50 protein-coding genes (1 of these 50 cut by a window edge) are annotated in these 56,570 nt (G+C 69.2%); 23 read left to right on the top strand and 27 right to left on the bottom strand.

What is annotated here, in order from left to right:
* Nucleotides 1–166: 166 nt before the first annotated feature.
* Nucleotides 167–1,882: a long-chain-fatty-acid--CoA ligase gene (locus EV379_RS04065; protein WP_130505016.1), complete on the bottom strand. Its 1,716-nt coding sequence runs from the start codon at nt 1,880–1,882 to the stop codon at nt 167–169.
* 37 nt (nt 1,883–1,919) lie between these two features.
* Nucleotides 1,920–2,615 (bottom strand): ferritin-like fold-containing protein, encoded by a 696-nt coding sequence (locus EV379_RS04060; RefSeq protein WP_242616226.1) that lies wholly within the window; start codon nt 2,613–2,615, stop codon nt 1,920–1,922.
* Nucleotides 2,616–2,852: 237 nt separating this feature from the next.
* On the opposite strand from EV379_RS04060, the gene EV379_RS04055 reads away from it, so the two are divergent.
* On the top strand, nt 2,853–3,215 hold the full coding sequence (locus tag EV379_RS04055; RefSeq protein ID WP_130505014.1) for a cupin domain-containing protein: 363 nt from the start codon (nt 2,853–2,855) through the stop codon (nt 3,213–3,215).
* A gap of 167 nt (nt 3,216–3,382) precedes the next feature.
* On the top strand, nt 3,383–4,966 hold the full coding sequence (locus tag EV379_RS04050) for a DEAD/DEAH box helicase (protein WP_242616225.1): 1,584 nt from the start codon (nt 3,383–3,385) through the stop codon (nt 4,964–4,966).
* 287 nt (nt 4,967–5,253) lie between these two features.
* Here EV379_RS04050 and EV379_RS04045 read toward each other — a convergent pair whose 3' ends face one another.
* Complete coding sequence (locus EV379_RS04045; RefSeq protein WP_130505013.1) at nt 5,254–6,123, bottom strand: PHP domain-containing protein; 870 nt, start codon at nt 6,121–6,123, stop codon at nt 5,254–5,256.
* Between the two features lie 78 nt (nt 6,124–6,201).
* Between EV379_RS04045 and EV379_RS04040 the strand changes: the two genes are divergently transcribed.
* The 3 genes from EV379_RS04040 (at nt 6,202) to EV379_RS04030 (ending at nt 9,642) form a co-directional block, all read left to right on the top strand.
* Complete coding sequence (locus EV379_RS04040; protein ID WP_130505012.1) at nt 6,202–7,236, top strand: endonuclease/exonuclease/phosphatase family protein; 1,035 nt, start codon at nt 6,202–6,204, stop codon at nt 7,234–7,236.
* A 33-nt stretch (nt 7,237–7,269) separates the two neighbouring features.
* Nucleotides 7,270–8,850, top strand: coding sequence for an aminopeptidase P family protein (locus tag EV379_RS04035; protein WP_130505011.1), 1,581 nt, complete (start codon nt 7,270–7,272; stop codon nt 8,848–8,850).
* 177 nt (nt 8,851–9,027) lie between these two features.
* On the top strand, nt 9,028–9,642 hold the full coding sequence (locus tag EV379_RS04030) for a hypothetical protein (RefSeq protein WP_130505010.1): 615 nt from the start codon (nt 9,028–9,030) through the stop codon (nt 9,640–9,642).
* A gap of 88 nt (nt 9,643–9,730) precedes the next feature.
* On the opposite strand, the gene EV379_RS04025 is transcribed toward EV379_RS04030, so the two are convergent.
* On the bottom strand, nt 9,731–10,342 hold the full coding sequence (locus EV379_RS04025; RefSeq protein ID WP_207226188.1) for a YflT domain-containing protein: 612 nt from the start codon (nt 10,340–10,342) through the stop codon (nt 9,731–9,733).
* Between the two features lie 55 nt (nt 10,343–10,397).
* Here EV379_RS04025 and EV379_RS04020 point away from each other — a divergent pair, with 55 nt between their 5' ends.
* Genes EV379_RS04020 through EV379_RS04010 form a run of 3 tightly spaced genes read left to right on the top strand, consistent with a single transcriptional unit; the run spans nt 10,398 to nt 13,453 of the window.
* Complete coding sequence (locus EV379_RS04020; RefSeq protein ID WP_130505009.1) at nt 10,398–11,747, top strand: magnesium transporter MgtE N-terminal domain-containing protein; 1,350 nt, start codon at nt 10,398–10,400, stop codon at nt 11,745–11,747.
* Nucleotides 11,734–12,300 (top strand): DUF1003 domain-containing protein, encoded by a 567-nt coding sequence (locus tag EV379_RS04015; protein ID WP_130505008.1) that lies wholly within the window; start codon nt 11,734–11,736, stop codon nt 12,298–12,300. The genes EV379_RS04020 and EV379_RS04015 overlap by 14 nt, the downstream gene beginning before the upstream one ends.
* On the top strand, nt 12,284–13,453 hold the full coding sequence (locus EV379_RS04010) for an Mrp/NBP35 family ATP-binding protein (protein ID WP_130505007.1): 1,170 nt from the start codon (nt 12,284–12,286) through the stop codon (nt 13,451–13,453). Before EV379_RS04015 ends, EV379_RS04010 begins: the two co-directional genes overlap by 17 nt.
* A gap of 1,088 nt (nt 13,454–14,541) precedes the next feature.
* On the opposite strand, the gene EV379_RS04005 is transcribed toward EV379_RS04010, so the two are convergent.
* Both EV379_RS04005 and EV379_RS04000 read right to left on the bottom strand, forming a co-directional pair.
* The gene (locus tag EV379_RS04005) at nt 14,542–16,095 is read right to left on the bottom strand and encodes a pyridoxal phosphate-dependent decarboxylase family protein (RefSeq protein WP_130507283.1); all 1,554 of its coding nucleotides are present in this window, start codon (nt 16,093–16,095) and stop codon (nt 14,542–14,544) included.
* A gap of 2 nt (nt 16,096–16,097) precedes the next feature.
* Complete coding sequence (locus EV379_RS04000; protein ID WP_130505006.1) at nt 16,098–17,474, bottom strand: MFS transporter; 1,377 nt, start codon at nt 17,472–17,474, stop codon at nt 16,098–16,100.
* Nucleotides 17,475–17,543: 69 nt separating this feature from the next.
* On the opposite strand from EV379_RS04000, the gene EV379_RS03995 reads away from it, so the two are divergent.
* Nucleotides 17,544–19,094 carry a succinic semialdehyde dehydrogenase gene (locus EV379_RS03995; protein ID WP_242616224.1) on the top strand — a complete coding sequence of 517 codons (1,551 nt, stop codon included), beginning with the start codon at nt 17,544–17,546 and terminating at the stop codon, nt 19,092–19,094.
* Between the two features lie 90 nt (nt 19,095–19,184).
* Here EV379_RS03995 and EV379_RS03990 read toward each other — a convergent pair whose 3' ends face one another.
* Nucleotides 19,185–20,513 carry a M50 family metallopeptidase gene (locus EV379_RS03990; protein WP_130505004.1) on the bottom strand — a complete coding sequence of 443 codons (1,329 nt, stop codon included), beginning with the start codon at nt 20,511–20,513 and terminating at the stop codon, nt 19,185–19,187.
* A gap of 156 nt (nt 20,514–20,669) precedes the next feature.
* On the opposite strand from EV379_RS03990, the gene EV379_RS03985 reads away from it, so the two are divergent.
* Nucleotides 20,670–21,581: an NAD-dependent epimerase/dehydratase family protein gene (locus EV379_RS03985; protein ID WP_165397279.1), complete on the top strand. Its 912-nt coding sequence runs from the start codon at nt 20,670–20,672 to the stop codon at nt 21,579–21,581.
* A gap of 29 nt (nt 21,582–21,610) precedes the next feature.
* Here EV379_RS03985 and EV379_RS03980 read toward each other — a convergent pair whose 3' ends face one another.
* Nucleotides 21,611–22,696: a 1-deoxy-D-xylulose-5-phosphate reductoisomerase gene (locus EV379_RS03980; protein ID WP_130505002.1), complete on the bottom strand. Its 1,086-nt coding sequence runs from the start codon at nt 22,694–22,696 to the stop codon at nt 21,611–21,613.
* A 166-nt stretch (nt 22,697–22,862) separates the two neighbouring features.
* Between EV379_RS03980 and EV379_RS03975 the strand changes: the two genes are divergently transcribed.
* Both EV379_RS03975 and EV379_RS03970 read left to right on the top strand, forming a co-directional pair.
* Nucleotides 22,863–23,657 (top strand): lysophospholipid acyltransferase family protein, encoded by a 795-nt coding sequence (locus EV379_RS03975; protein ID WP_242616223.1) that lies wholly within the window; start codon nt 22,863–22,865, stop codon nt 23,655–23,657.
* Nucleotides 23,658–23,741: 84 nt separating this feature from the next.
* The gene (locus EV379_RS03970; RefSeq protein ID WP_130505000.1) at nt 23,742–24,794 is read left to right on the top strand and encodes a hypothetical protein; all 1,053 of its coding nucleotides are present in this window, start codon (nt 23,742–23,744) and stop codon (nt 24,792–24,794) included.
* A 373-nt stretch (nt 24,795–25,167) separates the two neighbouring features.
* Here EV379_RS03970 and EV379_RS03965 read toward each other — a convergent pair whose 3' ends face one another.
* On the bottom strand, nt 25,168–25,641 hold the full coding sequence (locus EV379_RS03965; RefSeq protein WP_130504999.1) for an OsmC family protein: 474 nt from the start codon (nt 25,639–25,641) through the stop codon (nt 25,168–25,170).
* A 47-nt stretch (nt 25,642–25,688) separates the two neighbouring features.
* On the opposite strand from EV379_RS03965, the gene gabT reads away from it, so the two are divergent.
* The 3 genes from gabT (at nt 25,689) to ald (ending at nt 29,269) form a co-directional block, all read left to right on the top strand.
* The gene (gene gabT, locus EV379_RS03960; protein ID WP_130504998.1) at nt 25,689–27,071 is read left to right on the top strand and encodes a 4-aminobutyrate--2-oxoglutarate transaminase; all 1,383 of its coding nucleotides are present in this window, start codon (nt 25,689–25,691) and stop codon (nt 27,069–27,071) included.
* A 3-nt stretch (nt 27,072–27,074) separates the two neighbouring features.
* Nucleotides 27,075–28,076, top strand: a complete 1,002-nt coding sequence (locus EV379_RS03955; RefSeq protein WP_130504997.1) for an asparaginase — start codon at nt 27,075–27,077, stop codon at nt 28,074–28,076.
* 77 nt (nt 28,077–28,153) lie between these two features.
* A complete protein-coding gene (gene ald / locus EV379_RS03950; RefSeq protein WP_130504996.1) occupies nt 28,154–29,269 on the top strand; it encodes an alanine dehydrogenase in 1,116 nt (371 codons plus the stop codon).
* Between the two features lie 34 nt (nt 29,270–29,303).
* Here the strand turns inward: ald and EV379_RS03945 are convergent, their stop codons facing one another.
* The 5 genes from EV379_RS03945 to EV379_RS03925 form a co-directional block, all read right to left on the bottom strand.
* Nucleotides 29,304–32,372: an FtsK/SpoIIIE domain-containing protein gene (locus tag EV379_RS03945; protein WP_130504995.1), complete on the bottom strand. Its 3,069-nt coding sequence runs from the start codon at nt 32,370–32,372 to the stop codon at nt 29,304–29,306.
* 190 nt (nt 32,373–32,562) lie between these two features.
* Nucleotides 32,563–33,180: an FHA domain-containing protein gene (locus EV379_RS03940; protein ID WP_130504994.1), complete on the bottom strand. Its 618-nt coding sequence runs from the start codon at nt 33,178–33,180 to the stop codon at nt 32,563–32,565.
* A gap of 33 nt (nt 33,181–33,213) precedes the next feature.
* Nucleotides 33,214–34,017 carry a PP2C family protein-serine/threonine phosphatase gene (locus EV379_RS03935; RefSeq protein ID WP_423203234.1) on the bottom strand — a complete coding sequence of 268 codons (804 nt, stop codon included), beginning with the start codon at nt 34,015–34,017 and terminating at the stop codon, nt 33,214–33,216.
* 39 nt (nt 34,018–34,056) lie between these two features.
* Complete coding sequence (locus EV379_RS03930) at nt 34,057–35,034, bottom strand: FHA domain-containing protein (protein ID WP_130504993.1); 978 nt, start codon at nt 35,032–35,034, stop codon at nt 34,057–34,059.
* A gap of 25 nt (nt 35,035–35,059) precedes the next feature.
* A complete protein-coding gene (locus tag EV379_RS03925) occupies nt 35,060–35,230 on the bottom strand; it encodes a hypothetical protein (protein WP_165397238.1) in 171 nt (56 codons plus the stop codon).
* Nucleotides 35,231–35,314: 84 nt separating this feature from the next.
* Between EV379_RS03925 and EV379_RS03920 the strand changes: the two genes are divergently transcribed.
* The 4 genes from EV379_RS03920 (at nt 35,315) to EV379_RS03905 (ending at nt 39,202) form a co-directional block, all read left to right on the top strand.
* Nucleotides 35,315–35,797: an Lrp/AsnC family transcriptional regulator gene (locus EV379_RS03920; protein ID WP_120254816.1), complete on the top strand. Its 483-nt coding sequence runs from the start codon at nt 35,315–35,317 to the stop codon at nt 35,795–35,797.
* A 3-nt stretch (nt 35,798–35,800) separates the two neighbouring features.
* Complete coding sequence (locus tag EV379_RS03915) at nt 35,801–37,198, top strand: aspartate aminotransferase family protein (RefSeq protein ID WP_130504991.1); 1,398 nt, start codon at nt 35,801–35,803, stop codon at nt 37,196–37,198.
* The gene (locus EV379_RS03910; RefSeq protein WP_130504990.1) at nt 37,183–38,625 is read left to right on the top strand and encodes an NAD(P)/FAD-dependent oxidoreductase; all 1,443 of its coding nucleotides are present in this window, start codon (nt 37,183–37,185) and stop codon (nt 38,623–38,625) included. The genes EV379_RS03915 and EV379_RS03910 overlap by 16 nt, the downstream gene beginning before the upstream one ends.
* A gap of 73 nt (nt 38,626–38,698) precedes the next feature.
* Nucleotides 38,699–39,202: a DUF805 domain-containing protein gene (locus tag EV379_RS03905; protein ID WP_130504989.1), complete on the top strand. Its 504-nt coding sequence runs from the start codon at nt 38,699–38,701 to the stop codon at nt 39,200–39,202.
* Here the strand turns inward: EV379_RS03905 and EV379_RS03900 are convergent.
* From EV379_RS03900 to EV379_RS03885, 4 genes are all read right to left on the bottom strand, one after another.
* On the bottom strand, nt 39,135–40,376 hold the full coding sequence (locus tag EV379_RS03900; RefSeq protein ID WP_130504988.1) for a DUF4192 family protein: 1,242 nt from the start codon (nt 40,374–40,376) through the stop codon (nt 39,135–39,137). The two genes, EV379_RS03905 and EV379_RS03900, sit on opposite strands and share 68 nt — an antisense overlap.
* 141 nt (nt 40,377–40,517) lie before the next feature.
* Nucleotides 40,518–42,602, bottom strand: a complete 2,085-nt coding sequence (locus tag EV379_RS03895; RefSeq protein WP_130504987.1) for an ABC transporter ATP-binding protein — start codon at nt 42,600–42,602, stop codon at nt 40,518–40,520.
* A complete protein-coding gene (locus EV379_RS03890; protein WP_130504986.1) occupies nt 42,599–44,332 on the bottom strand; it encodes an ABC transporter ATP-binding protein in 1,734 nt (577 codons plus the stop codon). The genes EV379_RS03895 and EV379_RS03890 overlap by 4 nt, the downstream gene beginning before the upstream one ends.
* A 253-nt stretch (nt 44,333–44,585) precedes the next feature.
* Nucleotides 44,586–45,062 carry a COG4315 family predicted lipoprotein gene (locus EV379_RS03885; RefSeq protein ID WP_130504985.1) on the bottom strand — a complete coding sequence of 159 codons (477 nt, stop codon included), beginning with the start codon at nt 45,060–45,062 and terminating at the stop codon, nt 44,586–44,588.
* Nucleotides 45,063–45,268: 206 nt separating this feature from the next.
* Here EV379_RS03885 and EV379_RS03880 point away from each other — a divergent pair, with 206 nt between their 5' ends.
* Complete coding sequence (locus EV379_RS03880; RefSeq protein ID WP_130504984.1) at nt 45,269–45,775, top strand: sigma-70 family RNA polymerase sigma factor; 507 nt, start codon at nt 45,269–45,271, stop codon at nt 45,773–45,775.
* A complete protein-coding gene (locus EV379_RS03875) occupies nt 45,772–46,515 on the top strand; it encodes a zf-HC2 domain-containing protein (RefSeq protein WP_130504983.1) in 744 nt (247 codons plus the stop codon). Before EV379_RS03880 ends, EV379_RS03875 begins: the two co-directional genes overlap by 4 nt.
* Before the next feature lie 35 nt (nt 46,516–46,550).
* On the opposite strand, the gene EV379_RS03870 is transcribed toward EV379_RS03875, so the two are convergent.
* Nucleotides 46,551–47,519, bottom strand: a complete 969-nt coding sequence (locus tag EV379_RS03870) for an aldo/keto reductase (RefSeq protein ID WP_130504982.1) — start codon at nt 47,517–47,519, stop codon at nt 46,551–46,553.
* 57 nt (nt 47,520–47,576) lie between these two features.
* Nucleotides 47,577–48,599, bottom strand: coding sequence for a hypothetical protein (locus tag EV379_RS03865; protein ID WP_130504981.1), 1,023 nt, complete (start codon nt 48,597–48,599; stop codon nt 47,577–47,579).
* A 180-nt stretch (nt 48,600–48,779) separates the two neighbouring features.
* On the opposite strand from EV379_RS03865, the gene EV379_RS03860 reads away from it, so the two are divergent.
* A complete protein-coding gene (locus EV379_RS03860; RefSeq protein WP_130504980.1) occupies nt 48,780–49,388 on the top strand; it encodes a methylated-DNA--[protein]-cysteine S-methyltransferase in 609 nt (202 codons plus the stop codon).
* Nucleotides 49,385–49,957: a DNA-3-methyladenine glycosylase I gene (locus EV379_RS03855; protein ID WP_130504979.1), complete on the top strand. Its 573-nt coding sequence runs from the start codon at nt 49,385–49,387 to the stop codon at nt 49,955–49,957. Before EV379_RS03860 ends, EV379_RS03855 begins: the two co-directional genes overlap by 4 nt.
* Nucleotides 49,958–50,078: 121 nt before the next feature.
* Here the strand turns inward: EV379_RS03855 and EV379_RS03850 are convergent, their stop codons facing one another.
* The 7 genes from EV379_RS03850 to EV379_RS03820 all read right to left on the bottom strand — a co-directional run.
* Nucleotides 50,079–50,840 (bottom strand): YaaA family protein, encoded by a 762-nt coding sequence (locus EV379_RS03850; protein WP_130504978.1) that lies wholly within the window; start codon nt 50,838–50,840, stop codon nt 50,079–50,081.
* Between the two features lie 132 nt (nt 50,841–50,972).
* A complete protein-coding gene (locus EV379_RS03845; protein WP_083363354.1) occupies nt 50,973–51,233 on the bottom strand; it encodes a F0F1 ATP synthase subunit epsilon in 261 nt (86 codons plus the stop codon).
* A 2-nt stretch (nt 51,234–51,235) separates the two neighbouring features.
* Nucleotides 51,236–52,699 carry a F0F1 ATP synthase subunit beta gene (gene atpD, locus EV379_RS03840; protein WP_130504977.1) on the bottom strand — a complete coding sequence of 488 codons (1,464 nt, stop codon included), beginning with the start codon at nt 52,697–52,699 and terminating at the stop codon, nt 51,236–51,238.
* Between the two features lie 40 nt (nt 52,700–52,739).
* Nucleotides 52,740–53,639 carry a F0F1 ATP synthase subunit gamma gene (locus tag EV379_RS03835; RefSeq protein WP_130504976.1) on the bottom strand — a complete coding sequence of 300 codons (900 nt, stop codon included), beginning with the start codon at nt 53,637–53,639 and terminating at the stop codon, nt 52,740–52,742.
* Nucleotides 53,640–53,694: 55 nt separating this feature from the next.
* Complete coding sequence (atpA, locus tag EV379_RS03830; protein WP_130504975.1) at nt 53,695–55,326, bottom strand: F0F1 ATP synthase subunit alpha; 1,632 nt, start codon at nt 55,324–55,326, stop codon at nt 53,695–53,697.
* A gap of 89 nt (nt 55,327–55,415) precedes the next feature.
* On the bottom strand, nt 55,416–56,207 hold the full coding sequence (locus EV379_RS03825; protein ID WP_130504974.1) for a F0F1 ATP synthase subunit delta: 792 nt from the start codon (nt 56,205–56,207) through the stop codon (nt 55,416–55,418).
* 5 nt (nt 56,208–56,212) lie between these two features.
* Nucleotides 56,213–56,570 carry the 3' portion of a F0F1 ATP synthase subunit B gene (locus EV379_RS03820; protein WP_130504973.1) on the bottom strand. Its footprint extends 209 nt past the window's final position, so only the last 358 of its 567 coding nucleotides appear in the window; its start codon lies off the right edge, out of view; its stop codon occupies nt 56,213–56,215.

The raw sequence follows: 56,570 nt of genomic DNA, 5'->3' as shown, positions 1-56,570 counted from the left end.
TCCGTTGCTCGAGTAGCGGGGCGGTCGCTCGGGCAGCGTTGTTGTCGGCAATTCAGGAAGAATCGTCACCGCTGCCGCGGAATCGCCTGCATCGCTGCCGAACGCGTCACCCTGCCTGAATTACTGGCGGGAGGCGACTCGACCGGCCGCGGGCGCCGCGGCCAGGCTAGCTCGCGCTGAGCTGCTCGCGCACCTGGCGGCGCAGCACCTTGCCGATCAGTGACCGCGGGAGCTCGTCGACCGCCACGATCTGACGTGGCACCTTGTAGGCGCTGAGCCTGCCGCGGCAGTGCTCGCGGAGCGCCGCGACGTCGAGCGTCGCGCCGGACGCGAGCACGACGGCGGCCGTGACGACCTCGCCTCCCCCCGGCGCAGGCAGACCGACGACGGCCGCATCGGCGATGGACTCGTGCGAGAGCAGCGCCTCCTCGACCTCGCTCGGCGCCACGTTGAAGCCGCCGGTGATGATGAGTTCCTTCATCCGGTCGACGATCGTGATGAAGCCGTCGGCCGAGACCGTGACGATGTCGCCTGTGCGCAGCCACGGCGCGCCGCCGTCTGGCGCAGGCAGCAGCACGGCGAGCGTCTCCTCCGGCCGGTTCCAGTAGCCGCTGAAGACCTGCGGGCCGCGCAGCAGCAGCTCGCCCTCCTCACCGACGCCCCTGTCGATGTGCGGGTTCTCCGGGTCGACGACCCGGATCTCGGTGCTCGGGAACGGCACACCGACGGTGCCGGCCCTCCGCGCGGGGCTGAACGGGTTGCCCGCGGCGACCGGCGAGCTCTCGGTCATGCCGTAGCCCTCGACCAGCTGACCGCCCGTCGAGCGCTCCCAGCTCTCCACCGTGCTGAGCGGCAGGTTCATCGCGCCGGAGATGGCGAAGCGGATGCTGCCGAGGCTCACCTTGCGCTTCTCTGCCGCCTTCGCCAGCCGCTCATAGATCGGCGGAACGGCCGGGAGGAATGTGGGCGGGCTGGTGCGCGCGGCATCTAGGACGAGGCCCTCGTCGAACTTCGGGAACAGCACCAGCCTGGCCCCCATGCTCATCGCGAAGGTGAGGCAGAGCGTCAGCCCGTATGCGTGGAACATCGGCAGCACGGCGTAGAAGACCTCGTGGCCCGGACGGAGACCGGGCACCCAGGCCTGGCCCTGCAGCGCGTTGGCACGCAGGTTGCGGTGGCTGAGGATCGCGCCCTTGGGAGTGCCCGTCGTGCCGCTCGTGTACTGCAGCACGGCGGTGTCACCCGCGGCCGGGCGCGGGTGTGACTTCTTCAGGCGGCGCGCCTCGAGCAGGTCCTCCCAGCGCAGCGCGTTCTTGGCCCGCGGCTGCGCGGTCAGTGCGCTTCTGGCCTCGCGCGCCTTGCCGATCGGCAGGCGCAGCGCGATCCGCTTGAGCAGCGGCATCGCCCGGGTGACGTTGACGGCGATGACGTGCTCGACCCCCATGTCGGCCGGGAAGTCGACGACGGTGTCGTGCACCTTGTCCCAGACGATCGCCACGGTCGCGCCGTGGTCCTCGAATTGGTGGCGCAGCTCACTCGGCGTGTAGAGCGGGTTGTGTTCGACGACGATCGCACCGAGGCGCAGCACGGCGTAGAACGCGACGATGTGCTGCGGGCAGTTCGGCAGCACGATGGCCACCCTGTCGCCGTGACTCACACCGAGCTTCCGCAGGCCGTTCGCCGCCCTGGCGATCTGCTCGGCCATCTCGGCGTACGTCGTCGTCTCACCGAAGAATTCCAGGGCGACGGATGCCCGGTTCGCCCGCGCGGAGGCGTCGAGCATGTCGACGAGGCTCTCCTCCGGCACGACCACATCGGCGGGAACACCCTGGGCGTAGGAGCCGAGCCACGGGCGGCTGGAGAAGACTGATGCGGTGGTCATGACGACCTCTCTGGAATGCGGCCGTGACGCTGGGCCGTCAGGCGGTGAGGCCGAGCCCGTCCATGCGGCGGGTGTGCGCGGCAATGAGCTCGGTGAAGACGGGTTCGATGGTGGCCTCTGCCGCGTGGTGCGCCGGCGTTCCCGGCGAGTCGACATCGGCCAGGGCCGAGCGGGCGACGAGGAGAGTGTCGCCGACGAGACGGCGCCCCCACATCGCCAGGCTGGACGCGAGCACCGCGTCGGCGGCGATCGACGCCCGCAGCATGGTGGCGAGATCCTCCGCCCCGGCATCCTTCGACAACAGCGTGGCGACCCGCTTGCCGACGTCGCCGCCGATGCCGCGGGCGAGCTGCTCGAAGAAGTCCCCGAGCATGCCGCCGCTCAGATAGCAGGTGAGCAGGAGCTCGTGCCAGTCGGAGCTGGTCGCGAGGGTGCGGTAACGCTCGAGGGCGTCGGCGAACGGGCGCATGTGCTCGTCGGGGTCGGCGTGCAGCGAGCGGATCTCGGCGACCAGTGCGTGCTGCGTCGCCAGCACCTGCGACGTCGCGTAGCTGATGCGCTGCTTGATCTCGAAGCTCGGGGCGACGGCCAGCGCGCGGGCCAGGTTCTCGGCCACCTCGAGGTTCAGCGCCGCGGCCTGGCCGAGGAACGGCAACAGTTCCGGCGTGTACTCAGCGAAGTCGATCTTGGTCGCCGAAGACTCACCACGGGGCTTGAGCCGCGGCAACTCCACACGAAGCTTGTTCCGAGAGAACCATGAGACCACGAGTTCAGCTTAGGGCGTGCGCGGGCGACAGGCGGTGGGTGACAGGCCACGGGCCCCGGCGTAGACTGCGCGGGAAAGCGGCTGGGCCGATGCCGCTCATGACCGTAGCGGGCTCGCTGACGGCGGGACGCACACCATGAACCCCTCGACTGTGAGCCCGCGTGCTCGCTGCCTTCGATCAACGATTCGATCAAGGAGGTCACCATGTCCAGTCTCGTTCGCAAGAGTCTCGACACACCAGATGAAACACGACCATTCGAGGCCGAAGCCGGCCAGCTGCAACTCATCAACACCGATCAGGGCCCCGTCGGACGTGCCACCTTCCAGCCGGGATGGCGCTGGTCGGAGCACGTGAAGCCCATCGCGAAGACCGACAGCTGCCAGGCCAATCATGTCGGCTACGTCATCGCGGGACGCATGAAGGTCGTGATGGATGACGGCGAGGAGATGGAGTACGAGCCGGGAGACTACGCGAGCATCGCACCGGGCCACGATGCCTGGACGATCGGCGATGAGCCGTGTGTGTTCCTGGATTGGCAGGGCTACGGCGACTTCGCGAAGCGCTGAGTCGCGGCATCCTCGGAATGGATTGTGTTCGGCCAGCGCGGCGTCAGGCGGCCACCCAGACACGCCGCGCTAGGCTGGAGGCATCCCGCGGGCGATGGATCCGCGGTCGTGCGCCTGAGCAACCAAGGGCGCATCCTCTTGAACGCAGTACTGACAGGCCTTAACACGTGACTACATTTTCAGATCTGACCATTGAACAAGACATGGTCGACGCCCTCGCTTCGAAGGGCATCATCGAACCGTTCCCCATTCAGGAGCAGACGATCCCACTGGCACTGACCGGCCAGGACATCATCGGTCAGGCGAAGACCGGAACGGGCAAGACCTTCGGATTCGGCCTCCCGCTCATCCAGCGCCTCGGCCTGAACCCGGAGCCCGGCGTGCAGGCACTCATCGTCGTGCCGACCCGCGAGCTCTGCGTGCAGGTGGCCCAGGACCTCGAGCTGGCGACATCCAACCGCGCGACCAACATCGTCGCGATCTACGGTGGCAAGGCCTACGAGGGCCAGATCGAAGAGATCAAGGCCGGCGCCCAGATCGTCGTCGGCACGCCCGGCCGTCTGCTCGACCTGGCGTCGCAGCGTCTGCTCGACCTCGGCAAGGTGCGCGAGATGGTGCTCGACGAGGCCGACAAGATGCTCGACCTCGGCTTCCTCTCCGACATCGAGAAGCTCTTCGCCAAGACCCCGGAGAACCGCCACACCATGCTGTTCTCCGCGACGATGCCCGGCCCGATCGTGGCACTGGCCCGCCGCTTCATGAGCAAGCCGATCCACATTCGTGCGACAGACCCCAACGAGGGCCTCACGCAGGCGAACATCAAGCACGTCATCTACCGCGCGCACTCGCTCGACAAGGACGAGGTCGTCGCCCGCATCCTGCAGGCGGAGGGCCGCGGCAAGACCGTCGTCTTCACCCGCACCAAGCGTGCGGCCGCCAAGCTCGTCGAGGAGCTGAACGACCGCGGCTTCAACGCCGCCGCCGTGCACGGCGACCTGAACCAGGACCAGCGCGAGCGCGCCATGGCCGCGTTCAAGGCAGGCAAGAAGGACATCCTCATCGCCACGGATGTCGCCGCACGCGGCATCGACGTCAACGACGTGACCCACGTGATCAACCACACGGTGCCGGACGACCACGACACCTACCTGCACCGCGCGGGCCGCACCGGCCGCGCAGGCAAGACCGGCATCGCCGTGACCTTCGTGGACTGGGACGACCTGCACAAGTGGGCGCTCATCAACCGCGCGCTCGAGATGAACCAGCCTGAGCCGGTCGAGACGTACTCCTCCTCGCCGCACCTCTTCACGGACCTCGACATCCCGGCCGGATCCAAGGGCCGCCTCAAGCCGACCCCGATCAAGGAGCGCGCTCCGCGTGACGGCGCTTCGGATGCCGGTCGCGGCGGCCGCTCTGGCTCGTCCCGCGGCGGTTCCTCTCGTGGCGACTCGTCGGCGACGGCTGGCGCTCCCGCCGGCGAGACTGCGACGCGCAGCAGCCGCTCGCGTCGCCGCACCCGCGGCGGAGAGGGCGCGGCCGCAGCGGCCGGCACCTCCACCGCCGCAGCAGCGCCGACCGGCGAGAGCACCGGCACCGCGACGGTCGCCGCGATCGCCGACCCGTTCCAGGCACCGGGCCACCCGGCATCCGGCGTGCACGACGGCGGCGGACACGAGCACCACGACGGCAACAGCGCCCCGCGCCGCCGCAGCCGCAACCGCTCGCGTCGCAGCGCCCCCAGCGCCGAGTAGCAGCACAGCAAGTGAGAGAGCCCGTCGAGATCTGATCTCGGCGGGCTCTCTCTGTCGGCGGCCACAGCCACGCTGGTCGAGTAGGCCGTCTACGGCCGTATCGAGACCGAGGTCCGTGCGAAGGCTCCGACCCGCGAGGTCTCGATACGCTCGTTCCTCGCTACTCGACCAGCGGGCGGTTTCGACAGGCTCAACCGGCGGGGCCGGCTCAGCCAGCGGGCGGTTTCGACGGGCTCGGTCGGCGGGGCAAGCTCAACCGGCGGGGCGGGCTCAACCGGCGGGCGCGCTTAGTCGGGATAGACCGGCTCGCTGCCGGTTGACTCGGCGATGATGCGCTCCAACACCTCCGGCGCCGTCGTGTTCTCGCCGAGCCGGTTGGGCTTGCCGTCGCCGTGGTAGTCGCTGGATCCGGTCACGGCTAGGCCGAACTTGTCGGCCAGCGCGTGCAGTCGCTTCTTCGCGTCCGGCAGGTTCTCGCGGTGGTCGATCTCCAGGCCGAACAGCCCGGCGTCGGCGAGTCGCTTCAGCTCGGCCTCCGGCACCACGTGCTCGGCGCCGCGGGTGCCGGGGTGCGCGAGCACCGGCACTCCCCCGGCCTCGCGCACGAGGCGAACACCGGTCAGCGGGTCAGGCGCGTAGTGCGGCTTGGCGTAGCCCCGCTTCCAGTGCAGGATGCCTGCAAAGGCCTCGGAGCGGGTCGGCGCGTGCCCCCTGGCGACGAGGGCGTCGGCGATGTGCGGCCGCCCGATCGTCGCGCCCTCCGTCGACTGCGCGAGTACGTCGTCCCAGCTCAGCGCGAAGTCGCGGCCGATGTGCTGCACGATCTCCTCCGCCCTGGTGAGCCTGGCCTGGCGGATGCGGGCCGTCTCGGCGACGAGGGCTGCATTGCCAGGGTCGAAGAGGTACGCGAGCATGTGCACGCTCGCGTACTGGACCCGGGTGGAGAGCTCCATGCCGGGGATCAGCGTGATCCCGGCCTGCTTGGCCGCGGATGCCGCCTCGACCCAGCCGGCGGTCGAATCGTGGTCGGTCAGCGCCACGGTGCCGATCCCCGCCTCCAGCGCGGCCCGCACGAGCTGGCTCGGCGTCTCGGTTCCGTCCGAGACGCTCGAGTGCGCGTGCAGGTCGATGGGGCCGCGAAAACGCCGAGAATTCATTCCACCATGGTAGTTCTGCGTGCCGTGCCCGGGAGTCGGCAGCCTCTCCGCAGGAAGCTCACCTAAGGTGGACGAGCCATGCTCACTCGCCTTCTCAGCGCCGTCATCGTGCTCGCCGCAGCCCTCGGGCTGCTCGTTCTCGCGTGGCCGCAGCTGTTCGGCCTGGAGAACACGTGGATGATCGCGCAGATCGTGTCGTTCCGCGGTGTGCTCGTCGTTGCTGCGGCGGCCGGCGTCCTCGTGATGCTGCTGCTCGGCGTCATCCGCCCGCTCCGGAGGCTCACCGGCACCCTCGCCGTGTTGTTGCTCGTCTTCGGTGCGGCCAACGTCGGGATCCTCGCCGTGCGCGGCACGAACCAGGGCGATGTATCGCTCGCGACGGCCGGGGCCGACGAGTCGATCACGGTGCTGAGCTGGAACACGCAGGGCGAGGAGCCCGGCGTCGACGCCATCGTGAAGCTGGCCCTCGAGAGCGGCGCGGACATCGTCGCCCTGCCGGAGACGACCGACGAGCTCGGCACGGAGGTCGCCCTGGCGATGAAGGAGGGCGGCCGACCGATGTGGGTCTGGACGCTCAACTTCAACGACTGGTACAAGGCGCGCTCGACGGCCCTGCTGATCAGCCCCGATCTCGGCGAGTACACGCTGGCCTCCGCACCCGGCGCCGGCCCGCCTGGCAACACCAACGTGTCGCCGACCGTCGTCGCGACGCCAGTGAACGGTGTCGGCCCGACGATCGTCGCCGTGCACGCCGGATCCCCGATCGAGGGTGCGATGAGCGCGTGGCAGAGCGACCTCGACTGGCTGGCCGAGCAGTGCGATGCGCCCGACGTGATCATGGCGGGCGACTTCAACGCGACGATCGACCACATGGCCTCCCGCGGCATCGACGGCGGAACGCTCGGCCGCTGCACGGATGCCGCGCTCTCCGCCGGCAGCGCGGCCCTCGGCACCTGGCCGACCGATGTGCCCCCACTGCTCGGGGCGCCGATCGACCACGTCCTGGCGACGGACAACTGGCGCATCGACGCCTTCCGCGTGCTCGATGATGTCGACGGCGCCGGCAGCGACCACCGCCCGCTGCTGGCCCGCTACGTGCCGACGGACTCGTAGTCCCCACCCAGCCAGCGATGCCAGAATGGGGGCATGGAGAACGCCAACATCAGCACGGATGCCGCAGGCACCGACACCATCGACGCCAGCCCGATCCCGAGCGAGACCAGCCCGAACGCGAACCGCTCGACGACACCGAGTTCTGAGGGGTTCAAGGCCTACATCGGCAGCGGCTGGGCCGAGCGCACCGACGCGCTCCCCGCCGCCCGCGAGCAGGCCGCGTTCGCCGCGGCACGCCGCGCGACGCTCTCCGCGCGCTTCACCGGCCAGCGCCTGATCGTCCCGGCCGGAAGCCCGAAGCAGCGCTCGAACGACACCGACTACCCGTTCCGCGCACACTCCGCGTTCGCCCACCTCACCGGTTGGGGCGCCGACGCCGAGCCAGAGGCCGTTCTCGTGTTCGAGCCAACGGTCGCCGGCCACGACGCCACCCTGTACTTCCGTGAGCGCGCAGGACGCGACTCGGAGGAGTTCTACCACAACCCCGCGATCGGCGAGTTCTGGATCGGCGCCCGCCCGTCGCTGGCGCAGGTGGCATCCGACCTCGAGCTGGCCACACGCGGCATCGCCGAGCTCGACGCCGTCTACGCCGCCGTCGACGCCAGCACCCTCGTGCTGCGCGAGGCAGACCCGGCCGTCACCGAGCGCGTCGACTCCGCCCGTCTCCGTTTCGCGGCCGAGGCTGCGCTGAGCACGAACGCCAGCGACTCCCCCTTCAGCATCGAGGTCGGCAGCGAGCACGAGCCGGATGCGCTGCTCGCCGAGGTCGTCAGCGAGATGCGCCTGGTCAAGGACAGCTACGAGATCGCCCAGATGCGTCTCGCCGTCGACGCCACCGAGCGCGGCTTCAACGACGTGATCGCCGACTTCCCGCGCATCTCGGCGCACCCGCGCGGCGAGCGCATCGTCGACGGCGTGTTCTACACGCGCGCCCGCCTCGACGGCAACGCCCTCGGCTACGACACGATCGCGGCATCCGGCCCGCACGCCACGATCCTGCACTGGACCCGCAACGACGGCCCGGTGCGCTCCGGCGAGCTCATGCTGCTCGACGCCGGCGTCGAGGTCGACAGCCTGTACACCGCCGATGTCACGCGTACCCTGCCGATCAACGGCACCTTCAGCCCGGTGCAGCGGATGATCTACGAGGCCGTCCTGGATGCCGCTGACGCCGCCCTGGCGATCGTGAAGCCCGGCATCATCTTCCGCGAGGTGCACGCCGCGGCCATGAAGGTCATCGCCGAGCGCACCGCCGAGTGGGGCCTGCTGCCCGTCACGGCGGAGGAGGCGCTCCTGCCAGACAACCAGCACCACCGCCGCTACATGGTGCACGGCACGAGCCACCACCTCGGCATCGACGTCCACGACTGCGCCCAGGCGCGCCGCGACATGTACATGGATGGCGTCATCGAGGAGGGCATGGTCTTCACGATCGAGCCCGGCCTGTACTTCCAGAGCGACGACGAGACGGTCCCGGCCGAGTTCCGCGGCATCGGCGTGCGCATCGAGGACGACATCCTCGTGACGGCAGACGGCGCCGAGAACCTCTCGGTTGGCATCCCCCGCACGGCCTCCGCCGTCGAAGCGTGGGTGCAGGCAGGCGGCTGGAGCTAGAGCTCGCATTCGCAGGGCCGCGTTCGCGGCCCGCTTGAGTTGCCGTGGCCCGGGGTATTCCCCGGGCCACGGCACTTTAAGAGGGCCGCGACGGATGCCGCGGCAGCCGCGCGACAGCGCGGCGGGCAGCCCGGCGTGTCGGCATGGGCAGTCACCGCGCGCCACTAGCGTCTTCCCATGACGAAATGGGGACGAGTCTTCACGGCGGCCATCGTGCTCGTCGTGGCCGCGACGGTGAGCGGTTGCAGCGAGCAGAGCGCTCCGGCAGCAGAGCCAACTGCGGCGGCGCCGACGGCGACTGCGTCGGAGACCGCGACACCGAGCGCCGCTCCGTCGCCGACTCCGGTGCCCGCGCCGACTGAGTTGGACCCGGCCGATTACGCTCCAGTCGACTTCGGGCAGGGGGTGGTCTTCACTTCTCCGGCACGCGATCTGGCCTGCGGCATCGTCACGCTGAGCGGCGAGCCGGACAGTGCTGTGTGGGGCTGCAGAATCGGCGAGGACAAGGAGTGGGAGTTTCCCGACTCTGACCCATCCGACTTCTGTTACGACTCGCAGGTCCCGTGCGGCTTCGGCATCGAAGCGACGGGATCCGGTGAGCCGCACCCACGCAAGCGCGGCGATGCCGCATTCGAGAGTGAGTACTCAGAGACGTCTCTCGCGCTGCCCATCGGCTCATCCGTCGGCTACGACAATGTCGTCTGCACGTCGACGGAGGCCGGCATCTCCTGCGCCCACGCTCTGAGCGGGCACGGTTTCACGATCTCGACGTCCGTCAACGACATCTGGTGACTCGCCCCGGCGCGCGCGGCGCGCGCCGCCGAGCCGCCACCACGCCAGCAACGGGCCGGCTCTCGCTCGCGCCGAGCGGGAGGCCAGCCTAGGCGCCCGGCGGCGTCTGCTGCGTCGGAGTCGAGTCGCCGCCGGCATCCGTGCCGCTCGGCGGCTCGGTGTGAGCGGCGGCGGGCGGAACGGCGACGGGCTCCGCCACGGTCTCGCCGCGCAGGAGGTTGCGCGCCCTGTGCACGAGTTCGCCGGGTGCCAGCACGGTGTAGCTCACCGCGATGACCTGCATCACCGAGCTGAAGTCGCGCCGTTTGCGCTTGATCGAGTAGTTGACGAGGCCGAAGAGCATGCCGAATCCGGCACCGATCAGCAGCGCGGCGAAGATCATCGGCGTGCTCTCACCGCTCGGCGAGAAGATGAAGAGGATGAGCCCGAGGAAGATGCCGAGCCAGGCCCCGGATGCCGCGCCGCCGATGGCCGCACGGCCGTAGCTCATCTTGCCCGTGACGAGCTCGACGCTCTTCAGGTCGTTGCCGATGATCGCGAGCTGCTTCACCGGGAAGTCAGCACGGGCGAGCGCGTCGACGGCGCTCTGCGCCTCGGCGTAGCTGGAGTAGTTCTCGACGACCTCTCCCTGCGGCAGCACCGGGTAGCGGCCGCCACCACGGGCGGCACGGTTGGCACTGAATGGGGTCTGAGAACTCATGCCCTCATTCTCCCATGTGGGCCTGAAAACCCCGTGGGTGGCCTAGATTTGAGAGGTGAGTGCCAACAGAGTTTTCGTCGCCCGTCTGGCAGGGTGCACCGTCTTCGACCCCGCGGGTGACCGCGTGGGCAAGGTGCGCGACGTTCTGGTTGTGTATCGCAAATCGGATCCGCCCCGCGTCGTCGGCCTTATCGTTGAGATTCCCGGCCGTCGCCGCGTCTTCATGGAGATCGGCCGCGTCAGCAGCATCGGCAGCGGCCAGATCATCACCGACGGCCTCATCAACGTCCGTCGCTTCGAGCAGCGCGGCGGCGAGGTGCGCGTCATCGCCGAGATGCTCGGCCGCAAGGTGAGCTTCATCGACGGCTCAGGCGAGGCGACCGTCGAGGACGTCGCGATCGAGGAACAGGGCCAGGACCAGAGCGAATGGGCGATCAGCCAGCTCTTCGTGCGCCGGCCGAAGACGAGCCCCTCCCCCTTCGCCAAGGGGGCGACGGCCTTCGCCAACTGGTCGGATGTGCGCGAGACGGTCACGGCCGGCGAGGCGCAATCGGCCGAGCACCTGATCGCCACCTACTCCGAGCTGAACCCGGCCGACCTCGCGTCGACCCTGCTCGACCTGCCGACGGAGCGCATGTTCGAAGTCGCGGGCGAGCTCCCGGACGACCGCCTGGCCGATGTGCTCGAGGAGATGCCGGAGGTCGAGCAGATCGGCATCCTGGCCACCCTCGGCGACGCCCGCGCCGCCGATGTCCTCGACCACATGCAGCCGGATGACGCGGCCGACCTGATCGCCCAGCTGCCAGAGGAACGCGGCGAGACGCTGCTCGAGCTGATGGAGCCGGAGGAGGCTGAGGATGTGCGCTTCCTGCTCTCCTACGCCCCGGACACCGCCGGCGGTCTGATGACGCCGGAGCCGATCATCGTCTCGGCCGACGCGACCGTCGCCGAGGGCCTCGCGCTGATCCGCCGGCACGACCTCGCGCCCGCGCTCGGCGCCGCGATCTGTGTGACGCTGCCGCCGTTCGAACCACCGACCGGTCGCTTCCTCGGCATGGTGCACTTCCAACGGATGCTGCGCTATCCACCGCACGAGCGCCTCGGAACCCTGCTCGACCAGGGCCTGGAGCCGGTCACGGCCGACACCTCTGCGGCCGAGGTCAGCCGCATCCTCGCCAGCTACGACCTCGTGTCGGTTCCCGTTGTCGATGAACACCACCGACTCGTCGGGGTGGTGACCATTGACGATGTCCTCGACTATCTGCTCCCGGCTGACTGGCGAAGTCATCCCGACGACAACGACGACGTAGCCGTGCGCGCGGCCGCGCGCGCCAAGCTTGAAACGGGCAGCATCCTGCTGCCGAGCGACACGACGGGACGGAGGACGGGCAATGGCACGAGCTAACAAGAGCGACGTCCGCCTCGACTCCCCCAAGGGCCTGCGCGGCCCGGCGATCACCGCCCGCGACAAGGCGGCCAGCCGCGACCGCTTCGGCCGCTTCACCGAGGCGATCGCCCGCGGCATGGGCACGCCGGGCTTCCTCGCCGGCCTCTCGCTGTTCTGCCTGGTCTGGCTCGGCTTCAACACCTGGGGTCCAGAGGAGTGGCGCTTCGACTCCGCAGCCATCGGCTTCACGGCACTCACCCTGATCCTCTCGCTGCAGGCCTCATACGCCGCACCGATGATCCTGCTCGCGCAGAACCGCCAGGACGACCGCGACCGGGTGCAGATCGAGCAGGACAGGCAGCGCGCGGAGCGCAACCTCGCCGACACCGAGTACCTCGCCCGCGAGGTCGTCGCCCTCCGGCTGTCGATCTCCGACATGGCGTCGAAGGACTTCATCCGATCGGAGCTGCGCAGCCTGCTCGAGCAGCTCGACGAGCGCGAGGCCGCCGCTGCCAAGGCCCAGCATGAGAGCGGCACGGAGAACGGGACGCGGGATGCCGGCAACTCCTGAGCAGCTCCGCGAGGCGCTGGCCCGGGTGATCGACCCGGAGATCCGCAAGCCCATCACGGAGCTCGACATGGTCGGCGCGCTCAGCGTCGACGGTGCCGGGCGCGCGCACGCCGTCCTCAAGCTGACGATCATCGGATGCCCGGCCGCCCGCCGCATCGAGGATGACGCGCGCAGCGCGCTCGAGGCCGTCGTCGGCGCCGGCAACGCCGAACTGGAGATGGCCGTGATGACCGTCGAGGAGCGCAAGGCGCTCACCACGAAGCTGCAGGGCACCGGCGCCCGCACGATGCCGTTCACGGCCGACGCGCTCACGCGTGTCTTCGCCGTCACCAGCGGTAAGGGCGGCGTCGGCAAGTCGACGCTCACCGCGAACCTCGCAGTCGCCCTCGCGGCGAAGGGCCTTCGCGTCGGGCTCCTCGACGCCGACGTCTACGGTTTCTCGATCCCGGCCATCCTCGGCCTGACCGAGCAGGTCCCGGGTGCTGCAGCCGGCACCATGCGCGCCGTGAAGCCGACCCGCGTCGGCGAGATGATCCTGCCTCCGGTCGCACACGGCGTCAAGGTGATCTCGATCGGCATGTTCGTGGAGGACGCATCGGCGGCCGTCGCCTGGCGCGGACCGATGCTGCACCGCACGATGACGCAGTTCCTCACCGACGTCTACTTCGGCGACCTCGATGTGCTGCTGCTTGACCTGCCGCCGGGGACCGGCGACGTCGCGATCTCGATCGGCCAGCTGCTGCCGCACGCCGAGGTGCTCGTCGTCACGACGCCGCAGCCGGCCGCCGCCGACGTTGCCGAACGCAGCGGCGTCGTTGCCAGGCAGACCGGGCAGAGCGTGTTCGGCGTGATCGAGAACATGGCCGGCCTCGCGCAGCCGGACGGCAGCGTGCTCGAGCTCTTCGGCTCCGGCGGCGGCGACGAGGTCGCCCGCCGGCTGAGCGCCTCGCAGCCGGATGGCGCCGGCCCCGTGCCCGTGCTCGCCCGCATCCCGCTCAGCATCGCGCTGCGTGTGGGTGGAGACGCCGGCGAGCCGATCGTGCTGAGCGACCCTGCCGACCCGGCCAGCCAGGCCATTCTGCGGGTCGCGGATGCCGTCGCAGGCAGCGGTCGTGGCCTCGCCGGCCGCGCGCTGCCGTTCAGCGTTGGCTGATCCGCCGCCTCGGCTGCACCACAGGCTCGACACCGCCACCGCCACCGTCTCCGCCCCGGCCTCGACTGTGCCTTCTCCTGGGCCAGTGATTCACGGATCCGCTCAGGGCTTCGCGTGCGTCGCTGCTCCTTCGTCGCTGCGCCGCTCGCTCAAGCCAGCGTGCACAAACGCGCCCCACGCCGTATCGAAACCGAGGCCGCACCGAGGCGACTCCGAGACTGCACCAGCAGCGCTTGCGGTACCTGAGACTGCCTGGGGTTGGGCTGCCGCCTTTCGCGACGCTGCGCGTCGCGCTGGCTCGAGGGAGCAGCCGAGGAACGAGGCCGCCCCCAAAGCCCTGAGCCGTATCGAAACCGAGGCCGCACCGAGGCGACACCGAGACGGCACCAGCATCGCTTGCGGTTCCTGAGATTGCCTGGGGTTTGGCTGCCGCCTTTCGCGACGCTGCGCGTCGCGCTGGCTCGAGGGAGCAGCCGAGGAACGAGGCCGCCCCCGAAGCCCTGACACCGCGTGAAACCCCCGCTGGTTGAGTAGGCCGTCCACGGCCCTATCGAAACCGAGGCCGCACCGCGGCGACTCCGAGACCGCACCAGCATCGCTTGCGGTTCCTGAGGTTGCCTGGGGTTTGGCTGCCGCCTTTCGCGACGCTGCGCGTCGCGCTGGCTCGAGGGAGCAGCCGAGGAACGAGGCCGCCCCCGAAGCCCTGACACCGCGTGAAACCCCCGCTGGTTGAGTAGGCCGTCCACGGCCGTATCGAAACCGAGGCCGCACCCCAGCCGCACCGAGGCGACACCGAGACCGCACCAGCATCGCTTGCGGTTCCTGAGGTTGCCTGGGGTTTGGCTGCCGCCTTTCGCGACGCTGCGCGTCGCGCTGGCTCGAGGGAGCAGCCGAGGAACGAGGCCGCCCCCGAAGCCCTGACACCGCGTGAAACCCCCGCTGGTTGAGTAGGCCGTCCACGGCCGTATCGAAACCGAGGCCGCACCCCAGCCGCACCGAGGCGACACCGAGACCGCACCAGCATCGCTTGCGGTTCCTGAGATTGCCTGGGGTTTGGCTGCCGCCTTTCGCGACGCTGCGCGTCGCGCTCAGGGCTCGACGAGTCGGGCGATCAGCTCGGTGAGCAGCGGCTCGGCCACCGCTGGTGGCAGCGCTTCGACGAGCGCGAGGAACGGCGCGAGCCGATCAGGCAACGCTCCCGCTCCGGCGTCCGCCGCATCCGCAGCTCCGGCATCCTGCGCACCGGGCGCCAGCCCGATGCCGCTCAGCATCGCGTAGGCCGTCGCCGCGTCGAGGGTCTCCGGCAGGGATCCGCCGAGGGCCGCACCGAGCGACCCCAACAGCGGCCCGACGTCGACGTGTGGCACGCCGCGCACCTCATCGGCGGCTGTGACCAACGCCGCCGACAGCTCTGGCAGCCGCGACTCGGTCACGGGTGTCACCGTGAGGTGCGCCGTCGCGGGCAGCCATGCGCCGCCGGGTCTGGTGGTCCCGGCCTGGTCGAAGCCCGGCTGCAGCTGCAGCTGCCAGCCGTGCGTGCGCGCCTGGTCGGCCCAGTGGTGCGGGTCGACGCGGCGCTCGGCCGGCACGGTCTCGTCGGCGGTGACGGCGATCGCCGGCCCCGTCGGCTCCCCGACGACGCGCAGTCCGTCGATGCCGCGGATCACGTCGAGCAGCGTCGCGGTCGCCCTGGCACAGCTCGCCGTCAGTTCGGCGAAACCGCTCTGCCCGAGCGTCTGCGTGATCGCCCACGCCGCGGCGAGCGCCGCTGCCGACTTCGAGCCGAGCAGCGTCGAGTTGACGACCGGGTAACCGGGCCAGCCGGTCGTCGCGAAGTACTGCTTGCGCTGCCGGTCGCGGCCGCGCTGCAGCAGCACCGACGCCCCCTTGGGCGTGTAGCCGTACTTGTGCAGATCGGCGGAGAGGCTCGTCACACCCGGCAGCTGCATGTCCCAGCTCGCCGCGTCCAGGCCCGGCCACCACGGCAGCACGAAGCCGCCGAAGCAGGCGTCGACGTGGCAGCTGATCCCGGCCGCCGCCGCGAGCGCAGACACCTCCGCGATCGGGTCGATCACGCCGTGGGGGTAGCTGGGCGCGCTGAGCACGACGAGGGCGACGTCGTCGGCGTCTGCCAGCAGCGCGGCGAAGTCGGCGACGGCAGGCAGGCCGGATGCCGGATCCACCGGCACCAACTCGAGCCGCAGCCCGAAGTACTCGGCCGCCTTGTGGAAGGCCGCGTGCACGGAGCTGGCCGCGATGATGCGCGGAACGGTCGCCCGGTGGTCGACGCCCCTGGCCGCGGCATCAGCACGCCAGATCTCCCTGGCCGTCTTGACGGCGAGCAGGCAGCTCTCGGTTCCGCCGCTCGTGACGGTGCCGACGACGGCGTCGTCACCGTGGAACACCGCACGGGCGAAGCCGACGATCTCGCGCTCCATCACCGCGACCGAGCTGAAGGTCGTGGGGTCCAGGGCATTCACCGGTTGCACGGCGCGCACCGCGGCGGCGGCGAGCGCGTCGATCTCGGCGATGCCCGAATCGTAGACGTAGGAGAGCACGCGGCCGCCGTGCGTCGGCGCATCCGCGGCGCGCAGCGCGTCGAGGCGCTCAAGCACCGCCCCTGATTCCTGTTCGAACTCCATGCTCACGCCAGTGCCTCCGCTTCGATGTCACTCCGGTCAATGTCGCCTCGTCGCAGCGCGTAGCGCCGCAACGTCAGGAGGCTGAGCGCGATGAGCGCCGCCGGCAGCACGCTGAAACTCAGCACGATGCCGGCCACGGCCGCCTCGCCTTGCACGACGCTCGTCGTGCCGACGCTCTCGGTGTAGCCCGTCAGCGCGAGCATGAGCGTGAGCGCCGTCGCGCCGAGCGCCATGCCGATCGTCTCGCCGGCCGTCCAGACGCCACTGAAGGTCCCGGCCTGGCCGTCGCCGTGCGTTGCCGCATCGTGCGAGATCACGTCGGGCAGCATCGCCATCGGCAGCGACTGCATGCCCGCGTAGCCTGCCCCGGCGAGGGCGACGGGGAGGTAGACCCAGCTGCCCGGCGCCCACAGCATCGCGGTCAGCGCCAGCGCCGCGACGCCGAAGAGCATGCTGGCCAGCACGAAGCCGCGCTCCTTGCCGATGCGGCGGGCGATGACGCCCCAGAGCGGCGCGCAGAACAGCGCAGGCGCGATCAGGGCGACGAAGAGCAGGGTGAGCGCGTCCTCGGAGTGCAGCACCCACACGGCGACGTAGTTCGCCCCTGCCAGCATCACGCCGGTCGCGAGGCCCTGCAGCATGAACGTCGCCAGCAGCGCCCGGAACGGCTGCGAGCGGCGCAGCACGGCGATGCCGGCCGCGTAGTGCCGACGGATGCCGCCAGAGGGCTCGGCCGGCGCCGCGACGACGACGCCGCGCGGTGCGACCCGGGAGGCCAGGAGCATCCCGATGCCGATCACGACTCCGGCGACGATCGCCATCAGCAGGTAGCCGAGGTACTCGTTGTCGCCGCCGAGGTTGCGCAGCATCGGCCCGCCAGCGCCGAACAGCAGGATGGAGAAGGTGAGCACGACGACCCGCCAGGTGAGCAGCCGGGTGCGCTGGTCGTAGCCGTCGGCGATCTCGGCCGGCAGCGCGATGTACGGCACCTGGAACAGGCTGAAGGCCGTCGCGGTGAGCACGAAGGCCAGCAGCACCCAGACACCGGATGTCGCGGCGGGCAGCCCGGCCGGAACGGCGAAGGTCAGCACGAAGAACAGCGGAAGCAGCAGCGCACCGGCGCGCATGAAGCCGCGGCGGGAGCCGCTCCGGCGCAGCGCGCTGTCGCTCCGCGCACCGATGACCGGGTCGATGATGACGTCCCAGATCTTGGCCACCGTCACGAGCACGCCCGCGAGTAGCGCACCGATGCCGAGGGTGTCCGTCATGTAGAACACGAGCACGAGGCCGGGCAGCGTCGCGAAGCCGCCCGTGCCGAGTGAACCCAGGGCATAGCCGACGACTGTTCTGCGGGAAAGGGCGCGCTCCGTTGCGGTCATTCCGGCAGTGTACAGAGCCGCGGATCCTTCCGGCGACAGAACTGGGTCAACTGACCTAGAATGGCGCTCATGTCTGCCTCTCCGCTGCACCCGAGCTTCATCGCCGAACTCGATCGCGACCTCGTCGCCACCTCCGGAACGACGCGCGCCGTGACCGCGCCATTCACCGGGGAGGTGCTCCATGAGCTGCCGCACAGCAGCGTCTCCGACGTCTCCGACGCGTTCGCGCGTGCAAGGATGGCGCAGCTCGCCTGGGCCCGCGCCGGCTTCGCACACCGCCGCGCGGTGCTGCTGCAGGCGCACGACAATGTGCTCGAGCGTCGCGAGGCGCTGCTGGACGTGCTGCAGTCCGAGACCGGCAAGACGCGCGGCCAGGCCTTCGAGGAGTTCTTCCAGGTGTTGAGCGTCACCCGCTACAACGCCCTCGCCGCACGCCCTGTACTCCGCGGCGAGCGCCGCCGTGGCGGCATCCCGACCGTCGTCTCCACCCGCGTGCGCTACAAGCCCAAGGGCGTCGCCGGCGTGATCACGCCGTGGAACTACCCGCTCAGCCTCGCCGCCATGGACGTCGTTCCCGCCCTCGCCGCCGGCTGCGGCGTCGTGCAGAAGGCCGACGACCAGGGCGCGCTCAGCATCCTCGCCGTCCGCCAGGCGTTCATCGACGCCGGCGTGCCGCGCGCCCTCTGGGCCGTCGTCGCGGGCGACGGCGCCGAGATCGGAGGGGCCGTCACCGATGAGGCCGACTACATCTGCTTCACGGGCTCGACGGCGACCGGCCGCGGCGTCGCCGAGAAGGCGGGCCGGCGTCTCGTCGGCGCCTCCCTCGAGCTCGGCGGCAAGAACCCGCTCATCGTGCTCGACGACGTCGACCCGGAGAAGGCCGCTGCGGATGCCGCGTACGCCTGCTTCTCGTCGATGGGCCAGCTCTGCGTCTCCATCGAGCGGATCTACGTCGAACGCGGCGTCGCGGAGCCGTTCATCGCGGCCCTCGCCGCACGGGTGAGCAACCTCGTGCAGGGCGCGAACTTCGACTTCGGCAGCGACGTCGGCTCGCTGACAACGCCGGCGCAGCTCGCCCGCGTGCAGGAGCACGTGGCGGACGCCGTCGCCAAGGGTGCGACGATCGTCGCGGGCGGCAACGCGCGCCCCGACCTCGGCCCGCTGTTCTTCGAACCAACCGTGCTCAGCGGCGTCACCAGCGAGATGGCGTGCTTCGCCGGGGAGACGTTCGGCCCAGTCGTCGCGATCAGCGTCGTCGACAGCGAGGAGGAGGCGATCCTCGCCGCCAACGCCAGCGACTACGGCCTGAACGCCTCCGTGTTCAGCGGCTCGACCGCCCGCGGGCTGCGCCTTGCCAAGGCCATCGACGCCGGCAGCGTGAACGTGAATGAGGGCTACCGCGGGAGCTTCAGCTCGGTCGATGCCCCGATGGGCGGCGTCAAGCAGTCCGGCGTCGGCCGCCGCAACGGCCGCGAGGGCCTGCTGCGCTTCGTCGAACCCGTCACCATCTCGCACGCGACCGGGCTGGTCCAGCTGCCGCGCACGGGCGCGGAGTTCGCCGCGCTCAGCGGGGTGATGCTCGTGATGGCTGCGGTACTGAAGGGCATCCGCCGCCGCTAAGCTCAGCCGCATCCGTCGAACTCGTAGAAACGGCTCCCCTCCGAGCGGATGGGGAGCCGTTTCTACGAGTTCGCTCGCAGTGTCGCGGAGCTAGCCGAAGAGGTTGACCGGTTTCACGATGTCGGCGTAGACGAGCAGCGCGCTCATCCCGCCGAGCACGATCACGACGACCATGGTGAGCGGCATCAGCTTGGCCATGTCGACGGGGCCCGGGTCCGGCTTGCGGAACAGCTTCGCGAAGCCGCGGCGGATCGCCTCCCAGAGGGCTCCGGCGATGTGGCCGCCGTCGAGCGGCATCAGCGGCACCAGGTTGAACACGAACAGCGCGATGTTGAGCGAGGCGAGCAGGCCGACCATGCTGGCGACCTTGCTCTCGACGCTCAGGCTGTCGAGCGCGGCGATCTCGCCGGCCACCCGGCCGACGCCGACGACGCTGATCGGGCCGTTCGGGTCGCGCTCCTCCGTCCCGAAGGCCGCGTTGGCGACGTCGACCATGCGCTGCGGCAGGTTCAGGATGATGTGGGTGACGCCGGAGATGTTGTCGCCGACGGCTGGCAGCACGGCGGATGCCGGCTGCTGCACGAGCTCGCCAGCCGGGCCGATGCCCGCGAAACCGACCTCGGTGGTGACGGTGGCGCCTGCGGCATCCGTGACCGGCTTGCCCGCCTCATCGAACACGGGGCGCTCGGTCAGCAGCGGCGTGAGAGTGAGGGTCTTCTCGGCGCCGTCGCGCTCGACCACGACGACGAGCGCCGTGCCGGCCGAGGCGCGGATGGCCTCCGTGGACTGCTCCCAGCTCGTGACCGGCGTGCCGTCGATGCTGACGAGGCGGTCCCCCGGCAGCATGCCTGCTGCGGCGCCCGGTGCGGCCGGATCGTTCGGACCGCACTCCGTGCTGGTCGAACCGGCCGGCTGCACACAGGAGGAGACGCTGCCGATCGTGGTGCTGGCCTGCGCGGAGCCGAAGCCCATCAGCAACACGGCGAAGAGCACGACGGCGATGAGCAGGTTCATGAACGGTCCACCGAACATGATGATGATGCGCTTCCACACCGGCAGGCGATAGAAGGCGCGGTGCTCCTCGCCCTCGCCGATCGTCTCGGCGCTGGCCGAGCGGGCGTCCTGCGCGAGGCTGCTGAGGAAGCCGGTGTTGGCGCTGCGCGACGTGCCATCCTTGGCCGGCGGGAACATGCCGATCATCGAGATGTAGCCGCCGAAGGGAATCGCCTTCACGCCGTACTCTGTCTCACCCTTGCGCTTGGACCAGAGCGTCGGCCCGAAGCCGATCATGTACTGGGTGACCTTGACGCCGAAGAGCTTGGCGGGCACGAGGTGCCCGATTTCGTGCAGGGCGATCGACACGGCGAGGCCGACCGCCAGAATGACGACGCCAAGAACGAAGAGAAGCACGGAATCCACGTCGCCAGCGTAGCCCTCCCTCGCTGCGAGCCCGCTGATGTCAGGCTGCGTGCTCGCTGTGCTTTCGCGCCGATCCGGATGCCGCGCGGGGCTGTGCGACGGCCGCGCGCTGTGTTTGGATGGCCATGCTCCGCACGGGGCCGGGAGGAGGACGCAATGTCACATCAGCTGGTCGTCGGTGCCGGGCTCATCGGCGGTGCGCTCGCGCGTCGGCTCGTCGCGCGCGGAGACGAGGTCTTGCTCGCCACCCGGAGCGGGACCGCCATAACCGGAACCCGCGCGATCACCCTCGACGCCGGTGACATCGAGGGCTTCGCGGCCGCGGCGAGCGGCGCCGCAACGATCTTCCTCTGCACCAACCCGCCGTACACGCAGTGGCCGACGGCGTGGCCGCCCGTGTTCGCGGCGGCGATCGAGGCGGCCAGACGGAGCGGGGCCGCGCTCGTGATGATGGGCAACCTCTACGGCTACGGTGCGCCGGACGGCCCGATGACTGAGCACTCCCCCGAGCTCAGCACCGAGACCAAGGGGCGCGTGCGTCTGGCGGGGTGGCACGCCGCCCTCTCCGCGCACGAGCGCGGCGACATCCGCGCGGTCGAAGTTCGCGCGAGCGACTACTTCGGTCCGGGCTCGACGGGCACGGCACACCTCGGCGAGGCCTTCTTCCACGCGGCACTGCGCTCGAAGAAGGCGATGGTCGTTGGCGACCCGGCTCTGCCGCACAGCTGGAGCTACCTGCCTGACATCGCGTCGACGCTGGCCGCCGCGGCCGACTCCGCCGAGTGGGGACGCGTCTGGCACGTGCCGAGCGGCGAGGCGCTCCCCCGCACGGTGATCATGGACCAGCTGAACGCCCACTACGGCAGCAGGGGGCGCGTTGCCGGTTACCCGCAGTGGCTGCTCCGCAGCCTCGGCGCGGTGAACCCGTTGATGCGCGAGGTCGAGGCATCCAGCTACCAGTTCCGGATGCCGTTCGTCATCGATTCGGCCGAGACGGAACGCCTGCTCGGAGTGCGCGCGACGCCGTGGCCGGAGGCGCTGGCCACGACGGCCGATTCCTACCGCTGAGCGGGCGGCCGCGTCCGCGGATCACGCTGTCAGCGCCGCGCGGCGATGTGCTTGTCGGCCGTCGCGCGGGCCCACAGCTCGGCCTCGGCCAACGACTCCCGGCTGAGCTCGCCAGCCGCCTCGTGGCCGTCGACAACCGCGCGCACCGTCTCGACGATGTCGGTGAACCCGATCGCACCCGCGTGGAACGCGTGCACGGCCTGCTCGTTCGCCGCGTTGAACACGGCCGGGTAGCTGGAACCGGCCCGGCCGACCTGCTTGGCAAGGGCGACGGCGGGGAAGACACTCTCGTCGAGCGGCTCGAACGTCCAGCTCTGCGCGGTGGTCCAGTCGATCGGCCGGCCGACGCCGCCCACCCGGTTCGGCCAGTCCAGCCCGAGCGAGATCGGCAACTTCATATCCGGCGGCGAGGCCTGGGCGATCGTCGAACCGTCGATGAACTCGACCATGGAGTGCACGATCGACTGCGGGTGCACGACGACGTCGATGCGCTCGTATGGCACATCGAAGAGCAGGTGTGCCTCGATGACCTCGAGCCCCTTGTTCACGAGGGTGGCGGAGTTCGTCGTGACGACGAGTCCCATGTCCCAGGTCGGGTGGGCGAGCGCCTCGGCCGGGGTGACGCCGGCCAGCGACTCGGCACTGCGGCCGCGGAAGGGGCCACCGGATGCCGTGACGACGAGTCTGCGCACCTCGGAGGCTCTCCCGGCGAGGAGCGCCTGGGCCAGTGCGGAGTGTTCGGAGTCGACGGGCACGATCTGCCCAGGCGCAGCGATGCCCGTCACCAGCTCGCCGCCGACGATGAGCGACTCCTTGTTGGCCAGGGCCAGGGTGCGGCCGGTCTCCAGGGCGGCGAGCGTCGGCCCGAGGCCGACGGAGCCGGTGATGCCGTTGAGCACAACGTCGGCGTCGACACTGCGCACGAGGGCCTCGGCATCCACGGCACCGAGCGCCGTGTCGTCGACGAAGAACTCGGCTGCCTGGGCCTCGAGCATGTCGGCGTTGCTGCCGGCCGCGAGGCCGACCACCTCGAAACGCTCGGGGTTTGCCCGAATCACGTCGAGTGCCTGCGTTCCGATGGAACCTGTCGAACCGAGAATGATCACCTTGCGCACGCCATCAGCCTACGGCGAGCAGTGGCCGATGGCACCCAGGGCCGCAAGAGTGGGTCGGCGTCTGGCGGTGCTGTTGCGCGCGGTCAGACCCGTGCCGGGCGGACACTGTGCACACCCGACAAGACAAATGCCGTCATTGGCATATGAATGCGCGTACTGTCGTCGAGTGACCGAAGCAGCTGAACCCGCCGTGCCCGCGACCGACGATGACGTCGCAGAAGGCACCGTCGCCTCCACCAAATCACCGGGTCTCGTCTACCTCGTCGGCCGCGGACTCATCGGAGTGGTCGCGAAGACCGTCTTCCGCCCCACCATCACAGGGCGCGAGAATGTGCCGAAGACCGGCCCCGTCATCCTCGCCAGCAATCACCTCTCGTTCATCGACAGCATCGTCATCCCCATCTCCGCGCCGCGCCGCGTGCAGTTCCTCGCGAAGTCGCACTACTTCACCGGGACCGGCTTCAAGGGCTGGGTGTCTCGCACCTTCTTCACCTCCATCGGCGCCGTGAGCGTCGAACGCGGCGTCGGCCAGGCCGCGCAGGCGGCGCTCGACCAGGGCAAGCAGATCCTCGAGGGCGGCAACGCCTTCGCGCTCTACCCGGAGGGCACCCGCTCGATCGACGGCCGCCTCTACCGCGGCCGCACCGGGATCGCCTGGCTCGCCCTCACGACCGGGGCCACCGTCGTTCCGGTCGGGCTCATCGGCACGCAGGAGATCCTGCCGATCGGCGCCAAGCTGCCGCGGGTGCGCAAGGTCACCGTCAAGTTCGGCGAGCCGCTCGACCTCGCACACTACGGAGCGGCGAGCTCAGGCAAGGCCAGGCGCCAGGCGACCGACGAGATCATGGCGGCCATCCACGCGCTCACCGGACAGGAACTCGCCGGTCAGTACAACGAGGCGCCGCCGTCGGGAACGCTCCACAAGATCGCCGACAAGGTGTTCCCGAAGGAACGCCTGTAGCCACCACTCCGGCTGTGCCCGGCGCGGAGCAGTCACCCGTGGTGGTCAGCATTTTGTGAGGCCGAGCCGCTAGGGTCAAGCCTGATGACTTCTCGACGGCACCTCAGCCCCCGTCCGCAGCACGGTGCGAGTTCATCGCGCCCGAGGCGGATGTCGCGGCTCGGTGTCGTGCTGCTTGCCGCCGTCACGGCGGTGCTGCTGAGCGCGACGGGCACGATCGCCGCCCAGGCCGGGCAGCCGCGGCCCGCCGCCGCGGCGAGCGCGGCCATGGCGAGCACGGCGGGCGGCATGGTCGCGTCATCCGGGATCGCCGCACCGGGCATCGCGGGCACAGAGGCCTTCGTTCCCCGCGTCTACGGCGAGTTCGATCCCGGTCTCATCATCAGCGACGCGAACTTCTACGACAGCCTCTCGATGACCGAGTCCGAGATCCAGGACTTCCTCGAACAGCAGAAGTGCGCGCCCAAGGACGGCGTGGACTGCCTCGCCGATTTCCGGCAGAACACGACGTTCCAGCCTGCTGAGGGCGGCCAGCACTGTTCCGCATACACGGGTGCTCGTTCCGAGCCTGCCAGCCGGATCCTGGCGAAGGTTGCCGCGGCCTGCGGTATCAGCCCCCGCACGCTGCTCGTGCTGCTGCAGAAGGAGCAGTCACTGCTGACCCGGCCGAGTGCGTACGGCTATGAGCGCGCGATGGGCTACGCCTGCCCGGACACCGCGGACTGCGACGAGAAGTACTTCGGCTTCTTCAACCAGGTCTACAACGCGGCGTGGCAGATGCGGCAGTACACAGAGGAGCCGGACCGGCAGTACAAGATCGGCGCTGTGCCCGTGCAGTACCACCCCAACGCCGCGTGCGGGGCGTCGACGGTGCGCATCGAGAACCAGGCGACCGCGAACCTCTACAACTACACGCCGTACCAGCCCAACGCCGCCGCAACCGATGATCTCGCCGGCGAGGGCGACGAGTGCTCGACGCACGGCAACCTCAACTTCTGGCTGCTCTACTCCAAGTGGTTCGGCGACCCGCAGACCGTGCCGTTCCCGGCGTTCTTCGGTGCATGCACCAACCTCGTCGGTGGCCACGGCTGCGGCGTTCCGCGCTGGCCGCTGGCCGCGCTGCCCGCGCTCAGCTAGCGCTCGCCCCGTCGCCGGAGCTCACGCTGGCTCGAGGGAGCAGCCAAGGAACGAGGCCGCCCCCGAAGCAGAGTAGCGCCGTGAGCCGGGCGCCGCGAAAGCCGCGGCACCCAGTCTCCGCAGATCCGCTCAGGGCGTCGCGGGCGTCGCTGCTCCTTCGTCGCGGCGACGCTCGCTCAAGCCAGCGTGCAGAGACCCGCGCCGGCGCGAGGAAACCCACGCCGGGTCGAGAGACCCACGCCGGGTCGAGAGACCCACGCCGGCTCGAGGGAGCAGCCGAGGAACGAGGCCGCCCCCGAAGCCGAGTACCGCCGTGAACCGGGCGCCGCGGAAGCCGCGACACCGGTCCACGCAGTCGGCGCGCTCCCCGCACTCAGCCGGCCGCGACGGTCTCGGGCTCGTGGTCGACCGGGAAGTTGACGGAGTTGGCGATGAAGCAGAGGGCGGACGCCTCGGCGTGCAGGGTGCTCGCGAGCTCGATCTGCGCGGCATCCGCCACCGTCACCCGTGGCCGCAGCGTCGCCGAGGTGAAGCGGCCGGCGCCCGAGGCCTCGGAGCGCATCGTGCCGACGGCGTCGTCCGTGTAGTCGAGCACGACGACGCCGTGTCGAACGGCGACGTGCAGGTAGGAGAGCATGTGGCACTGGCTGAGCGCTGCCAGCAGCATCTCCTCCGGGTTCCAGCGCTCGCGGTCGCCGTGGAAGGTGCGGTCGGCGGAGCCGGCGATCGGGTGTTTGCCGGCCGCACTCACCTCGTGCTGGCGCCCGTACTCGCGGTAGGCGCTCGTGCCCGTTCCGCGGTTGCCCTGCCACTCCACGCGCACCGCGTAGTTGTGTTCGTTCTGCACTGCTGCTCCTTCGTCACTGCGAGGCCTCGCGATAAGCTGACACCATCATGACTGAGACTCTCACCTCCTCCGCGTCCGCGTCGACAAGCCCAGCATTCACGGTGCCGCAGGAGCGGAAAATCGTGACGAGCATCCCCGGGCCGCGTTCGATCGAGTTGCAGGAACGTCGCAACGCCGTCGTCTCCAGCGGCGTCGCCTCGGTGCTGCCCGTCTACATCACCCAAGCGAACGGCGCGATCCTGGTCGACGTCGACGGCAACCACTTCATCGACTTCGGTGCCGGCATCGGTGTGACCACCGTCGGCCACACGGAGGCGAGCGTCGTCGCCGCGGCATCCGAGCAGCTCGGTGACGTCATTCACACCCTCTTCACCGTCACGCCCTACGAGGAGTACGTCCGCGTGGCAGAGCTGCTCGCGGAGCACACGCCCGGCAGCTTCGCCAAGAAGAGCGTGCTCGTCAACTCCGGCGCGGAGGCAGTGGAGAACGGCGTCAAGATCGCCCGCAAGTACACCGGCCGCCGAGGCGTCGCCGTGCTCGACCACGCCTACCACGGCCGCACGAACCTGACCATGGCCATGAACTTCAAGGCCGCGCCGTACGCGACCGGCTTCGGCCCGCTCGCCGGCGACGTCTACCACGCACCGAGCAGCTACCCGTATCACGACGGCCTGAGCGGCGCGGATGCCGCGGCGCGCACGATCGGCTACCTCGAGAAGATCATCGGCGCCTCAGAGCTCGCCTGCCTCGTCGTCGAGCCGATCCAGGGCGAGGGCGGCTTCATGGTCCCCGCCGACGGCTACCTCAACCTGCTGCAGGACTGGTGCACGGCCAACGGCATCGTCTTCATCGCCGATGAGATCCAGAGCGGGATGGCCCGCACCGGCAAGTACTTCGCCAGCGAGCACTTCGGGCTCGAGCCCGACCTGATCCTGAGCGCCAAGGGCATCGCGGGCGGCCTGCCGCTGGCCGCCGTCACCGGCCGCGCCGAGATCATGGATGCCGCACAACCCGGCGGCCTCGGTGGCACGTTCGGCGGCAACCCCGTCGCCTGCGCGGCAGCCGTCGCCGTGTTCGAGGCGATCGAGGCGAACGAGCTGCTCGCGGAGGGCGAGCGCATCGGGCGCACCCTCACCGCCGGGCTCGAGGTCCTCAAGGCGAAGTACGACGTGATCGGCGAGATCCGCGGCCGCGGCGCCATGATCGCCATCGAGCTCGTGCAGCCGGGCACCGGCGAGAGCAGCAAGCTGGCCAACGCCGCTGCCGTCAGCCACATCGCGAGCTACGCCGCCCAGCGCGGTGTGCTCCTGCTCACCGCCGGCACCTACGGCAGCGTGCTCCGCTTCCTGCCGAGCCTCGCCGTCTCCGATGCGCTCATCGCCGACGCCCTCGCGGTGATCGACGACGCCCTCGCCGAGCTGGCCGCGTAGAGCGTGAGTACCTCAGCCACCGAGACCTTCGCGTTAGCGGATGCCGTCGAGCTCGCCGTCGTCGAACGCAGCGGCTTCGTCGAGTCGCGCCACGGCGGCTCGGCCGTCGTGCTCTCCCCCGACGGCACCGTGCTGCGCAGCCTCGGCAACCCGGCCGCGCCCGTGTTCCCCCGTTCGACGCTGAAGCCGTTCCAGGCGATCGCGTCGATGACGAGCGGGGTCACCCTCCGCGGCGAGGACGCGGCGATCGCGACCGCCAGCCACTCCGGCACCGCGCGGCACGTTGAGCTCGTCCGCGGCCTGCTGGCGCGCGCCGGCATCCCGGAGAGCGCCCTCGGCTGCCCGCCCGCCTACCCGCAGGATGCGGAGACGCGCGATGCCGTCGTGCGCTCTGGCACGGGCAAGCAGCGCGTGTACATGACCTGTTCGGGCAAGCACGCCGCGATGCTGCTGGCCTGTGTCGCCAACGACTGGCCGCTCGAGAGCTACCTCGACCCCGAGCACCCGCTTCAGAAGCGCGTGCTCGACGTGATCGAGCGCTTCACCGGCGAGCGCCCCGTCGCCAGCGGCATCGACGGTTGTGGAACGCCGGTGCACGCGATCTCGCTGCTCGCCCTCGCCCGTGGCATGCACCGGGTCGGCACCTCGACGCCCGCGTCCCCATTCGCCATCTTCCGCGAGGCCGGCGTCCTGGCTGAGGCCGTTCGCGAGAACGGCTGGGTGGTCGCCGGCCCCGGCCAGCCGGACACCGTCGCGATCGACCGGCTCGGCGTGTTCGCCAAGTTCGGCGCAGAGGGCATCATGGTCATGGTCGCCCCGAACGGCACGACGGTCACCCTCAAGACCCTCGACGGCAGCCTCCGCGTCGGAACGATCGTCGCCCTGCGTCTGCTCGCGGATGCCGGCGCGCTCGAGCACCAGGCGATCGATGCGATCGAGCCGGAGCTCGGCCTGCTGCTCTCCGGTGGCGACGGCATCGTCGGTCGCATCCGCGCGAGCGTCTAGCTCGCCGGGGCTGGGGCTGCGGCCTCGGAGTAGGCTCTCCCTCGACGCACAACGGTGTGCTGAGAGGCAGGAGCGACATGAGAATCGCAGTCCCCCGCGAGGTCAAGAACAACGAGTTCCGGGTGGCGATCACCCCCACCTGCGTGCACGATCTGGTCAGCCACGGCCACGAGGTCTTCGTGCAGACGCAGGCCGGTGTCGGCTCGAGCATCTCGGATGCCGCCTACGAGGCCGCCGGTGCCACGATTCTCCCCGATGCGGCGGAGACCTGGGCGCGCGGTGAGCTCGTGCTCAAGGTGAAGGAACCCGTCGCCGCCGAGTACGGATTCTTCCGGCCGGGGCTCGTACTCTTCACCTATCTGCACCTGGCCGCTGAGGCGGCGCTGACGCACGCGCTGCTCGAGAGCGGGGTCACCGCCATTGCCTACGAGACCGTGCAACTGGCCAACAGGGCGCTGCCGCTGCTGGCGCCGATGAGCGAGGTGGCCGGGCGGCTGGCACCCATCGTCGGGGCCAACGCCATGCTCAAACCGAGCGGCGGCCCTGGGCTGCTGATCTCCGGCGTGCCCGGAACGTATCCGGCGAGCGTCACCGTGCTCGGCGGCGGTGTCGCGGGCACGAGCGCGCTGCAGCTCGCGGTCGGGATGGGCGCCGACGTCACCGTGCTCGACACGAACCTGTTCCGGCTGCGCGAGCTCGACGCCCTCTACGGCGGCCGCATCACGACGATCGCCTCGAGCACGCTCGAGGTGGAGCGGGCCGTGATCGGCAGCGACCTGGTGATCGGTTCCGTGCTCGTGCCGGGCGCGAAGGCCCCGAAGCTCGTCAGCAACGAGCTCGTCTCGCGCATGCGGCCGGGCAGCGTGCTCGTCGACATCGCGATCGATCAGGGTGGCTGCTTCGCGGACAGCCGTCCGACCACGCACGCCGACCCCACCTTCCCCGTGCACGGCTCGATCTTCTACTGCGTCGCGAACATGCCTGGCGCCGTTCCGACGACGTCCACCTATGCGCTCACGAACGCGACGCTGCCCTACGTGCGCGCGGTGGCAAACCACGGCTGGCGCGAGGCGATGCGGAACGATCCCACCCTGGCGCGCGGCCTCAACACCCACGAGGGGTCCATGATGAACGCCCCCGTCGCCGCGGCGCACGCCCTCGTCGCCAGGGAGCTCGCCGAGGTGCTCGGCTGAGACGCTCCGGTCACCGTGACGGCACCCGAAACGCTCACGCGAGGCGTGCCCGCCGGACCCGGCCGTCGCGGTCAACGGCGATGACCCGGGCCTCACCGCCGCGGGTGAGCAGCGGCGGCAGCTCGCGCTGCCGAGAGAGCGTGCGGTAGTCGGAGAGCCTGCACTCGTGGAATGCGATCGTCGCGTGCGGTCGGAGCTCGGCGAAAAGCCCCCAGCGCGCCTGCCAGGCATCCGGGTCGCCGACGATGACGAGTGGGCCGACCGGTCGCGCCCCCGGCATCCGCTCGACCGCGCCCAGCTCCTGCACGGCATCCGGCTGACCGGCGGATGTCGCGCGCTCCCTGGCGATGGCGAGTGCCCGCGTCGGCATCGTCGAGACGATCAGCACGATGCCGTCGTCAACGGGGAGCAGCGGATCGACCTGCTGCCGTCGCGGCCAGCCGGGCGAGAGTGGAGCAGACGAGTTCGGCGCCGCGGACTGCATCTCGAACCCCAGCCACTCGCCGCGACCGGCCGGGGCGGATGCACGCCACCCGCCGCTGCGGCCGCCCGCACGGAGGTGCTCACTCTTCTCGGCCTGGCGCAGCAGCAGCCTGACGCCGAACAGGGCGCTCTGCGTCTGCACGGCACCGCCCAGCACGCTCGCAGCGACGGCGATGATCAGGCCGCGCCGCTGGCCGTCACGCAGCGCGAGGCCGAGGAGCTCGCTCGCGGCGCCCTGGTACTCGATCGGCCACCTGGCGAACACCGCGTCCCAGTCGTCGAAGAGGATCACCCGGGGCTCGGACCGGCGATCGGCGCCGGCGATGTTGCCGCCGGCCGGATCGGCGGCGGGATCGGCGGCGGAGACGAGGGCGTCCCAGTACGCCTCCGGTTCGCTGCTGCCGCAGAGCTGCACCGGCACCGCTGCGGCTTGTGCCTGTTCGGCGATGGCGGCCAGCACGGTGCTCCGGCCGCTGCGGGCCACGCCGAGCACGAGCAGTGGCCCCTGCTCCCCCGGCTCCCACACCGCCCTGCTCTGCCGCTGCTGCCCCGGGTCGTCGACGAGCCCCAGGACGAACCGTGTGCCCTCCCCGCTCCGTGCCATGCCTCTGCCGTCCGCTCCCGTCTCGACGGCGCTGCGGCCGTCATGCTGGGTCGGGTCCAACGCCAGCATGGCCTCGAGCTCGCCGAGCCTCAGGCTGCCAGGCAGCGGCGGCAACCAGGGGCGCCGTGCGGAGCCGTTGGGACCCGTCGCCTCGTCGATACCCCTTGCCCGGTCGAGATCGTCGACCCGGCTGACCGCCGACTGGAACTCGATGAGCCGCCCGTCGCCCGCGTCGACGACGGCTCGGCCCGGGCGACCGAGCGGCAGGAGCGCCGCCGCGTCCGTGCCGATCGTCGCGCGGCTGTCTGCGCGATTGTTCACGCGGAGCGAGAGGCGCAGATTGCAGTTGGCGAGCAGGGCGTCCCGCACGATGCCGGCCGGACGCTGGGTGCACAGCACCAGGTGCATTCCGAGCGAGCGGCCGCGGGCGGCGATGTCGACGAAGACCGCGTGCAGGTCTGGAGCGCTGCCGAGCATCGCGGCGAACTCGTCGACGACGATGACGAGCCGCGGCAGCCGACCCCGCATCACCTCGTCATCGATGTCGCGGGCGCGCACGGAACGCAGGGTGCGTTCGCGATGACGCAATTCGGCCTGCAGGCTTGCCAGGGCCCGTGCCGCCTCCACCTCGTCGAGGTCGGTGAGCAGGCCGACGCAATGCGGCAAGCTGGCCAGGTTGCTGAACGCGGCACCGCCCTTGAAATCGACGAGCAGCAGCGTGCACTCCTCTGGCGTGTATGCGGCCGCGAGCGCGACCACCCAGCTGATGAGGAGCTCGCTCTTGCCGCTTCCCGTTGTTCCGCCGACGAGCGCGTGGGGGCCGTGGGCGACCAGATCGAGCACGATGGGGCCGTTGGCTGCGACGCCGAGCACGCAGCTGAGCCCCGAGCCGTGCCGTGCGAAGCCGGGCACGTCGTGCAGGCTGACGTGGTCAGGCACGCGGGCGGCCCCGCCGAGCAGCCCGGCGGTCTCGGCGGCGCGCAGCAGCCGCTCGGCGGCCAGCGCCGCCTGCTGCCGGCCGAGGAGCTCGGGGACGAGGGCAGTGCCCGTCGCCCCGTCTGCCGCCCGCACCAGCAGCGCGGCGTGTGCGGAGTCCACCCGCAGGATGGTGGCGCAGCCTGGTGGCAAGCGCTCGGCCGACTCGGCGACGACGAGCACCGCCTCCGGCACGGCCTCGGCCGATTCGGGCGATGCCGCGACCGTGTCGACATCGTCGCCATCACCGCCGGTCCTGTCCAGCAGGCGAATCCTGCTCGGCGTCCGCGCCGCTCCGGCGGCCGCACAGTGCGGAAGCGCAGCCGCCCACCGCCATTCCTCCCCCTGCGGCACCGTGAGCAGCACGGAGCCCGGGTGCAGGGCGCGCACCGTCTGCAGCAGGAGACCGCGCATCGCGGCGATGGCGAGCGTGGACGGCCCGACGACGGCGATCCCTCCGGACAGCGCCGCGGTCACCGGCGCGTTACTCACGATGCCGGCACGCTCGGCGAGAGCGAGCAGCGTTCTCAACGCGGCGGCGCCCGCGGCATCCTCCCCGTCGCGCTCCGCCTCCGGCAGCCGGGATTCGAAGCGCACCGCGCTGGGAACGCTGCCAGAGCCCAGGCAGAGCGTGCAGGGGCCGCTGCTCTGCCAGCGACCCGGATCGTCGTCCTGCTCGACGATGGTCTGCGCCGTCGGCGTCTGCCGCCACGCCTCCTCGCGCTCGTCACGGTGTCTGGCGTCGAGCTCGTCCGAGAGTACGGCCAGCTCGGCGACGAAGCGCGCGGACTCACGCCGCATCGTGGCGGCGTTGTGGCGTTTGCCGTCGAGCACGCCGGCGAGCGCGACGATCGGTCCGAGCGCGGCGAAGAGCAGCACGAACGGCGATTGGGTGATCGCCCAGATCGCGCAGGCCGCCACGACCGGCGCGGCGCTGGCGACGAGTGGGAACGGTGCGCGTTGGCGGCGCCGCGGAATGGCGGGGACCGCGAGCCCCGTGCCGCCGACGTACACCGGAGGAGGCTGGCGGGAAGCTGACATGCGGCCAGTCGACCACCGCGTGGGGACGCTGTCACCCGGCGCGGCCACGGCTGTGGAGAAGCGCGAGGAGGCCGCGGCCATGCGCACAACAGAAGCCGCGTACAACAGACGCAGCGGCCCGCTCAGCGGCCAATGCTCAGCGGCTAGAGCTCAGAGGTTTGAGCTCAGCGGAAGGTGGTCAGGCGAGCGCTCAGGCGATGACGAAGAACTGTTCGCCGATCTCCACCCGGGTGCCACGGCCGACGAGGTAGCGGCGCCCGGCCTCGCACACGATCTCCGTGCCGTCCGGGCGGCGCACGATGGTGCCGTTGCCCGATGCCCGGTCGCTGACCCAGAGCTCACCCTCGTGCTGCCCGAACTCGAGATGGCTCTTCGAGACGGAGCGGCCGGGGTCGGTGATCTGAATCAGGTGGTCGAATCGTTCCTGGGCCTGCGGCAGCGGCCGCCGGCCGATCAGGCCGTTTCCGCTGACGTCGAAGGTCTCACCGGTGCTGAACTGCAGCATGAAGCTGATGCCGGAGGCCGCACCGCGCGGTTCGCTGGGGGCGACGACGGCCTCGACCGCTTCCTCTGCCGTCGCGGCAGGTGATCCGGTCTCGAGGGCGCCGGAGCCGAGCGTTCCCCCGTCGAGCGACACGCTGATGATGCCTGTGCTCTGACGCGGACGCAGCGACTGGATCACCGTCGTGTCGGATGGGCGGGCGTCTGCGCGCTGGCGCGACTGCGGGGTCGCGCTCGTCGAGCTTCCGCATTCTCCGCAGAAGAGCGCGTCGCTCGGCAGCTCTGCGCCACAGATTTGGCAGTTCACGATCGCCCTCCTTTCCGCACTCAAGCGTACCGGTCATCGGCCGGCTTCTGCGTCGCTCACCGCCAGCACGTCCACGACGACGACGGTCACGTTGTCCCGCCCACCGTTTCCGAGCGCGGCCTCCACGAGCTGGTTCACCGCCGCCTGGGGTTGCGGGTTCGCGAGCAGAAAGTGCCGGATGCCGTAGTTCGTCAGTTCCTTGGTGAGCCCGTCCGAGCAGATCAGCAGGCGCATGCCCTCCTCGATCGGCAACAGGGCAAAGTCGGGGACCGGGTCCTCGTGGAAGCCGACGGCGCGGGTGATGACGTTGCCGTGCGGGTGCACATCCGCTTCCTCCGGCGTGATGTGCCCGGCGTCGATGAGCTCCTGAACCACCGAGTGATCCCTGGTCACCTGCTCGAGCCCGCCGTGCCGGAGCAGGTAGACGCGGGAATCGCCGATGTTGAAGACCAGCCACGCCGGTGCGCCGTTGGCGACCGTGATGGCGATGCCGGTCACGGTCGTCCCCGTCCCCGTCTCGATGTCGCCAGCGCTCGTGCGCATGTCGTCGACGGCGAGCCGCAGGGAATTCTCGATCGCGGACGGCTCGACGGAATCCGCGCTCGCGTGTTCCGCAAGCCGGCCGACCACGGCGGCGCTGGCGATCTCGCCTGCTGAATGACCGCCCATGCCGTCGGCGACGGCGAAGATCGGGGTCTGGGCCAGGTAGCTGTCCTCATTGCCGTCCCGGCGCAGACCGGTGTCGGTCAGGGCCGCCCACGAGAGGGTGACGTGCTTGGTCGTTCCGCTCGCCATCGTCACCGTGTGGCCGGTGCGTTGCTGGCCGATCTGGATCACGTCGTGCGCCTTCGCTGCGGGGTGAATGTCGTTCCAACACTATCTCCCACGTGCCCACCCGTCCTCAGCCGGATCGAGCAACTCGACCACGACGCCGTCGCCGAGCAGAATCCGGCTGCCGGGCGGGATCACGGTCGCCACCATGGCGCGCAGGCGCAGCTGCGATCCATCCGGCAGCTCCACGAGCGTTCCGTTCGTCGATTTCAGGTCCGTCACGACGACGTCATCGTTGTGCTGGCTGACGAGGGCATGCGTCGCAGACACCTCCTGCGCCGGCGATGGCACGGTCACGAGACGCGCCGTGCTCTGGGTGAGCGGGGTGGCGCGCGGCCGCCGCCCGATGTAGCTCTCGACGTCGAGCGTGAAGATCTCCCCTGCCACCCGCATCCTGTGCACTGCCGCGGCCTGCCCCTCCGGCAGCAGCCGCGCTCCGCCGGCGTGCTCGCCCGACTCGCCCGGCACGCCGAGCACGAGGTCGAGGCGCCGCCCGCTGAGCGCTGCCCCCTGTTGCGCGCCGCCCTGTTCCGCCCACTGCCCATCGCCGTCGACGCTCGCGCTCGCCCCAGGGGGCGGGAGCTCCGATGCGGCGATCGCCCCGACATCCGCGACCGTGAATGAGAGCGCGGTGACCTCGCGGAAGTCGGCGAGCAGCCATGGCCGGATGCCGCGACTCTCGTGGCGACGCGAGCCGCCCGGCCCGAACACGTCGACGCTCGCGCGGCCACGCACGATCACGCTCGCGGTCGTGTCCGCACCGGATGCCGCACTGGGAGCGGCCACCAGTTCGACGGCGGCGAAGTCCTCCACGGCGTGCTCGCCCCCGAGCGGAACCGCCCCGACGACGCGTTCCAGCGTCGTCGTGGCGTCCTCGCGCAGCCGCAACAGCGCGTGCACAACGGCCGGGTCCGTGCTCGCGGGCACCGCGGCCACCCAGTGCATCGCGATGACGTAGCGCCAGAGCGCGGCCGGATCCTGTCCGAATGCGGCCGGAACGGCCCGCCACCGAGGAGCACTCATCCCGCCAGTCCTCCCGTGCTCGGCATCAGCCGGCGTAGCCGATCACGTGCGTGATGCGCGTGTAGTCCTCGACACCATACATCGCGAGATCCTTGCCGTAGCCGGAATTCGTGAATCCGTCGTGCGGCATTTCGGCGACGATCGGCAGCTGCGTATGGCCACCATGATAGACGGGGGAACGCGATAGATCGAGCATGAATTTCGATTGATTCCGTCGAAAAATCGACTGAGAGCCACGGAATCCCTTGCCCAAGCGTCATCCCGCTGACAGAATCAAGCCATGAACACGCTGGGTCGCGCTGCTCCGGTCAAGCCCGTGCAGTTGGACGATGTGTCGAAAGCCATCATCGAACAGCTGCAGGTCGATGGCCGGCGCAGCTATGCCGAAATCGGAAAAGCCGTCGGTCTCAGTGAGGCGGCCGTGCGGCAACGGGTGCAGAAGCTGACGGATGCCGGCGCGATGCAGGTCGTCGCCGTGACCGATCCGATGCAACTGGGCTTCTACCGCCAGGCGATGATCGGCATCCGGGCGAGCGGCGACACCCGCGCGCTTGCCGATGCCGTCGCCGCGATTCCCGCCGTTGACTACGTCGTCCTCACGGCTGGCAGCTTCGACCTCCTGGTCGAGGTCGTCTGCGAGGACGATGAGGAGCTGATCACGCTCCTGAACACACAGATTCGCACGCTCGACGGTGTGACCAGCACCGAGACATTCGTCTATCTCCGACTTCACAAGCAGTTGTACAACTGGGGAACGCGGTAAATCATGAGCAACTCACCTCGCGCACAGCTCAGCGAAGAATCGCTGCAGCAGAAGGCCAAGGACCACCTCTGGATGCACTTCACGCGCCAGTCGAGCATGGCGAACGGCGGTGTGCCCATCATCACGAAGGGCGACGGCCACCACATCTGGGATTCGCGCGGCCGGAAGTACATCGACGGGCTCTCCGGTCTCTTCGTAGTGAACGCGGGCCACGGGCGCAAGCGCCTGGCCGAGACCGCGGCCAAACAGGCGGAGGAGCTCGCGTTCTTCCCGATCTGGTCGTACGCGCACCCCTCCGCGATCGAGCTGGCCGACCGCCTGGCCGACTACGCGCCAGGCGACCTCAACCGCGTGTTCTTCTCCACCGGTGGCGGCGAGGCCGTCGAGACGGCCTTCAAGCTCGCCAAGCAGTACTGGAAGCTGCAGGGGCGCCCGACCAAGCACAAGGTCATCTCCCGTGCGGTCGCGTACCACGGCACGCCGCAGGGTGCGCTGGCGATCACCGGCATCCCGGCAATGAAGGAGATGTTCGAGCCACTCACCCCCGGTGGTTTCCGCGTTCCGAACACGAACTTCTACCGCGCGGCAGAGGTCGGGGCGCCGACCGCGGACCTCGAGCAGTTCGGTGTCTGGGCGGCGAACCGCATCGAGGAGATGATCCAGTTCGAGGGCCCGGAGACCGTTGCGGCCGTGTTCCTGGAGCCCGTGCAGAACTCGGGCGGCTGCTTCCCGCCCCCTCCCGGCTACTTCCAGCGTGTGCGCGAGATCTGCGACAAGTACGACGTGCTCCTCGTCAGCGACGAGGTGATCTGCGCGTTCGGCCGGATCGGACACATGTTCGCCTGCGATCAGTACGGCTACGTTCCCGACATGATCACCTGCGCCAAGGGCATGACGAGCGGCTACTCGCCGATCGGCGCGACGATCGTGAGCGACAAGGTCTACGAGCCGTTCTCGAAGGGCGACACGACGTTCTACCACGGCTACACCTTCGGCGGGCACCCCGTTTCGGCCGCCGTGGCACTGGAGAACCTCGACATCTTCGAGGAGGAGAAGCTCAACGAGAACGTGCGGGAGAACTCCCCGCTGTTCCGGGCGTCGCTGGAGACGCTGCTGGATCTGCCCATCGTCGGCGATGTGCGCGGCGACGGCTACTTCTTCGGCATCGAACTGGTCAAGGACAAGGCCACCCGCGAGACGTTCAACGATGAGGAGTCGGAGCGACTGCTCCGCGGCTTCCTCTCGAAGGGCCTCTACGACGCGGGCCTCTACTGCCGGGCCGACGACCGCGGCGACCCCGTCGTGCAACTCGCCCCACCGCTCACCATCGGCCCAGCGGAGTTCACCGAGATCACCGACATCCTGCGTGGTGTTCTGAGCGAGGCATGGTCGCGGCTCTGAGGCTCGACGCGGCCCAGCCGCTGAGCTTCTGGTTCGACGCGCTGCTGGAGAGCGGTGCGGATGACCTGCGCCCGCGCCCTGCCCTCGCCCGCAACGCGCGCTTCGACGTGTGCATCGTCGGCGGCGGGCTCACCGGACTCTGGACCGCCTACTACCTGGCCAAAGCTGACCCGAGTCTCAACATCGCCGTGCTCGAGAAGCATTTCGCCGGATTCGGGGCATCTGGCCGCAACGGCGGCTGGTGCTCCGCACTGTTCCCGAGCTCTGCGGCGTCGCTGGAACGCACGCACGGCCGCGATGCGGCCATCGCCATGCGGAAGGCGATGATCGACACCGTCGACGAGGTCAGCCGCGTCACAAACGACGAGGGGATCGACTGCGACTTCGTGCGCGGCGGCACCGTCACCTTCGCGCGCAACGAACCGCAGTTCGCCGCGGCATCCGCCGATGTGGCCGAGGCGGCCGAGTTCGGTGTTGACGAGTTGGAACTCTGGGGCGGCGAGGAGGTGGCCGGGCGCTTCGGCGTGACCGGCGTCGGCTCCGGCCCGGCTCTCGGCGCCGTCTTCGACCCGGCGTGCGCCAGACTCCAGCCGGCCAAGCTGGTGCGTGGCCTGGCCGATGTGGTCGAGGGGCTCGGCGTGCACATCTTCGAGAACACCGAGGTCACCAACTGGTTCGCCAGGCGGGTGCGCTTCCGCAGCCAGGGGCCGGACGGCGACGTCATCGATGGGGCCGTCTCCGCAACGCACATCGTCATCGCCGTCGAGGGCTACGGGGCGTCGCTGCCGCGAGTCGGCAGGCACATCCTCCCGCTCTACTCCCTCATGATCGCCACGGAGCCGCTCAGCGATGAGCTGTGGCGCGAGATCGGCATCGAACACGGGCAGACCTTCGGCGACTACCGGCACCTCATCGTCTACGGGCAGCGCACCGCAGACAACCGCATCGCCTTCGGTGGCCGCGGAGCCCGCTACCACTGGGGCAGCGCGATCCGGCCGGAGTACGATCGCGACCCCCGCGTCTTCTCCCACCTGCGAAAGGCGCTCGTCGACCTCTTCCCCGCCGTCGCGGATGCCGCCATCACGCACCGGTGGGGTGGCGCTCTCGGGGTGAACCGCGATTGGCGAGCGACGGCGAGCTTCAACCCGAAGACCGGGGTCGCCCTCGCGGGCGGCTACGTCGGCGACGGGCTCAGCACGACGAACCTCGCCGGGCGCACGCTCAGCGCGCTGATCCGGGATGAGCACAGCCCACTCACCGAGCTGCCGTGGGTCAACCACCGTTCTCCGCAGTGGGAACCGGAGCCGCTGCGTTTCGTCGGCGCGAATCTCGGCCTGCTCGCCACCGGTCTCGCCGATTCAGAGGAGCGGCTGACCAAGCGACCGTCGGTCGCCGCGAAGCTGATGGGCCCACTACTCGGGCACTGAGGCTCGGCGCCGATCGCCCATTTGTGCGCAGGCCTCCCCCGTTCGGGGCCGCTCAGCCCCTACACTCGCAATCATGACTACGCCAGCGCCCAGTGCGCCCACCCCCTACATCCCGGCCGAGCCGCAGACCGCCGGCGTTCCGCCGCTCTGGGCGCCGTACTACAACGCGCCGTTCTCCGCTGCATTCACCCGCTTCTGGAAGAAGTACGCGACCTTCGCCGGCCGCGCCAGCCGCAGCGAGTACTGGAAGTGGGTGCTCGTCCAGGTGCTCATCACCACGGTCCTCGGGCTGCTCACCCTCTTCCTCGCTCTCTCCGGGTCGACCATCGACACGACGACCGGCGCGTCAACCCCCGGCCCGCTGTTCGGCCTCGGCTTCGGGCTCCTCGGCATCTGGTACATCGCCACGGTGATTCCGAGCATCTCGCTCGGCGTCCGCCGCCTGCACGACATCAACCAGAGCGGCTGGATGTACCTGCTCAACCTGATCCCGTCGATCGGATCGCTCATCATCCTCGTCCTCGCTGTGCTGCCCGCCGACCCGCGCGGCGCGCGCTTCGACCAGCCGAACTCCTGACCGAGGTCTCGGCGGTGCGGCCATCGTGCCGTGCCGCCGATGCGGCCGCCACCGGCACGGCGAAGGCCCACTCCGGCAGGCGGCCGATCGAGAGCATCGTCTCGAGGATCTCGGCCAAGCCGTAGCCGGGGTCAATTGCCAGCGCCATCTCGATGAACACGGCCGCCCGACTGCTGCGCCCGAGCGCCCAGTTGAGCCAGGCCAGCATGCTGAGCGCCGGCGGCTTGCAGCGCCGCGGAGCCCTGGCAACGAGTTCGAGGAGCAACTCGATCGCCGCCTCGATCCGTTCCGGATCTGGCCGTGGCCCCTCACCCCAGAACAGTGCAGCGCTCTCTCGCCCCGCCCCGGGTTCGCCTGCCGCGAATCGGAGATTCTCACGCTCGGCTCTCGCGCCGGCCTCGACTCCGAACGCCCAGTGGATCAGCAACATGTCCCGGGCCGGCGGGCCCTGCATGGCGAAGAGCAGGGCTGCCGCGTCCAGTTCGCTCACCGTCTCGGCGGGGCAGTTGACGCTCATCTCGGCGACGGCTGGAAGCCCCAGGAGCGCGGCGAGCTCGGCCGACGGCTCGCCGAGCGCTGCCGGGTCGCTCGCCATCGCCCGGAACCGGTTGATCAGCCGCCCCATCCGCTGCCGGGTGACGAGATCGGCCGTACGGCGCGGATCGGGTCCGCGTTGGTCGTGCATCGCCCGGTCGGCTGGCGCCCCAGGCGGTCGTTCGGCCGCCAGCTGCGCGGTGACCGTGGACTCCGCGATGAGTGCCAGCGCATGCCCGCCCGGAGGCACGGCCGTGTCGAGGTACGAGGCCCAGCCGTCCGCCGCGACGCAGAGCGCGTCCCGCACGAGGAATCCCGACTCCTCGGCGTGGAAGATGACCGCGTTCATCGCCTCGCCGTGCGGCGGAACGTTGCCGGCGTCGAAGCGGGCAGAGGTGTACACAAGCGGCACGACGGCATCCGCCTCAGGGATCTTGCAGAGCAGCCCGATCAGCGACGATGCCACCGCGCTCAACACGTCGGCATCTGAGCTGTGTGGCAGGTCCGCCCGCAAAGCGCCGCAGCTGCGTTTGCCGCGGAACGCGACGAGCACGAGGCTCTCGACGGGCCGGAATCCGGCCAACTCCGGCACGAGGGCGAGGAGGTCCTGTCCGTCTCGTGCCGTGATGATTGTGGTCATGCGGAGAGTCTGCGCCGCAGCGCGACTCCGCTTCTGGCCGGGATGGCCGGCTGTGCACAATCATCCCGCCGCCCGCCCCTGTGCAGGAGAGGCCGCAGCGAGACACCCGCGGCGGCGTTCCAGGGCCGCGGGCGCCCCGCGTCAGGCCGCGCCCTCCTCGGTGTCCGCCGCAGGCTCCGCGCCCCGTTCGAGCAGCGCCTCCACCGCGTGCAGCTCGGCGTCCTCGATCGCCGGTGCCTCGAACTGGGCGTTGTAGAGACGGTAGTAAGCGCCGCCCTGCACGAGCAGCGCGCTGTGGGTGCCCTGCTCGACGATGTGCCCGTTCTCCATCACGACGATGAGGTCGGCATCGCGGATCGTCGACAGGCGGTGCGCGATCACGAAGCTCGTCCTGTCGCTCCGCAACGCGCTCATCGCCTTCTGCACGAGCAACTCAGTACGGGTGTCGACGGAGCTCGTCGCCTCGTCGAGGATCAGCACGCTCGGCTGGGCGAGGAAGGCGCGCGCAATCGTGATCAGCTGCTTCTCGCCTGCGCTGATGTTGCCTGCCTCATCGTCGAGCACCGTGTCGTAGCCCTCTGGCAGCGAGCGCACGAAGCGGTCGACATAGGTGGCCCTCGCCGCGGCCAGGATCTCCTCCTCTGTCGCATCGGAGCGGCCGTACGCGATGTTGTCACGGATCGTTCCGCCGAACAGCCAGGTGTCCTGCAGCACCATGCCCATTCGCCCGCGGAGGTCGGCGCGCGTCATCGTGGCGATGTCGACGCCGTCCAGCGTGATGCGGCCGGAGTTCAGCTCGTAGAAGCGCATGATCAGGTTGACCAGGGTCGTCTTGCCCGCCCCGGTCGGCCCCACGATCGCGATCGTGTGACCCGGCTCCGCAACGAGGTTGAGGTGCTCGATCAGCGGCTTGTCCTCCGTGTAGCGGAAGGTGACGTCGTCGAAGACGAGACGACCGCTGCCACCGTCGGCCTTCAGCGGCGCGGATGCCGGGGCCGCGGCATCCGAGGACTGCTCGTCGGCGTCGAGCAGCTCGAACACCCGTTCGGCCGAGGCGACGCCGGACTGCAGCAGGTTCGCCATCGAACCGAGCTGGCTGAGCGGCTGCGTGAACTGCCGCGAGTACTGGATGAAGGCCTGCACGTCGCCGAGGAGCATCTGCCCGCTCGCCACCATGAGTCCGCCGATCACGGCGATGGCGACGTAGACCAGGTTTCCGACGAACATCATGGCCGGCATGATGATTCCGGAGACGAACTGGGCGCCGAAGCTCGCCCCGTAGAGCTGCTCGTTCTTGGCGGTGAACTCGGCGTTCGTCTCCTTCTGCCTGCCGAACACCTTGACCAGCGAGTGCCCGGTGAACGTCTCCTCGATGCGCGCGTTCAACTCCCCCGTGTGCTTCCATTGCGAGACGAAGAGCTTCTGCGACCGCTTGCCGATGATCACCGTGATCAGCACGGTCAGCGGGATCGTGACGAGCGCGACCCCGGCGAGCACCGGTGAGATGCTGAACATCATGATCACGACGCCGATCACCGTGAGGATCGAGGTCAGCGCCTGGCTCAGCGTCTGCTGCAGGCTCTGCGACACGTTGTCGATGTCGTTCGTCACGCGGCTGAGCAGCTCACCTCGCTGCATCTTGTCGAAGTAGCTCAGCGGCAGCGCGTTCAGTTTCGTCTCGATGTCCTCGCGCAGGCGGTAGATCGTGCGCTGCACGCTGCCGTTCAGCACGAAGCCCTGCAACCACATGAAGACGGATGCCAGCACGTACAGTGCGAGCACGCCGAGCAGCACGGAGCCCAGGGCCGCGAAGTCGATGCCCTCACCCGGTGTCAGCTGCATCGGCGCGATCATGTCGGCGAGCTGATCCTGCCCGGATGCGCGCAGCCCGGCGATCACCTCCGCCTTGGTGGCGCCGGCCGGCATCTGCGCGGAGATGGCACCGGAGAAGATGATGTTCGTTCCCTCGCCGAGCAGTTTCGGGCCGAGCACGCTGAAGACCACGCCGATGACCGCGAGGATCGTGACCGAGATGATCTGGAACGACTCGGGGCGCAGCCGCCCCATCAGGCGCTTCAGCGACGATCCGAAGTTCTTCGGCTTCTCGACGGGCGCACCGCCACCGCCCATCGGACCCCGGCCGCCCATCGGGCCGCGCTGGGGTGCCGGTCGCGTCGGGGTGCTGCCCGTGCTCGTCTCGTTCGCGGCGTCTTCCGTCGTACTCATGCTGCTTCCTCCGCGGTGAGCTGCGACGACACGATCTCCGCATAGGTTTCCGAACTCTCCAGCAGCTCGTGATGACTGCCCCGTCCGACGATCTCCCCGTGTTCGAGCACGAGGATCTGGTCGGCGTCGATGATCGTCGACACCCGCTGGGCGACGATGAAGAGCGTCGCATCGCCGATGTCTGCGCGCAGCGCCCGCCGCAGATTCGCGTCGGTCGTCAGGTCGAGGGCCGAGAACGAGTCGTCGAAGATGTAGATCGCCGGTCGTTTCACGAGCGCCCTGGCGATGGCCAGACGTTGGCGCTGGCCGCCGGAGACGTTCGTGCCGCCCTGGCTGATCGGGGCGTCGAGGCCGCCGGGCATCGCCGCGACGAAGTCCCGCGCCTGGGCCACCTCGAGGGCGTGCCAGAGCTCGGTGTCTGTTGCATCGCTCTTGCCGTAGCGCAGATTGCTCGCAACGGTTCCGGAGAACAGATACGGCTTCTGCGGCACCAGGCCGATGTGGGCCCAGAGCAGCTCAGGGTCGATCTCGCGCACGTCGACGCCGTCGACCTTGACGGTCCCATCCGTGGCATCGAAGAGCCGCGGCAGCAGGTTGATCAGCGTCGTCTTGCCTGAACCGGTGCTGCCGATGACGGCGGTCGTCGTTCCTGGCGCCGTGCGGAAGTCGAGACCGGTGAGAACGGGCTGCTCCGCGCCGGGGTACGAGAAGGAGACGCCGTCGAACTCGATCGAGCCGATGCCGTGCAGGGTGACGACGGGGTTGCTCGGCGGCCGCACGCTCGGCTCGGTGCTGAGCACCTCCTGGATGCGGTCGGCACAGACCGCTGCGCGCGGGATCATCACGGCCATGAACGTCGCCATCATCACGGCCATCAGAATCTGCATCAGGTAGCTGAGGAAAGCTGTCAGCGTTCCGACCTGCATCGAGCCGTCCTCGATGCGGAACGCACCGAACCAGAGCACGGCGATGCTCGACAGGTTGAGCACGAGCATGACGACGGGGAACATGAGCGCCATCAGGCGTCCGGTGCGCAGCGCCGTGTCGGTGAGCTCGGCGTTCGCGGTGGCGAAACGCTCGGTCTCGATCGGTTCGCGCACGAAGGCCCGGATGACGCGGATGCCGGTGAGCTGCTCGCGCAGCACCGTGTTGACCCGGTCGACGCGCTTCTGCATCGAGCGGAACAGCGGCACCATCCGCCAGATGATGAGTCCGACGGCGATCAGCAGCACGGGTACGGCAACGGCGATCAGCCAGGACAGCTCGAGGTCCTGCTGCATGGCCATGATGATGCCGCCGATGCAGAGCATGGGCGCGCTGACCATCATCGTGCACGTCATCAGCACGAGCATCTGCACCTGCTGCACGTCGTTGGTTGAGCGCGTGATCAGGGAGGGAGCGCCGAAGGTCGCCACCTCGCGCTCAGAGAACTCGCCGACCTTCTCGAACACGCCGGAGCGGAGGTCTCGGCCGAGCGCCATCGCCGCCCGCGCGCCGAAGTAGACGGCGATGATGGAGCACACGACCTGGCCGAGCGTGATGGCGAGCATCCACGCGCCAGCCGACAGGATGTATGCGGTGTCGCCGGTTGCGACGCCCTGGTCGATGATGTCGGCGTTCAGCGTCGGCAGGTAGAGCGAAGCGATCGATTGCGCGAGCTGGAAGACCACAACGCCGACGAGGAGCCAGCGATAGGGCTTGAGGTAGCGCCAGACCAGTGGAAGCAGCATGAGTCTCCTCAGAATCGTGCGCGATCGGAGAGCCAGTTGATCGCGACGGCACGATCGCCATCGTTCTCGCCCTCGATCACCCGTTGAGCCTAACCGAGCGGTGGCATGCTGCGACGCCTTTGCCGTTCGCCTCTGGTGAACGCGCGCAGTGCGGGCACGGCGCCGGCCGCGCCGCCGCCAGAACCGGGCACAGCAATGCCGGCCGGGCACGCTGCCCGGCCGGCATCCGTCGGCTCACGCTAGCGGCGCCGGCTCACGGCGCGGTGGTGATCTCCGTGCCGTCCGGGGCGATGACGTGCCACACCTCATTCATGCCCTGGCCGTTCACATCGCCGGGCGCCATGTCTTTGACGAAGGTGTAGATCGGCCTGCCGTCGATGGTGATCTGGTGGTTGCCGTCTGCATCGGTGATCGTGCCGACGGTGCCGGTGACGCCGTCAACGACGGGAGTGTCCGACTCCGTCGTGATCGCCGGCCAGTTCGCCGCACACTCCCCTGTGCAGGCGCTGGCTTCGGCGCCCGCCGTGTCCTTGTCGAAGAAGTAGGCGGTCATGCCCTCGCCGTTCACCACGATCTCGCCGATCGGGCTCCCGGCGACGGTGATGTCGGGGTTCGCTGCGGCCACGTCCGACTCGGTGGATGACGGAGCCGGGGCGTCCTGCGCACAACCGGCCAGTGCCATCATCGCGACGGCGGTCCCCGCCAGCGCCGCGAACAATCTCGTTTTCATGTGTCTGTCCATTCCTGTTCCGTGTCCACCGCGCGTCGCGGCCATGGCCCAGTGGAGACCACGAGGAGAACACGGTGCAGCGCCCCGTTTCGTTCACGACTCCAGCGGATTCCCAGCTCGCGGGCAAACGCTTGCGAGTGACCGCGCACGATTCCGAGCGCGCTGAACGAATCGCGCTCCGGTCTCGTTGTCCGGTTGGAGGCACAATGACGGCAACACGAGATGCACGACTGCAAGCGCTGCACGATGAGAACGCGGCACCGCTGCTGCGCTACGTGACCTGGCTCACGCACGACTTCTCGCTCGCGCAGGACATCGTGCAGGAGACCATGCTCCGGGCGTGGAAGAACCCCAAGATCCTGGACGCGGACGGCGACTCGGCGCGCGCCTGGCTCTTCACGGTCGCGCGCAACCTCGTGATCGACGAGCGGCGGAGTGCGCGGAGCAGGCACGAGTTCCAGCCGGAGCAGCTCCCCGAGCTCCCGAGCGACGATGACATCGGCCGCCACCTGGACAAGTGGCTGCTCTCCGATGCGCTCCGCTCGCTCTCCGTCGAACACCGCAACGCGGTCATCTCCGCCTACTATCTCGGGCACTCGGCCGCCGAAACGGCCCGCCGCGACGGCATCCCTGAAGGCACGGCGCGATCCCGCGTGTTCTACGCGCTGCGAGCGCTGCGCCTGGCATTGCAAGAAAGAGGAGTCACCGAATGATCGATGAGACCGACCCGTACCTCGACTGGGATGCCGCGTACACCCTCGGGATGCTCAGCGCAGCCGAGCGGAAGGAGTACGAGCGCCACCTCGCGCACTGCGCACTGTGCTCCAGTGGTGTCACATCTCTGGCGGGCATGCCCGGCATCCTGAGCATGCTCTCGCCTGCGGAGGCGCTCGCCCTCGGCGACGCAACGCCGGCCCTCGCGACCGAGGAACAGCTGCGGGGCGCGGAGCATTCACCGCGCCCCCTCCCGCGCGCGAGCAGCGGCCGGGCGCTCCGTCCGCGGAGCAGGCTGCGGATGGCAGCCCTCGGCGGCGGTGCCGCCCTGCTGCTCGTGGTCGGCTTCGGTGCGTTCCAGCTCGGATCCGGCCTCGCGCAGAACACGGTCGTCGCCGGCCCCGCCCCGAGCTCGGCCCCGACCGCGACGGGCACCCCGATGCAGGCGGCCGACGCGGCCGTCATGACCGCAGTGCTGGCCCTCGAATCGAAGCCGTGGGGCACGCGCCTCGACTGGCAGTGTGAGTACGTGCAGACGGACTGGCCGGGTGGCGCCCCGACGTTCGAACTCGTGATGACCGACCGCGCCGGCACGGAATCCGTGCTCGCGCGCTGGACCGGCGCGGGAGAACATGCGGCCAATCTGGCCGCGAGCACGGACACGCCGAGTAGCGAGATCAGCCGCGTCGAGATTCGCGAGGTCGGTCGGCCAGACCCGCTGGCGACCGCCGAACTCTGAGTGCGACGGGTCTCCGAGCGTGCCGGGCGTGCCCGCTACGTCGTCGCGAAGAAGGCGCCGATCGTCGCCACCTCGTCGGCGCTCGGCTGCCACGAGGTGGCGGCGATGGCGTTCTGCTCGATCTGCTCCGGCTTGGTCGCTCCGGCGATCACGCTGGCCAGCCCCGGCTGGGCGAGCAGCCAGGCGAACGTCGCGGCCAGCATCGTGACGCCACGCTCCTCACAGAACGCGGAGTACGCCTCCATTGCATCCCAGGGGGCGTTGTCGCTGAGGTGCTTGCGGGTGCGCATGATGCGGCTGTCGCTCGGGCCGTTGTCGCGGCTGAACTTGCCGGTGAACAGGCCGTTGTAGAGCGGGAACCAGGGCAGGAAACCGAGCCCGTACGCGTTCGCGGCAGGCAGCACCTCCCGCGCGGCTCCCCTGGCGATCAGGTTGTACTCGTTCTGCGCCGAGATGAACCGGGGGTGCCCGTTCATGGCGGCCGTGTACTCGGCATCCGCGATCTGCCAGCCGGCGAAGTTCGAGTGCCCGATGTAGCGCACCTTGCCCTCGCGGATCAGATCGTCGAGGGTCGACAGCGTCTCCTCGATCGGGGTGTGCGGGTCGGGGCTGTGCAGCTGGTAGAGGTCGATCCAGTCCGTCTGCAGCCTGCGCAGTGATCCCTCGACCGCGAGCCGGATGTAGCGGCGCGAACCCTTGGCGCCCCAATTGCTCACCGGGCTCTCGTAGTCGGCGTGGCCGAACTTGGTGGCGAGGACGACGTCATCGCGGCGGCCGCGCAGCGCGTTGCCCATCAGGGTCTCGCTGAGGCCGTACTCGCGGCCGTAGATGTCGGCCGTGTCGAACAGGGTGACGCCGGCGTCGATCGCGGCGGAGATGACGGCATCCGTGCCCTGCTGCGTCTCGGTGAGCGTGCCTGCCCTGCCGAAGTTGTTGCAGCCGAGCCCCACCGTCGAGACACGGAGGCCGGAGTTGCCGAGGTTGCGGTATTCGATCTGAGCCATGTCTGCCAGCCTATTGCGGATGCCGACAGCGAGCGGGCGTCGCCCGTTCCGTCGCCTTCAGCTCGCGACCGTCTCCGGCTCGGGGTGACCCACCGTGGGCTCGTCATGGCGAGCGAGCTCTGGACGCGGGGCGAGCCGACTGAAGAGCGAGAGCAGCATCAGCGCGAGACCGACGCCCTGCAGCAGCAAGCCGAGCACCCGCACGACAACACCGATCGGCGCCAACGGTGAACCAACCGTGACCATTCCACCGTCTTCCGCGGAGGGCCCGCTGAGCGTCATCTGCGCCGCATTCCCGATCGAGAGAAGCACCCACCCGAGTGTGACGACGACGGCCCCACCACTGAGGCTGAGGAGCGAGCGCGTCGCAGCCCGGCGCAGCCAGATGTCTTGCCCGGCGTCCGCGGCGAGCGGAGGCGTTGCTTGCCACCGGAGCGCACTCAGTACGAGTGCTGCCACGAGTAGTGCCGAGATGATGACCGGAACCCCGAAATACCAGCCGGCAATCGACGTGCTACCGGTGGTCTGCCCGAGTTCGACCGAGTGAAGTGTGTAGTCGCCGTTCCCGTCCGGCGCAGAGAGGAGCCCTGCCCAAACCACCGAGAGGACGAGCACGGTCATGGCGATTCCCCACGCCGCGAACCACCAGCGGGCACCGAGCGATATCGGCGGATGCGCGGGCCGAGTGCCGTGTGGCTCAGAACCTGCGGAGGCGGTTGGTGTGGCGTAGCGACGCATCGCCGGTGGCCTGGTCAGCAGAACCGCTGTGCACAGCAGCACGCTGAGGAGCGGCGTGAGGAAGTCGTGCCATTCCATGCCCCAGCGATTGGGGGAGATCAGTCCGAAGCTGCTCGCCAACACCGCCGCCGTCGCGAGGATGCCGGCGACCCGTGTCCGACGCAGCTGCGCACGTGCCGCGCTGGTCCAGGGTGGGACGGGAGCGCCCTCCGTCGGGGCGGGCCGCGCAGGCACCGGGCGCGCATCGGCTCTCCGCCAGTAGTGCAGGAGCACGCCAAGAGGCACGATCACGCTCGTCACCAGCGGCAGCACCTCGTAGACAAGCCTGATCCAGACGCTCATCGCCATCTCCCCCGTCGGCCGGACCCGCCCGCCCGCCCGCTGTTGAGGACGCTACCGCACGACGGCCTCAGCGGGCATCAGGCGCCGTTCTCTTGTGCACAGGCATGCCAGCCAGGCGAGTTCTCCACCGATGTCCGATTCTCGCCAGCGGCTGTCACCGCCCGGGGTTATGGTCGAATCATGACCGAGAACGCCAGCACCCCGAGTGCATACTTACTGCGCACAGAGAGCCCCATCGGGCTGCTCGAGCTCACCAGCGACGGCGAGCACATCACGTCCCTGAGCATCGCGCGTCAGGGCGTCGTTCCCCTGCACGAGATGCCGGAGCGCCCCAACGCGGTGCTGACCGAGGCGGCGAGGCAGCTCTCCGAGTACTTCGCCGGAACCCGGCACGACTTCGAGCTGCCGATCGCGCCACAGGGAACTCCGTTCCAGATGAGCGTGTGGCACCGCCTCGGCACGATCGGCTGGGGCGAGTTCCTCTCCTACGGCGAGCTCGGCAACGAGGTGGGCAAGCCCGGAGCCGCCCGCGCCATCGGCGGCGCGGTCGGAGCGAATCCGATCCCGCTGATCATCCCCTGCCACCGCATCCTCGCCGGCGACAAGCGCATCACCGGCTACAGCGGCGGCGACGGCATCCCGACGAAGATCTGGCTGCTCGATCACGAGGGGATCGAGCACAAGACGAACCGCACGGCCGCTCCCCCGGCAGCCGACACCGGTGCCGTCGCGCTGATCGATCTGGAGACGCTCTCCGGTGCAGAGGCTCTCCCGGAGTACGCGCTGTGAACAATCTGGAGACCGCCGCCGACGGCGTCGCGCGCTGCGGCTGGGTCGGCGATGACGCCGAGTACCGCCGCTACCACGATGAGGAGTGGGGAACGCCGCTGCACGACGGTCGGGCCCTCTACGAGAAGCTGTGCCTGGAGGGGTTCCAGGCCGGGCTGTCGTGGATCACGATCCTGCGCAAGCGGCCGGCCTTCCGCGAGGCGTTCCACGGTTTCGACATCGATCGTGTCGCAGCCATGGACGACGCCGACATCGAGCGGCTCGTCGGCGACGCCGGCATCATCCGCCACCGCGGCAAGATCACCTCGACGATCAAGAACGCCCGCGTGACCCAGGAGCTCGGTGCCGATGGGCTGAGCGAGCTGATCTGGAGCTTCGCTCCGGCCGCACCGCGCAGCCGTGCGGCGACACTGGCCGAGGTGCCCGGAACGACCCCGGAATCCGTGGCGCTCAGCAAGGCGCTCCGCGCCCGCGGCTACGGTTTCGTCGGGCCGACGACGATGTACGCGCTGATGCAGTCGGCCGGCCTCGTCGACGATCATCTGATCGGCTGTCACCGCGCACGCTGATCGCAGGACGGGGCGGGTAGCCCAGCCCGGGCCAGCGATCGGTGTACCAGCATCGCTCGCGGTTCCAGAGTTTGCCTTGGTTTGGGCTGCCGCCTTTCGCGACGCTCCGCGTCGCGCAGTCCTAGACGATGAGTGCGAGCTCTTCCGGCTTGCCGGCGGTCGCCGGCTTGTGCCGCTGCAGCGCGAGGCCGGCGCTCGGCGCCCAGTCCAGCAACTCGTCGATGCTCGCGAAGTCAATGCCGGCCTCGAGCACGGCCCGGGTGAACTCACCCTTCGACTTCTTGTTGAAGTGGTTGAGGGCCCGCTTCTGGCCGTCCTCCCCCGCGCTCAGCACGCGCAGGTACGCGCTCCCCTCGCGCACGGGCAGCGGCCCGAGCGCCGTGTACGCCTCAGAGCGGAGGTCGAGCAGCACGCCGGGCAGCGGGGCGAACTGGCTCTGGATGCTCGTGCCCCAGTGCCGCTTGAGCGAGAGTTCCGGCAGGCGAGAGTCGTGCGACATCCGGTATGCCGGAACCGGGTCGAGGGCCGCGACCGGGCCGAGCAGCGCCGAGTGCACGACGAGGTGGCGGTGGGCGAAGGAGCGCGCGTCCGCCGAGAGCGACGGGGCGTCCAGCGCGTCGTAGAGCACCCCGGTGTAGCGGTCGATCACCGGCATCGTTCCGGATGCGGTGAGCTGGCGATTCCGCTCCACCTCGAAGAGCTGGGTGCGACCGAGCTTGAGCGCGGCGACCGAGGCGTCGGTGTCGTCGGCAAGCGTGCTCAAGGCGTGCACGAGCTCCCGTCGTTCCGCGCCGAGCCCTGTGAATGCGAGTGCACCGAGGTCCAGCGGCGCACCGTCTCCGCCGTCGCGCTTGGTCTCGGAGGGCGGGAGCAGGATGAGCATCGAGTGGAACCTAGGTGTGTGAAGACGAAACGGTGGGGAAATGCACATCGCCGGGACCTGGCAGCGCTTGCGCGCGCCCTGGTCCCGGCGATGAGTTACAGCTGGAGCGGATCTGTCCAGACGCGGACCTGGTTAGACCAGGCCGGCCTGACGAGCAACGACCTGAACGGTGTTGTTCTCGACCGAGAGGAATCCGTCATCCGCCTGCGCAGTGATCTTCTCACCGCCGGGCAGCGTCACGCGCACCTCGCCACGGGCGAGGATTGCGAGCAGCGGCTCGTGGCCGGGGAGAATACCGATCTCTCCCTCGACGGTGCGAGCGATGAGCTGGGTTGCCTCGCCTGACCAGACTTCCCGGTCTGCCGAGACAACGCTCACGGACAGCGTGGCCATGATTAGCCGTTCTCTTTCTGGATCTGAGCCCACTTCTCTTCGACGTCGGAGATGCCACCGACGTTGAAGAATGCCTGCTCGGCGACGTGGTCGAACTCACCCTTGGCGATCGCGTCGAACGACTCAATCGTGTCCTTGAGCGGAACGGTGGAGCCCTCAACGCCGGTGAACTTCTTGGCCATGTAGGTGTTCTGCGAGAGGAACTGCTCGATACGGCGCGCACGCGACACCGTGATCTTGTCTTCCTCAGAGAGCTCGTCGACACCGAGGATGGCGATGATCTCCTGGAGTTCCTTGTTCTTCTGCAGGATCTGCTTGACCGAGGTCGCGACGCGGTAGTGGTCCTCGCCCAGGTAACGGGGGTCGAGGATACGCGACGTCGAGGTCAGCGGGTCAACAGCCGGGTACAGACCCTTCGACGCGATCGCACGAGAGAGCTCGGTCGTGGCGTCGAGGTGGGCGAAGGTGGTCGCCGGAGCCGGGTCGGTGTAGTCGTCGGCGGGAACGTAGATCGCCTGCAGCGAGGTGATCGAGTGACCGCGGGTCGAGGTGATGCGCTCCTGGAGCACACCCATCTCGTCGGCGAGGTTCGGCTGGTAACCAACGGCAGAAGGCATGCGGCCCAGAAGGGTCGACACCTCGGAACCGGCCTGCGTGAAGCGGAAGATGTTGTCGATGAAGAGCAGAACGTCCTGCTTCTGCACGTCGCGGAAGTACTCAGCCATGGTCAGGGCCGAGAGGGCGACGCGGAGACGCGTTCCCGGCGGCTCGTCCATCTGGCCGAAGACAAGGGCGGTCTTGTCGAAGACGCCGGCCTCTTCCATCTCGTGGATGAGGTCGTTGCCCTCACGGGTACGCTCACCGACACCGGCGAACACCGACACACCACCGTGGTCCTGCGCGACGCGCTGGATCATCTCCTGGATCAGAACGGTCTTACCGACACCGGCACCACCGAAGAGGCCGATCTTTCCACCCTGCACGTACGGGGTGAGGAGGTCGATGACCTTGATGCCGGTCTCGAACATCGTGGTCTTGGACTCGAGCTGGTCGAAGGCCGGGGCCTTGCGGTGGATCGGCCAGCGCTCGGTGATCTCGATGGTCTCACCCGGGGTGCTGTTGAGCACCTCACCGATGACGTTGAAGACCTTGCCCTTGGTGACGTCGCCGACGGGCACCGAGATCGGTGCGCCGGTGTCGGTCACTTCCTGGCCGCGAACCAGACCGTCGGTCGGGTTGAGGGCGATGGCACGCACGACGTCGTCGCCGAGGTGCTGTGCAACCTCGAGCGTGATCGTGGTCGTCTCACCGGCGATGGTGATGACGGTCTTCAGCGCGTTGTAGATGCCGGGGATGGAGTCGTGCGGGAACTCGATGTCGACCACGGGGCCGGTCACACGGGCGATCCGGCCGACGGCGCCCGCAGTGCTCTCAGCCTGGACTGGCGCGGTAGCAGTGTCAGTCATTGTTCTCTCTCTTCTGGGCTTACTTCGTAAAAAACTAGGACTACTTGGCGGACGACAGAGCGTCGGCGCCGCCGACGATCTCGGAAATCTGCTGCGTGATCTCGGACTGGCGCGCGTTGTTGGCCAAACGCGTGTAATCGGTGATGAGCTTGTCGGCGTTGTCGCTGGCCGACTTCATCGCCTTCTGGCGGCTGGCGTGCTCTGAGGCGGCCGACTGCAGCATCGCGTTGAACAGACGGCTCTCGATGTACACCGGGAGCAGCGCGTCCAGAACGGTCTCGACGTCCGGCTCGAACTCGTAGAGCGGCAGAACCTGCTTGTCGCCCGGCTCCTCCACACCCTCAACAACCTCAAGGGGAAGCAGTCGAACGACCTCGGGAACCTGGCTGACCATGCTCACGAAGCGGTTGAAGACGACGTGAATCTCGTCGACACCGCCGTCGTCGCTGTCGCGCAGGAAGCTCTCGAGCAGCGCGTCACCGATCTCCTTCGCCGCCTCGAACTGCGGCTGGTCGGTGCCGCCGGTCCAGACGCGCTCCGATGCACGGTGACGGAAGCTGAAGTACGCCGCCGCCTTGCGCCCGACCAGGAAGTACACGACGTCCTTGCCCTGGCTGCGCAGCAGCGTGCTGAGCTCTTCGGCCTCTCGAAGCACCTGGGAGCTGAACGCGCCTGCGAGTCCGCGGTCCGACGTGAAGATGACGACGGCTGCCCGTTCGATCTTCTCCGGCTCGGTCGTGAGCACGTGCTCGACATTCGAGTACGTCGCCACGGCCGACACGGCGCGGGTGATGGCCCACGAGTACGGCGTGGATGCCGCGACGCGTGCCTGCGCCTTTTGGATGCGTGATGCGGAGATCAGCTCCATGGCACGAGTGATCTTCTTGGTCGTCTGGGCAGACTTGATCTTCTGCCGGTAGACCCGAAGTTGCGCTCCCATGTCTCTCCTGTGGTTCCTAGTTCAGTATCAGTCGAATAGTCGTCTCGGGCGTCGCTTAGCGACGGCCCTTGACGATCTTTTCCTGGTTGACGTCTTCTTCGGCGATGGCTTCGAACTTCTCGTTCGAGGCCAGCGGCTTGCCGTCGCCCGTCTGGAACTCGAGCTTGAACTTGTCCACGGCGGCCGTAAGCTCAGCGACGGTTGCGTCGTCGAGGACGTTGGTCGCGCGCAGCGTGTTCAGAACCTCGGTGTTGCGGCCCAGGTAGTCGAGCAGCTCGCGCTCGAAGCGCAGGATGTCCTCAACGGGAACCTCGTCCAGCTTGCCGTTCGTGCCGGCCCAGATCGAGACGACCTGGTCCTCGACGGGGAACGGCGAGTACTGCGGCTGCTTGAGCAGCTCGGTGAGGCGGGCGCCACGGGCGAGCTGACGGCGGCTGGCCGCGTCGAGGTCGGAGGCGAACATCGCGAAGGCCTCGAGCGAGCGGTACTGCGCCAGCTCCAGCTTCAGCGTTCCTGAAACCTTCTTGATGGACTTGACCTGAGCGTCACCACCGACACGCGAGACCGAGATACCCACGTCAACAGCGGGGCGCTGGTTGGCGTTGAAGAGGTCGGACTGCAGGAAGATCTGGCCGTCGGTGATCGAGATCACGTTGGTCGGAATGTAGGCGGAGACGTCGTTGGCCTTGGTCTCGATGATCGGGAGACCGGTCATCGAGCCGGCGCCGAGCTCGTCGGAGAGCTTGGCGCAACGCTCGAGCAGACGGGAGTGCAGGTAGAACACGTCACCGGGGTATGCCTCGCGGCCCGGCGGGCGGCGCAGCAGCAGCGAAACGGCGCGGTAGGCCTCTGCCTGCTTGGAGAGGTCATCGAAGACGATGAGGACGTGCTTGCCGCCGTACATCCAGTGCTGGCCGATGGCCGAGCCCGTGTAGGGAGCGAGGTACTTGAAGCCGGCGGGGTCGGATGCCGGAGCGGCCACGATCGTGGTGTAGTCCATGGCACCGGCGTCCTCGAGGGCGCCCTTCACCGAAGCGATGGTCGAGCCCTTCTGACCGATGGCAACGTAGATGCAGCGCACCTGCTTGTTGACATCGCCAGACTCCCAGTTGGCCTTCTGGTTGATGATGGTGTCGATCGCCAGAGCGGTCTTACCGGTCTGACGGTCACCGATGATCAGCTGACGCTGTCCACGGCCGACGGGGATCATGGCGTCGATGGCCTTGATACCGGTCTGCAGGGGCTCGTGAACCGACTTGCGCTGCATGACGCCGGGAGCCTGGAGCTCGAGCGCGCGGCGACCCTCTGCGACGATCTCGCCGAGACCGTCGATCGGAGCACCCAGCGGGTCAACGACACGACCGAGGAAGCCGTCACCAACGGGGGCGGAGAGAACCTCACCCGTGCGGGTGACCTCCATGCCCTCGACGATGCCGCCGAACTCGCCGAGCACAACAACACCGATCTCGTCTTCGTCGAGGTTCTGGGCGAGGCCCAGGGTGCCGTCGGCGAACTTGATCAGCTCGTTGGCCATGACGCCGGGGAGGCCCTGGACGTGAGCAATACCGTCACCGGCATCCGTCACGTGGCCAACCTCGGTTGCAGCAGCGCTGCCGGGCTCGTAAGCCTTGACGAAGTCCTTGAGCGCGTCGCGGATCTCATCGGGGCTGATTGTGAGTTCTGCCATCATCTTCCCTTTTCTGCACGAGGTGTACAGGTTCTGTCGTTTCGAAGCCCTACGGCGTCGAGGTCAAATATGTTCCAGCTGACACAAGGTCAGCTGGCAAGCTGAATTCGCACATCGTTGAGACGAGATGCAATGCTGCCGTCGATCACATCGTCGCCGATCTGAACGCGGAGCCCACCGAGGACGGCGGGATCGACAACCTGGTTGATCCGCAGCTCACGGCCGTAGCTGCCCGAGAGCACTGCGGCGAGGCGCTGCAGCTGTGCGGGAGCGATCGGCGCGGCCGAGGTGACCGTTGCGATGCCGAAGCCCGCCTCGTCGGCGACGACGGATGCCGCGTAGCGCAGCAGCTCGCCGATGCGGCGGCCGCGGGGCTGCAGCACGAGCTGGTTCACGATCGCCGCGGTCTGGGCCGAAGCCTTGCCACCGAGCAGCGATGCGACCAGGGTCGACTTCGCGGCTGGGTCGCCGAGCTTGTTCGAGAGCGCGAGCTCCAGCTCGGCGTTGCCTGCGACCGCTTCGCCGAAGGCGAAGAGCTCACGCTCGATGGCGGCGCCGGACGGAGCGGAGGCGGCGATCGCGCGCAGCCCCAACTCCTCGACGGCCGCCAGCACGTCATCCTGGCTCGACCAGCGGCTCACGGCGATGCCGCGGAGCAGCTCGCGCACGGGAGCGCTGAGCGAGGAGAAGACCGAGTCAACGAGCTCGACCTTGGCTGCGGAATCCGCACCGGGGTCGGCTACGGCCTGGACGAGCTGGCTGGAGCTGCCGATGACACGGCTGGCAGCGAAGAGCTCCTCGCCGGTGGCGAGGTTGGCTCCGCTGAGTGCGGTCAGTGCGGCTCTCGCCGAAGCGAGGGCCTCTCTGGTCGCTGATCCCATGGTTGTTACTTCTTTCCTGCCGAAGGCGCAGCCTTCTCGGCGGCCTCCAGGTCTGCGAGGAAGCGGTCGACGATGGCACTGGCCTTGGCGTCGTCGGTGAGGCTTTCGCCGATCACACCGGAAGCCAGGTCGATGGCAAGCGTGCCGACCTCGGAGCGCAGCGAGACAACAGCTGCCTGGCGCTCCGCCTCAATCTGAGCCTGAGCCGATGCAGTGATGCGGGCGGCCTCGGTCGACGCGGAGGTCTTGGCCTCTGCGACGATCTTCTTGCCGTCCTCGCGTGCAGACTCACGGATGTTGCCGGCCTCTGCGCGCGCGTCGGCGAGCTGAGCGGTGTACTCCTCGAGTGCGGCCTCGGCCTTG

The sequence above is a fragment of the Microterricola gilva genome (assembly GCF_004217495.1).
In the GTDB taxonomy this organism is placed as follows: domain Bacteria; phylum Actinomycetota; class Actinomycetes; order Actinomycetales; family Microbacteriaceae; genus Microterricola; species Microterricola gilva.
The sequence above is the reverse complement of the archived record's forward strand: the minus strand, read 5'-3'. Positions and strand labels throughout refer to the sequence as shown.

Excerpts from the sequence above, each read along its gene's own strand:
- EV379_RS03920 (WP_120254816.1), top strand. The coding sequence starts at position 35,315 with ATGAACACGCTGGGTCGCGCTGCTCCGGTCAAGCCCGTGCAGTTGGAC.
- EV379_RS03925 (WP_165397238.1), bottom strand. The coding sequence starts at position 35,230 with ATGCTCGATCTATCGCGTTCCCCCGTCTATCATGGTGGCCATACGCAG.
- EV379_RS03970 (WP_130505000.1), top strand. The coding sequence starts at position 23,742 with ATGACTTCTCGACGGCACCTCAGCCCCCGTCCGCAGCACGGTGCGAGT.
- EV379_RS04010 (WP_130505007.1), top strand. The coding sequence starts at position 12,284 with ATGCCGGCAACTCCTGAGCAGCTCCGCGAGGCGCTGGCCCGGGTGATC.
- EV379_RS04055 (WP_130505014.1), top strand. The coding sequence starts at position 2,853 with ATGTCCAGTCTCGTTCGCAAGAGTCTCGACACACCAGATGAAACACGA.
- atpD (WP_130504977.1), bottom strand. The coding sequence starts at position 52,699 with ATGACTGACACTGCTACCGCGCCAGTCCAGGCTGAGAGCACTGCGGGC.
- EV379_RS04025 (WP_207226188.1), bottom strand. The coding sequence starts at position 10,342 with ATGAGTTCTCAGACCCCATTCAGTGCCAACCGTGCCGCCCGTGGTGGC.
- EV379_RS03845 (WP_083363354.1), bottom strand. The coding sequence starts at position 51,233 with ATGGCCACGCTGTCCGTGAGCGTTGTCTCGGCAGACCGGGAAGTCTGG.
- EV379_RS04030 (WP_130505010.1), top strand. The coding sequence starts at position 9,028 with ATGACGAAATGGGGACGAGTCTTCACGGCGGCCATCGTGCTCGTCGTG.
- EV379_RS03905 (WP_130504989.1), top strand. The coding sequence starts at position 38,699 with ATGACTACGCCAGCGCCCAGTGCGCCCACCCCCTACATCCCGGCCGAG.
- EV379_RS04065 (WP_130505016.1), bottom strand. The coding sequence starts at position 1,882 with ATGACCACCGCATCAGTCTTCTCCAGCCGCCCGTGGCTCGGCTCCTAC.
- atpA (WP_130504975.1), bottom strand. The coding sequence starts at position 55,326 with ATGGCAGAACTCACAATCAGCCCCGATGAGATCCGCGACGCGCTCAAG.
- EV379_RS03930 (WP_130504993.1), bottom strand. The coding sequence starts at position 35,034 with ATGAGTGCTCCTCGGTGGCGGGCCGTTCCGGCCGCATTCGGACAGGAT.
- EV379_RS03985 (WP_165397279.1), top strand. The coding sequence starts at position 20,670 with ATGTCACATCAGCTGGTCGTCGGTGCCGGGCTCATCGGCGGTGCGCTC.
- EV379_RS04000 (WP_130505006.1), bottom strand. The coding sequence starts at position 17,474 with ATGACCGCAACGGAGCGCGCCCTTTCCCGCAGAACAGTCGTCGGCTAT.
- EV379_RS03860 (WP_130504980.1), top strand. The coding sequence starts at position 48,780 with ATGACCGAGAACGCCAGCACCCCGAGTGCATACTTACTGCGCACAGAG.
- EV379_RS04035 (WP_130505011.1), top strand. The coding sequence starts at position 7,270 with ATGGAGAACGCCAACATCAGCACGGATGCCGCAGGCACCGACACCATC.
- EV379_RS03885 (WP_130504985.1), bottom strand. The coding sequence starts at position 45,062 with ATGAAAACGAGATTGTTCGCGGCGCTGGCGGGGACCGCCGTCGCGATG.
- EV379_RS03895 (WP_130504987.1), bottom strand. The coding sequence starts at position 42,602 with ATGAGTACGACGGAAGACGCCGCGAACGAGACGAGCACGGGCAGCACC.
- EV379_RS04005 (WP_130507283.1), bottom strand. The coding sequence starts at position 16,095 with ATGGAGTTCGAACAGGAATCAGGGGCGGTGCTTGAGCGCCTCGACGCG.
- EV379_RS03865 (WP_130504981.1), bottom strand. The coding sequence starts at position 48,599 with ATGAGCGTCTGGATCAGGCTTGTCTACGAGGTGCTGCCGCTGGTGACG.
- EV379_RS03880 (WP_130504984.1), top strand. The coding sequence starts at position 45,269 with ATGACGGCAACACGAGATGCACGACTGCAAGCGCTGCACGATGAGAAC.
- EV379_RS03835 (WP_130504976.1), bottom strand. The coding sequence starts at position 53,639 with ATGGGAGCGCAACTTCGGGTCTACCGGCAGAAGATCAAGTCTGCCCAG.
- EV379_RS04045 (WP_130505013.1), bottom strand. The coding sequence starts at position 6,123 with ATGAATTCTCGGCGTTTTCGCGGCCCCATCGACCTGCACGCGCACTCG.
- EV379_RS03850 (WP_130504978.1), bottom strand. The coding sequence starts at position 50,840 with ATGCTCATCCTGCTCCCGCCCTCCGAGACCAAGCGCGACGGCGGAGAC.
- EV379_RS03825 (WP_130504974.1), bottom strand. The coding sequence starts at position 56,207 with ATGGGATCAGCGACCAGAGAGGCCCTCGCTTCGGCGAGAGCCGCACTG.
- EV379_RS03995 (WP_242616224.1), top strand. The coding sequence starts at position 17,544 with ATGTCTGCCTCTCCGCTGCACCCGAGCTTCATCGCCGAACTCGATCGC.
- gabT (WP_130504998.1), top strand. The coding sequence starts at position 25,689 with ATGACTGAGACTCTCACCTCCTCCGCGTCCGCGTCGACAAGCCCAGCA.
- EV379_RS03870 (WP_130504982.1), bottom strand. The coding sequence starts at position 47,519 with ATGGCTCAGATCGAATACCGCAACCTCGGCAACTCCGGCCTCCGTGTC.
- EV379_RS03915 (WP_130504991.1), top strand. The coding sequence starts at position 35,801 with ATGAGCAACTCACCTCGCGCACAGCTCAGCGAAGAATCGCTGCAGCAG.
- EV379_RS03945 (WP_130504995.1), bottom strand. The coding sequence starts at position 32,372 with ATGTCAGCTTCCCGCCAGCCTCCTCCGGTGTACGTCGGCGGCACGGGG.
- EV379_RS03890 (WP_130504986.1), bottom strand. The coding sequence starts at position 44,332 with ATGCTGCTTCCACTGGTCTGGCGCTACCTCAAGCCCTATCGCTGGCTC.
- ald (WP_130504996.1), top strand. The coding sequence starts at position 28,154 with ATGAGAATCGCAGTCCCCCGCGAGGTCAAGAACAACGAGTTCCGGGTG.
- EV379_RS03875 (WP_130504983.1), top strand. The coding sequence starts at position 45,772 with ATGATCGATGAGACCGACCCGTACCTCGACTGGGATGCCGCGTACACC.
- EV379_RS03900 (WP_130504988.1), bottom strand. The coding sequence starts at position 40,376 with ATGACCACAATCATCACGGCACGAGACGGACAGGACCTCCTCGCCCTC.
- EV379_RS04015 (WP_130505008.1), top strand. The coding sequence starts at position 11,734 with ATGGCACGAGCTAACAAGAGCGACGTCCGCCTCGACTCCCCCAAGGGC.
- EV379_RS03910 (WP_130504990.1), top strand. The coding sequence starts at position 37,183 with ATGGTCGCGGCTCTGAGGCTCGACGCGGCCCAGCCGCTGAGCTTCTGG.
- EV379_RS04040 (WP_130505012.1), top strand. The coding sequence starts at position 6,202 with ATGCTCACTCGCCTTCTCAGCGCCGTCATCGTGCTCGCCGCAGCCCTC.